Annotated in this window: 50 protein-coding genes (2 of these 50 only partly in view); 28 read left to right on the forward strand and 22 right to left on the reverse strand. The window is 61.4% G+C overall.

The annotated features are described in order from the left end of the window. Together pdxY and H0Z09_RS00800 are read left to right on the forward strand one after the other, a co-directional pair. Window positions 1-149 carry the final stretch of a pyridoxal kinase PdxY gene (gene pdxY / locus H0Z09_RS00795; protein ID WP_186686100.1) on the forward strand. The gene continues 724 nt to the left of window position 1, outside the view, so 149 of the gene's 873 nt are visible here — the last part of the coding sequence; its start codon lies off the left edge, out of view; it ends in the stop codon at window positions 147-149. An 82-nt stretch (window positions 150-231) separates the two neighbouring features. Continuing rightward, window positions 232-1263: a hypothetical protein gene (locus H0Z09_RS00800; RefSeq protein ID WP_186686102.1), complete on the forward strand. Its 1032-nt coding sequence runs from the start codon at window positions 232-234 to the stop codon at window positions 1261-1263. A 3-nt stretch (window positions 1264-1266) separates the two neighbouring features. On the opposite strand, the gene H0Z09_RS00805 is transcribed toward H0Z09_RS00800, so the two are convergent. After that, a complete protein-coding gene (locus H0Z09_RS00805) occupies window positions 1267-1752 on the reverse strand; it encodes an acyl-CoA thioesterase (RefSeq protein WP_076952116.1) in 486 nt (161 codons plus the stop codon). A 292-nt stretch (window positions 1753-2044) separates the two neighbouring features. On the opposite strand from H0Z09_RS00805, the gene H0Z09_RS00810 reads away from it, so the two are divergent. After that, window positions 2045-3808, forward strand: a complete 1764-nt coding sequence (locus tag H0Z09_RS00810; protein ID WP_186686104.1) for a cation:proton antiporter — start codon at window positions 2045-2047, stop codon at window positions 3806-3808. Window positions 3809-3870: 62 nt separating this feature from the next. Here the strand turns inward: H0Z09_RS00810 and H0Z09_RS00815 are convergent, their stop codons facing one another. The 3 genes from H0Z09_RS00815 to uvrD all read right to left on the reverse strand — a co-directional run bounded on the left by H0Z09_RS00815 (window position 3871) and on the right by uvrD (window position 7677). Beyond that, window positions 3871-4278, reverse strand: a complete 408-nt coding sequence (locus H0Z09_RS00815) for an SMI1/KNR4 family protein (RefSeq protein ID WP_017739032.1) — start codon at window positions 4276-4278, stop codon at window positions 3871-3873. A gap of 135 nt (window positions 4279-4413) precedes the next feature. Then, window positions 4414-5283 carry a Tim44 domain-containing protein gene (locus H0Z09_RS00820; protein WP_186686106.1) on the reverse strand — a complete coding sequence of 290 codons (870 nt, stop codon included), beginning with the start codon at window positions 5281-5283 and terminating at the stop codon, window positions 4414-4416. Window positions 5284-5493: 210 nt separating this feature from the next. Beyond that, on the reverse strand, window positions 5494-7677 hold the full coding sequence (gene uvrD / locus H0Z09_RS00825; RefSeq protein ID WP_186686117.1) for a DNA helicase II: 2184 nt from the start codon (window positions 7675-7677) through the stop codon (window positions 5494-5496). Window positions 7678-7924: 247 nt separating this feature from the next. Between uvrD and H0Z09_RS00830 the strand changes: the two genes are divergently transcribed. The 3 genes from H0Z09_RS00830 to H0Z09_RS27240 all read left to right on the forward strand — a co-directional run bounded on the left by H0Z09_RS00830 (window position 7925) and on the right by H0Z09_RS27240 (window position 12246). Beyond that, a complete protein-coding gene (locus tag H0Z09_RS00830) occupies window positions 7925-10798 on the forward strand; it encodes an EAL domain-containing protein (RefSeq protein ID WP_186686131.1) in 2874 nt (957 codons plus the stop codon). Between the two features lie 162 nt (window positions 10799-10960). Beyond that, window positions 10961-11827, forward strand: a complete 867-nt coding sequence (gene hexR, locus H0Z09_RS00835; RefSeq protein WP_003177007.1) for a transcriptional regulator HexR — start codon at window positions 10961-10963, stop codon at window positions 11825-11827. A gap of 221 nt (window positions 11828-12048) precedes the next feature. Continuing rightward, complete coding sequence (locus H0Z09_RS27240; RefSeq protein ID WP_076952108.1) at window positions 12049-12246, forward strand: hypothetical protein; 198 nt, start codon at window positions 12049-12051, stop codon at window positions 12244-12246. Here the strand turns inward: H0Z09_RS27240 and H0Z09_RS00840 are convergent. Next, window positions 12176-13150: a LysR family transcriptional regulator gene (locus H0Z09_RS00840; RefSeq protein WP_186686133.1), complete on the reverse strand. Its 975-nt coding sequence runs from the start codon at window positions 13148-13150 to the stop codon at window positions 12176-12178. The genes H0Z09_RS27240 and H0Z09_RS00840 overlap by 71 nt on opposite strands. Window positions 13151-13345: 195 nt before the next feature. Here H0Z09_RS00840 and H0Z09_RS00845 point away from each other — a divergent pair, with 195 nt between their 5' ends. Together H0Z09_RS00845 and oadA are read left to right on the forward strand one after the other, a co-directional pair. Next, on the forward strand, window positions 13346-14761 hold the full coding sequence (locus tag H0Z09_RS00845) for an acetyl-CoA carboxylase biotin carboxylase subunit (protein WP_003213442.1): 1416 nt from the start codon (window positions 13346-13348) through the stop codon (window positions 14759-14761). 11 nt (window positions 14762-14772) lie between these two features. Continuing rightward, window positions 14773-16581 (forward strand): sodium-extruding oxaloacetate decarboxylase subunit alpha, encoded by a 1809-nt coding sequence (oadA, locus tag H0Z09_RS00850; RefSeq protein WP_186686135.1) that lies wholly within the window; start codon window positions 14773-14775, stop codon window positions 16579-16581. A 71-nt stretch (window positions 16582-16652) separates the two neighbouring features. On the opposite strand, the gene H0Z09_RS00855 is transcribed toward oadA, so the two are convergent. Continuing rightward, window positions 16653-17936 (reverse strand): autotransporter outer membrane beta-barrel domain-containing protein, encoded by a 1284-nt coding sequence (locus H0Z09_RS00855; RefSeq protein ID WP_186686137.1) that lies wholly within the window; start codon window positions 17934-17936, stop codon window positions 16653-16655. 267 nt (window positions 17937-18203) lie between these two features. Between H0Z09_RS00855 and H0Z09_RS00860 the strand changes: the two genes are divergently transcribed. Both H0Z09_RS00860 and H0Z09_RS00865 read left to right on the forward strand, forming a co-directional pair. Then, complete coding sequence (locus H0Z09_RS00860; RefSeq protein WP_186686139.1) at window positions 18204-19529, forward strand: HipA domain-containing protein; 1326 nt, start codon at window positions 18204-18206, stop codon at window positions 19527-19529. Next, window positions 19526-19795 (forward strand): helix-turn-helix transcriptional regulator, encoded by a 270-nt coding sequence (locus tag H0Z09_RS00865; protein ID WP_076952102.1) that lies wholly within the window; start codon window positions 19526-19528, stop codon window positions 19793-19795. Before H0Z09_RS00860 ends, H0Z09_RS00865 begins: the two co-directional genes overlap by 4 nt. A 2-nt stretch (window positions 19796-19797) precedes the next feature. On the opposite strand, the gene H0Z09_RS00870 is transcribed toward H0Z09_RS00865, so the two are convergent. Then, window positions 19798-20628, reverse strand: coding sequence for an amino acid ABC transporter permease (locus H0Z09_RS00870; protein ID WP_186686141.1), 831 nt, complete (start codon window positions 20626-20628; stop codon window positions 19798-19800). Further along, window positions 20625-21446, reverse strand: a complete 822-nt coding sequence (locus tag H0Z09_RS00875) for a transporter substrate-binding domain-containing protein (RefSeq protein ID WP_186686144.1) — start codon at window positions 21444-21446, stop codon at window positions 20625-20627. The genes H0Z09_RS00870 and H0Z09_RS00875 overlap by 4 nt, the downstream gene beginning before the upstream one ends. A gap of 112 nt (window positions 21447-21558) precedes the next feature. Between H0Z09_RS00875 and H0Z09_RS00880 the strand changes: the two genes are divergently transcribed. Beyond that, on the forward strand, window positions 21559-22455 hold the full coding sequence (locus tag H0Z09_RS00880) for a homocysteine S-methyltransferase family protein (protein WP_186686147.1): 897 nt from the start codon (window positions 21559-21561) through the stop codon (window positions 22453-22455). Between the two features lie 133 nt (window positions 22456-22588). Here the strand turns inward: H0Z09_RS00880 and H0Z09_RS00885 are convergent, their stop codons facing one another. From H0Z09_RS00885 to H0Z09_RS00895, 3 genes are read right to left on the reverse strand one after another with little or no spacing between them, the layout of a single operon-like run. Then, a complete protein-coding gene (locus H0Z09_RS00885; protein ID WP_186686150.1) occupies window positions 22589-23260 on the reverse strand; it encodes a GNAT family protein in 672 nt (223 codons plus the stop codon). A 10-nt stretch (window positions 23261-23270) separates the two neighbouring features. Next, window positions 23271-23717 carry a GNAT family N-acetyltransferase gene (locus H0Z09_RS00890; protein ID WP_186686153.1) on the reverse strand — a complete coding sequence of 149 codons (447 nt, stop codon included), beginning with the start codon at window positions 23715-23717 and terminating at the stop codon, window positions 23271-23273. Next, window positions 23714-24352: an FMN-binding negative transcriptional regulator gene (locus H0Z09_RS00895; RefSeq protein ID WP_186686156.1), complete on the reverse strand. Its 639-nt coding sequence runs from the start codon at window positions 24350-24352 to the stop codon at window positions 23714-23716. The genes H0Z09_RS00890 and H0Z09_RS00895 overlap by 4 nt, the downstream gene beginning before the upstream one ends. 87 nt (window positions 24353-24439) lie before the next feature. On the opposite strand from H0Z09_RS00895, the gene H0Z09_RS00900 reads away from it, so the two are divergent. Continuing rightward, complete coding sequence (locus H0Z09_RS00900) at window positions 24440-25978, forward strand: PLP-dependent aminotransferase family protein (RefSeq protein ID WP_186686159.1); 1539 nt, start codon at window positions 24440-24442, stop codon at window positions 25976-25978. Here H0Z09_RS00900 and H0Z09_RS00905 read toward each other — a convergent pair whose 3' ends face one another. The 4 genes from H0Z09_RS00905 to aspA form a co-directional block, all read right to left on the reverse strand. Continuing rightward, window positions 25979-30571, reverse strand: a complete 4593-nt coding sequence (locus H0Z09_RS00905) for a hypothetical protein (RefSeq protein WP_186686162.1) — start codon at window positions 30569-30571, stop codon at window positions 25979-25981. Window positions 30572-30674: 103 nt separating this feature from the next. After that, a complete protein-coding gene (locus H0Z09_RS00910) occupies window positions 30675-31652 on the reverse strand; it encodes an asparaginase (protein ID WP_186686165.1) in 978 nt (325 codons plus the stop codon). A gap of 77 nt (window positions 31653-31729) precedes the next feature. Further along, window positions 31730-33175 (reverse strand): alanine/glycine:cation symporter family protein, encoded by a 1446-nt coding sequence (locus H0Z09_RS00915; RefSeq protein ID WP_186686168.1) that lies wholly within the window; start codon window positions 33173-33175, stop codon window positions 31730-31732. Between the two features lie 383 nt (window positions 33176-33558). After that, the gene (aspA, locus tag H0Z09_RS00920; protein ID WP_017739004.1) at window positions 33559-34983 is read right to left on the reverse strand and encodes an aspartate ammonia-lyase; all 1425 of its coding nucleotides are present in this window, start codon (window positions 34981-34983) and stop codon (window positions 33559-33561) included. Between the two features lie 182 nt (window positions 34984-35165). Between aspA and H0Z09_RS00925 the strand changes: the two genes are divergently transcribed. From H0Z09_RS00925 to H0Z09_RS00945, 5 genes are all read left to right on the forward strand, one after another. Then, window positions 35166-36074: a LysR substrate-binding domain-containing protein gene (locus H0Z09_RS00925; protein ID WP_076952091.1), complete on the forward strand. Its 909-nt coding sequence runs from the start codon at window positions 35166-35168 to the stop codon at window positions 36072-36074. 331 nt (window positions 36075-36405) lie between these two features. Beyond that, on the forward strand, window positions 36406-36897 hold the full coding sequence (purE, locus tag H0Z09_RS00930; RefSeq protein WP_003176980.1) for a 5-(carboxyamino)imidazole ribonucleotide mutase: 492 nt from the start codon (window positions 36406-36408) through the stop codon (window positions 36895-36897). Between the two features lie 12 nt (window positions 36898-36909). After that, window positions 36910-37995: a 5-(carboxyamino)imidazole ribonucleotide synthase gene (locus tag H0Z09_RS00935; RefSeq protein WP_186686171.1), complete on the forward strand. Its 1086-nt coding sequence runs from the start codon at window positions 36910-36912 to the stop codon at window positions 37993-37995. Window positions 37996-38100: 105 nt separating this feature from the next. Next, window positions 38101-38346 carry a GlsB/YeaQ/YmgE family stress response membrane protein gene (locus tag H0Z09_RS00940; RefSeq protein ID WP_003231726.1) on the forward strand — a complete coding sequence of 82 codons (246 nt, stop codon included), beginning with the start codon at window positions 38101-38103 and terminating at the stop codon, window positions 38344-38346. A gap of 77 nt (window positions 38347-38423) precedes the next feature. Next, window positions 38424-38960 (forward strand): DUF3299 domain-containing protein, encoded by a 537-nt coding sequence (locus H0Z09_RS00945; protein WP_076952089.1) that lies wholly within the window; start codon window positions 38424-38426, stop codon window positions 38958-38960. A gap of 116 nt (window positions 38961-39076) precedes the next feature. Here the strand turns inward: H0Z09_RS00945 and H0Z09_RS00950 are convergent, their stop codons facing one another. Together H0Z09_RS00950 and H0Z09_RS00955 are read right to left on the reverse strand one after the other, a co-directional pair. Then, window positions 39077-39976: a D-hexose-6-phosphate mutarotase gene (locus tag H0Z09_RS00950; RefSeq protein ID WP_186686174.1), complete on the reverse strand. Its 900-nt coding sequence runs from the start codon at window positions 39974-39976 to the stop codon at window positions 39077-39079. A gap of 57 nt (window positions 39977-40033) precedes the next feature. Further along, a complete protein-coding gene (locus H0Z09_RS00955) occupies window positions 40034-40438 on the reverse strand; it encodes an acyl-CoA thioesterase (RefSeq protein ID WP_003176975.1) in 405 nt (134 codons plus the stop codon). Window positions 40439-40841: 403 nt separating this feature from the next. Between H0Z09_RS00955 and H0Z09_RS00960 the strand changes: the two genes are divergently transcribed. The 8 genes from H0Z09_RS00960 to H0Z09_RS00995 all read left to right on the forward strand — a co-directional run bounded on the left by H0Z09_RS00960 (window position 40842) and on the right by H0Z09_RS00995 (window position 51345). Then, window positions 40842-42131, forward strand: coding sequence for an MFS transporter (locus H0Z09_RS00960; RefSeq protein ID WP_169376393.1), 1290 nt, complete (start codon window positions 40842-40844; stop codon window positions 42129-42131). Between the two features lie 168 nt (window positions 42132-42299). Further along, window positions 42300-43286 carry a phosphate ABC transporter substrate-binding protein PstS gene (locus H0Z09_RS00965; protein WP_169376392.1) on the forward strand — a complete coding sequence of 329 codons (987 nt, stop codon included), beginning with the start codon at window positions 42300-42302 and terminating at the stop codon, window positions 43284-43286. A gap of 399 nt (window positions 43287-43685) precedes the next feature. Next, a complete protein-coding gene (locus H0Z09_RS00970) occupies window positions 43686-45719 on the forward strand; it encodes an ABC transporter permease subunit (RefSeq protein ID WP_186686974.1) in 2034 nt (677 codons plus the stop codon). 15 nt (window positions 45720-45734) lie between these two features. Beyond that, window positions 45735-47405, forward strand: a complete 1671-nt coding sequence (gene pstA, locus H0Z09_RS00975) for a phosphate ABC transporter permease PstA (protein WP_076952083.1) — start codon at window positions 45735-45737, stop codon at window positions 47403-47405. Between the two features lie 140 nt (window positions 47406-47545). After that, window positions 47546-48379: a phosphate ABC transporter ATP-binding protein PstB gene (gene pstB, locus H0Z09_RS00980; RefSeq protein ID WP_076952082.1), complete on the forward strand. Its 834-nt coding sequence runs from the start codon at window positions 47546-47548 to the stop codon at window positions 48377-48379. Window positions 48380-48449: 70 nt separating this feature from the next. Beyond that, entirely contained in the window at window positions 48450-49211 is a 762-nt protein-coding gene (gene phoU, locus H0Z09_RS00985) for a phosphate signaling complex protein PhoU (protein WP_076952081.1), read from the forward strand. Window positions 49212-49378: 167 nt separating this feature from the next. Further along, on the forward strand, window positions 49379-50290 hold the full coding sequence (locus H0Z09_RS00990; protein WP_076952080.1) for a response regulator: 912 nt from the start codon (window positions 49379-49381) through the stop codon (window positions 50288-50290). Between the two features lie 383 nt (window positions 50291-50673). Then, the gene (locus H0Z09_RS00995; protein ID WP_186686176.1) at window positions 50674-51345 is read left to right on the forward strand and encodes a M23 family metallopeptidase; all 672 of its coding nucleotides are present in this window, start codon (window positions 50674-50676) and stop codon (window positions 51343-51345) included. A 3-nt stretch (window positions 51346-51348) separates the two neighbouring features. On the opposite strand, the gene H0Z09_RS01000 is transcribed toward H0Z09_RS00995, so the two are convergent. The 3 genes from H0Z09_RS01000 to phoB all read right to left on the reverse strand — a co-directional run bounded on the left by H0Z09_RS01000 (window position 51349) and on the right by phoB (window position 55019). After that, on the reverse strand, window positions 51349-52689 hold the full coding sequence (locus H0Z09_RS01000; protein ID WP_076952078.1) for a hemolysin family protein: 1341 nt from the start codon (window positions 52687-52689) through the stop codon (window positions 51349-51351). Window positions 52690-52947: 258 nt separating this feature from the next. Continuing rightward, complete coding sequence (phoR, locus tag H0Z09_RS01005) at window positions 52948-54234, reverse strand: phosphate regulon sensor histidine kinase PhoR (protein ID WP_189672031.1); 1287 nt, start codon at window positions 54232-54234, stop codon at window positions 52948-52950. Window positions 54235-54329: 95 nt separating this feature from the next. Then, window positions 54330-55019 (reverse strand): phosphate regulon transcriptional regulator PhoB, encoded by a 690-nt coding sequence (gene phoB / locus H0Z09_RS01010; RefSeq protein WP_010207570.1) that lies wholly within the window; start codon window positions 55017-55019, stop codon window positions 54330-54332. 154 nt (window positions 55020-55173) lie between these two features. Here phoB and H0Z09_RS01015 point away from each other — a divergent pair, with 154 nt between their 5' ends. Then, window positions 55174-55554 (forward strand): hypothetical protein, encoded by a 381-nt coding sequence (locus tag H0Z09_RS01015; protein WP_186686180.1) that lies wholly within the window; start codon window positions 55174-55176, stop codon window positions 55552-55554. Between the two features lie 131 nt (window positions 55555-55685). Here the strand turns inward: H0Z09_RS01015 and ubiA are convergent, their stop codons facing one another. Together ubiA and H0Z09_RS01025 are read right to left on the reverse strand one after the other, a co-directional pair. After that, a complete protein-coding gene (gene ubiA / locus H0Z09_RS01020) occupies window positions 55686-56576 on the reverse strand; it encodes a 4-hydroxybenzoate octaprenyltransferase (protein WP_186686182.1) in 891 nt (296 codons plus the stop codon). Further along, complete coding sequence (locus H0Z09_RS01025; RefSeq protein ID WP_186686184.1) at window positions 56576-57139, reverse strand: chorismate lyase; 564 nt, start codon at window positions 57137-57139, stop codon at window positions 56576-56578. The genes ubiA and H0Z09_RS01025 overlap by 1 nt, the downstream gene beginning before the upstream one ends. A gap of 195 nt (window positions 57140-57334) precedes the next feature. Here H0Z09_RS01025 and H0Z09_RS01030 point away from each other — a divergent pair, with 195 nt between their 5' ends. Next, window positions 57335-57502: a rubredoxin gene (locus H0Z09_RS01030; protein ID WP_003213373.1), complete on the forward strand. Its 168-nt coding sequence runs from the start codon at window positions 57335-57337 to the stop codon at window positions 57500-57502. A 37-nt stretch (window positions 57503-57539) separates the two neighbouring features. Continuing rightward, window positions 57540-57671, forward strand: partial view of an FAD-dependent oxidoreductase gene (locus tag H0Z09_RS01035; protein ID WP_186686186.1) — the 5' portion only. Its footprint extends 1017 nt past the window's final position; only the first 132 of its 1149 coding nucleotides appear in the window; it begins with the start codon at window positions 57540-57542; its stop codon lies off the right edge, out of view.

Here is a 57671-nt window from a genome sequence, read left to right on the forward strand (position 1 = left end):
TGGCAGCCTTTGAGTTCACCGCCGCAGCGGTGCATGAAGTACTGCTGGAAACCCAGGCCTGCGCCAGTTATGAGCTGGAACTGGTGCGCGCCCAAGACCGTATTGCCCACCCTCGTGTGCGGTTCGAAGCCACGGCCATTGGTTTGTAGAACATTTCCTGATTGAGCGAGGTAAAGGGCGTCCGGTAGTATCGGATGCCTGCTTATCCCCTGTGCTATTCAAGGAAGATCCATGTTGCATTTCTTACGGATTTTTTCCGCGCTGAGCCTGGTTTCGCTGCTTAGCGCTTGTAGCGTCAACGGTAGCTATCCGGACGCCACCGAACCCGATGCCGCCAAGCTGAGGTTTATCTCTAACACCCAGAACTCCACGCTCGACTTCTTCGACGCCCAGAACTGTGCCGGTCGCACCACCGGTATTCTCAACAATTTCCTCATGGCTGATACCAAGCGCCGGGTTGGCATGATCGTGCCGCCGCCGGAAAAAGCCCGCGGCCTGCTGGAGGTGAAGCTGGCGCCTGGAAAGCCGGTATTCATGCGGATCAATACCAATGGCGGCAACTACGTATGCGCCAAGGCGATCAGCTTCACACCGCAAGCGGGCAAGGAATATGAAGTGACGTTCGACATGGCCGAGGGCAGTTGCATCACGACGTTCCAGCGCTTGTTGCGCTTCAATGGCAAGGACCAGCGCATTCCGCAGCCTATGTTCGAAACCCCATTGCAAGCGTGCGCCGGCAGCACTCCGATGTTCCCCAAGCAAATTGCGCAAACACCCAAGCGCACCGCGCTGATCAACACCATCGTCGACACCAACGTGCAGGTGTTCAAGATGATGAACCCGGACACACCTGTGCAACCGCCATCGACACCTGAATCGCTCGAAGAGCAGATTGCCAAGCGTAAGGCGGCAATGGGCTCGTTCACGTTGCCAGAAGCTTATTGGACTGAGTATCGGCAGAATTTCGCCCTCTTGAATGAAGAGGCGGCGGCGCAAGAGACCCGCACAATGGAGTTCTACAAAGAGGTATATCGCTATCGACTGAGCGTCACCGAGGACGCTGTGTTGGAGCAATGGCTGAATCCAACCGACAACATCACGCGTGATCGTGTCGCGGCGAACGACAAGGTGATGACGGCCTATTACACAAACACTCGCAAATCAGTGATGGTTGAAGTGATCAACCATCACCTGGCGCGCATGAGCCAGCTGGACCAGCGCTTTGATGTGTGCGCGCGCTTTGACAAGTGCTGGCACTACTGATGCCTACAGCGCGTCTGCCTTGATCTCCTGATAGCGCTTTTCCAGCTCCTGGCGGATCTGCCGGCGCTGCTGGGCCTGCACGAAGCGCCGCTTGTCTTCGCTGTTGTGCGGTTGCAGCGGTGGAACGGGGGCCGGTTTGCGCTGGTCGTCCACGGCCACCATGGTGAAGAAGCAGCTGTTGGTATGGCGCACCGAGCGCTCGCGGATGTTCTCGGTCACCACCTTGATGCCCACCTCCATCGAGGTGTTGCCGGTGTAGTTGACCGACGCGAGGAACGTCACCAGTTCGCCGACATGGATCGGCTCGCGGAAAATCACCTGGTCCACTGACAGCGTGACGACATAGCGGCCGGCATAACGGCTCGCGCAGGCGTAGGCCACTTCGTCGAGGTACTTGAGCAGCGTGCCGCCATGCACATTGCCTGAGAAGTTGGCCATATCTGGGGTCATCAATACCGTCATCGACAGCTGGGCGTTTCCGGGTTCCATAGCACACTCACGGGTTGTAGGCATTGGTTGGGGAGGCACCTCTGTGGGTGCTGGAATCTTTGCAGCGTCATCCCTAACGGGACGCCGCCGGGCAGCTTGCCGTCACGCTTCTACCGATCTGTTTCCATATATTGCACCGGCTTTCTGTCGGAAGTCGCGGTGTTAACCTTCAAAAGCCCATCTCAGGGCATTTCTTACGATTTAGGCAGACTTTTCCTTCCGTACTTAGCGATATTTCAACGGCGCGGGCGGAAGTGGGAAAAGCGCCGGTACCCTCAAGGAGCCCCTCGCCATGCACGCCATCAGCTTTATCCAGGACTTGGCCGTGATCATGCTGGTGGCAGGGGTTGTCACTGTCCTGTTTCACCGGTTGAAGCAGCCGGTCGTGCTGGGCTATATCGTCGCCGGCTTTATCATCGGCCCCCACACCCCGCCGTTCGGCCTGATCCACGACGAAGACACCATCAAGACCCTCGCTGAGCTGGGGGTGATCTTCCTGATGTTCTGCCTGGGCCTGGAGTTCAGCCTGCGCAAGCTGTTCAAGGTGGGCGCCACGGCGTTTATCGCGGCCTTCCTGGAAATCATCCTGATGATCTGGATCGGTTACGAGATCGGCCAGTGGTTCGACTGGAACACCATGGACTCGCTGTTTCTCGGGGCGATCCTGGCGATTTCCTCCACCACCATCATCGTCAAGGCGCTCAATGACCTGAAGATGAAAAACCAGCGCTTCGCCCAGCTTATTTTTGGCGTACTGATCGTGGAAGACATCCTCGGTATCGGCATCATCGCCTTGCTGTCGAGCATTGCGGTGAGCGGCACGGTCAGTTCCGGCGAGGTGTTTTCCACGGTCGGCAAGCTTTCGCTGTTCATGATCGTTGCGTTGGTCATCGGCATTTTGCTGGTGCCCCGTCTACTGGCCTACGTGGCCAAGTTCGAAAGTAACGAAATGCTGCTGATCACCGTACTGGGCCTGTGTTTCGGCTTCTGCCTGCTGGTGGTCAAGCTGGAATACAGCATGGTGCTGGGCGCATTCCTGATCGGCGCGATCATGGCCGAATCCCGTCAGTTGATTAAGATCGAGCGCTTGATCGAGCCGGTACGCGACATGTTCAGCGCCATTTTCTTTGTGGCGATTGGCTTGATGATCGACCCGCAGATCCTGCTGCAATACGCCTGGCCGATTGCAGTGATCACCGTGGCCGTGGTGCTGGGCAAAATGCTGTCCTGCGGCCTGGGCGCTTTTATCGCCGGCAACGATGGCCGTACCTCACTGCGCGTGGGCATGGGGCTGTCACAGATTGGTGAGTTTTCCTTCATCATCGCGGCACTGGGGATGACGTTGCAGGTGACCAGCGATTTCCTCTATCCCGTAGCGGTGGCGGTCTCAGCGATCACCACTTTGCTCACGCCGTACCTGATTCGTGGCGCGGACCCGCTGTCATTGAAGATCGCCGCAGTAATGCCCAAGCGCATGAGCCGGGTGTTCGGCCTGTATGGCGAGTGGCTGCGCAGCATTCAGCCCCAGGGCGAAGGCGCGATGCTGGCGTCGATGATCCGCAAAATCATCCTGCAGGTGGGGGTGAACCTGGCGCTGGTGGTGGCGATCTTCTTTGCCGGTAGTTATTTTGCAGCACGCATAGGTGGATATCTTGAAAGCTGGATCAGCGACCCAAGCTGGCAGAAGGCATTGATCTGGGGCGGGGCGCTGTTGGTTTCTCTGCCGTTTTTGATCGCGGCGTACCGCAAGCTCAAGGCGCTGTCGATGCTGCTGGCGGAGATGAGCGTGAAACCGGAAATGGCCGGGCGGCATACCCAGCGTGTGCGTCGGGTGATTTCCGAACTGATCCCGATTCTCTCGCTGCTGTTGATCTTCGTGCTATTGGCTGCCTTGTCGGCCAGCATTCTGCCGACCAACAAGTTGCTGGTGCTGGTCGCGGTGGTCGCGGCGGCGGTGGCGGCCGTGCTCTGGCGGTGGTTCATCCGCGTGCATACGCGGATGCAGGTCGCCTTGCTGGAGACACTGGATAACCACAAGGATACGCCGGAGCACTGACGGGCAGTGGGGGCTGCGTTGCAGCCCAGCGCGAGCAAGCTCGCTCACTACAGCCTGCGCGATCAGCTTTCGAGCCAGACGTCCCGCGCCCAGTGCCACACCGATTCCCAGGTTTCTTCGGTAACGAGTTCTTCTTCGCCGGACCACAGCACCACGGTGCCGTCTTCTTCGACGCAGTAGTAGTCGTCGCCGTCCTGGCAGATCGGGATCATGCTGCGATCAACACCGGCATCCCAGGCGTTGGCGGCCACGTCGGGCAGGTAGGTGTGGGATTGCGGGTCGGTGACGGTCACCGGCTCCAGGCTGCCGTACACCACGTCGCTGACGGTCAGCAGGAATTCACGGAAGACAAACGGGATGTCGATGAACAGTTGTTCCTCGATTTCCACCAGTTGGTCTTCGTCAGGCAGTTCCAGCGGAACCGGGACCGGTTCGTTGGCTTCACGCAGTTGTTCGATGATTTCTTCCACGGCCGGGATCCTCTTGCTGATGGCGCGGTTTATAGGGGCGTTTTATACAGTAGCTCGCTATAAGTGCAACCGTGAAATAGAAAACCCCGGACAGGTCCGGGGTTTTTTGTAACTGCTTGCTCAGGCGCGCAGGAATCAGCCGTTCTGGCGGATACCAGCAACCAGCCAAGGCTGGTTCTCGCCTTGTGGACGTTCCATGTTCCAGCTTTCGCTGAACACTTCGCCCTGGTCGAAACGCGAGGTCTTCGACACACCGCTGAAGGTCAGGGTGGCGATGGTCTTGTCGGCGCGATCATCCACGCCATCAAGCTGTACGCGCAGGTCGTCGATGTAGGTCGACTGGAAAGCATCGCCCAGGTCGGCGCGTTCGCGCTTGAGGAACTCCAGCAGTTGCGGGGTCACGAACTCGGCGATCTTGTCCATTTCGTTGGCGTCCCAGTGCTGCTGCAGGGACTGGAAGTGGCTGCGGGCCGCTTCGATGAAACGTTCTTCGTTGAACCAGGCCGGCGCATTGATCACCGGACGGGCGGCAGCAGGTGCCGCCGAACCGCCGAAGATCGAACCCATGGCTGGTTTCTGCTCGAACACTTCACGCTGCATCGGCGCGCCGGCCGGAGCCAGGTGCTCCTGCTGCTTGCGGCGACGGGCGGCGATAAAGCGGAAGATCACGAAGGCGATGACGGCAAGGATCAGGATGTCAAAGATCTGCATGCCCTGGAAGCCGCCGCCCATGAACATGGAAGCGAGCAGGCCGCCGGCTGCGATACCGGCCAGAGGGCCCAGCCAGCGCGAAGCACCGCCGGCCTTGGCAGCGGCGCCGGCAGCACCGGCTGCGCCTGCGGTAGCCGCAGCGCCGCCGGCACCGGCGGATGGAGCCATTTGGCTGGTCTGGTGAGTCGGTGCCGCACCTGAACTTTTGCCGCCACCGAAGCGTTTGGCGTTGGCGTCGATGCTCATCGTCAGGCCGATGCACAACGCCATGGCGATGCTAAGAAAACGTTTCATAAAGGGAATTCCCATTTGTGGATTGCACGCGCGCCATGTTGCACAGGTGTAGAGACAGTGGCTAGCGACATAATGTTTCGGGCTTTTGCGTAGGACCGATTCGGAGTGGTCTGTAGGACTTATTACACATATTGGCCCGCACTCGTTAAAAACAAGGGCGGGCCAACAACCTTCATGTAACGCGAGGTTTCCTCGCCACAAGCAATCAGCTCAGATCGCTTCGAGCTTCGCGTAACCCATCATCAGCCACTTGCTGCCTTCTGAGAAATTCACCTGCACCCGCGCCTGGGCGCCGGCGCCTTCGAAGTTGAGGATCACGCCTTCGCCGAACACCGAATGCCTGACCTGCTGGCCAAGGCTGAATTGGGTTTCCGGAATTTCAGAGCCGGCGAACATATTGCTGGAGTTCTGCTGCTGACCACCGCCGAATGGGCGGCTGACGCTGTTGGACAGGCGCACTTCCTGGATCAGGCCCTTCGGCACCTCCCGTACGAAGCGCGACACCTTGTTGTAAGTCTCGCTGCCGTACAGGCGTCGGGTTTCAGCGTATGTCATCACCAGGTTTTGCATCGCCCGGGTGATGCCCACGTACGCCAGGCGGCGCTCCTCCTCAAGACGGCCGGGTTCTTCCAGGCTCATCTTGTGCGGGAACAAGCCTTCTTCCATGCCCACCAGGAACACGTAGGGGAACTCCAGGCCCTTGGCGCTGTGCAAGGTCATCAGTTGGACGCTGTCTTCATGTTCGTCAGCCTGGGCATCGCCGGCCTCCAGCGAAGCATGGCCAAGGAAGGCGGCGAGCGGTGTGAGGTCCTCTTCGTTCTCGGCGTTTTCGAACGCGCGGGCGGCGCTCACCAATTCCTCAAGGTTTTCTACCCGGGCCTGGCCTTTCTCGCCTTTTTCCGCTTCATGGTAGGCGATCAGCCCGGACTGTTCGATCACGGTCTGGGTCATCAGGTGCAGGGGCATTTCGGCGCACTTGGCCGACAGGTTCTCGATCAGCTCGACAAACACACCCAACGCACCTGCCGCGCGGCCGGTCAGGCCTTTGTTGGCGATCAGCAAGCGCATGGCTTCCCACATCGACACATGGGCGTGGCGCGCGTGGTCGCGAATAGCTTCGACGGTTTTCTCGCCGATGCCACGGGCCGGGATGTTGATCACCCGCTCCAGCGCCGCATCGTTGCCGCGGCCTTCCAGCAAGCGCAGGTAGGCCATGGCGTTCTTGATTTCCGCGCGCTCGAAGAAACGCTGGCCGCCGTAGATGCGGTAGGGGATGCGCTCGCGCAACAGGGCTTCTTCCAATACCCGCGACTGGGCGTTGGAGCGGTACAGAATTGCGATGTCGCTGCGCGCCAAACCGGTCTTCAGCGCGCTTTCGATGGTTTCCACCACGTAGCGCGCTTCATCGTGCTCGTTGAACGCCGCGTACAGGTTGATCGCTTCGCCTTCGCCGCCGTCGGTCCACAATTCTTTACCCAGGCGCCCGGTGTTGTTGGCGATCAGGGCGTTGGCGGCCTTGAGGATGCCGGCGGTGGAGCGGTAGTTCTGCTCGAGGCGGATGGTGACCGCGTCCGGGAAGTCTTCGGAATACTGGTAGATGTTCTCGATTTTCGCGCCACGCCAGCCGTAGATCGACTGGTCGTCGTCGCCCACGACCATCAGGCTGTCGCCGCCCTTGGCCAGCAGGCGCAACCAGGCGTACTGCACGGCGTTGGTGTCCTGGAACTCGTCTACCAAGATATGTCGAAAGCGCTTCTGGTAATGGGCCAGCAAGCCCGGGTTGTCGCGCCACAGGTCGAGCGCGCGCAGCAGCAGCTCGGAGAAGTCGATGACCCCGGCGCGTGCGCAGGCGGCCTCGTAGGCTTCATAAATGCTGCGCATGGTGGCCAGGAACAGGTCGCCGCTGGCCTGGATATGCTGAGGGCGCAGGCCTTCGTCTTTCTGACCGTTGATAAACCATTGCGCCTGGCGCGCCGGCCAGCGTTGCTCGTCCAGGCCCAGCTCGCGGATCACTCGCTTGACCAGGCGTTGCTGGTCATCACTGTCGAGGATCTGGAAGGTCTGGGCCAGGCCCGCTTCTTGCCAGTGCGCGCGCAACAGGCGGTGCGCCAGGCCGTGAAAGGTGCCGACCCACATGCCGGCCGGGCTGATGCCCATCAACTGCTCGATGCGGTGGCGCATCTCGGCGGCAGCCTTGTTGGTGAAGGTCACCGACAGGATGGAATGCGGGGACGCGTTTTCGACCTGGATCAACCAGGCGATACGGTGCACCAGCACTCGGGTTTTACCGGAGCCAGCACCGGCCAGGACCAACTGACGGCCAACGGGGGCCGCTACGGCCTGGCGTTGGGCATCGTTGAGGGAGTTCAGCAAAAGGGAGAGATCATCGCGCATTGACGCATTCTATGGCCCCCGGGGGAGTGGGGCAAATACCAATGCCGGGTGGTCGACGCAAAACATCCGGGGTGATGACTGGTCGGTCAATGGCCGCAGCCCCCGCCGTGTCTCGCTCAAGCCGTCTGGCCCCGGAGTTTGCGGGCCATGCCCGCGCAGTTTTTATGACGTGGAGCAGTTTGGCCCAAGCGTTTGCTTGTGTATGCTCCGTCGACGTTTCGGGCTCACCATTATAAGAACACTGCCTATGACCCTCAGCACCGATCTGCTCGGCCACTCAACGGCGCCCGCGCAGGTTCTTCGCAAACATTACGCCACCGAGATGGCGGTCGAGCGTACGCGCCTGTTGTATCAGGGCTCGCTGCTGCCGACCCTGTTGATGCTGGTCAATGGCCTGGTGTGCGCCTGGCTGCTCTGGAACCCCAAGCAGTACCTGCTGGACAGCATCTGGCTGGTCTGGCTGCTGGCCCTGGTGGCGATGCGCGTGATCCAGGTGGCGGCGTTTGATTCGGCCATGCCCAGCCGCCAGGCCCAGCCGGTGTGGCGACGCATGTTCATGCTCGGCTCGGCGGTCAGCGGCTTGACCCTGGCCACAGCCGCCATTGCCCTGGTGCCGGTGGACAGCTTCATGCAACAGGCCTGGGTGTTCGGCCTGATTGGCGCGGCGACGCTGTCGGCCAGCGTGGCCTATGCCGTGAGCCTGCCGGCGTTCCTGTCGTTCGCCGTGCCCTGTCTGGTGCCGGCCATCATTTACCTGTTCTGGAGCGGCGACCCGCAGCAGCGCGGCTGGGGCGTATTAGGCCTGATCCTGCTCGCGTCCTTGAGCCTGGTGGCGTGGCAGGTCAATCGCCTGATCCAGCGCGGCCTGCTGCGCCGCTTCCAGAACCAGGCATTGATCGAGCATCTCCAGCAGGCACAGCAGCGCAGCGAGCAGCTCAACCAGGAGTTGGTGCGCGAAGTCGAGCAGCGCCGCCAGGTCGAACAGGAACTGCGCGAAGCCCAGATCGGCCTGCAGGATCGCGTGGCGCAGCGCAGCCAGGAGCTGGACGCCGCCAGCCTGGCGTTGAATAAAAGCGAAGCGCGCCTGGCCATGGCGCTGCAGGCCAGTGAATTGGGGCTGTGGGACTGGAACCTGCAAACTGACGAAGTCCATCACACCCAGCTCAAGGAGCTGTTTGGCCTGGAACCGGAGTACGTCACGGCGATGCTCGGCCACCTCAAGCCGCGCCTGCACCCCGACGACCTGCCATTACTCAGGCGCGCCTTGGTGGAACACCTGAAGGGGCGTAGCGAGGACTATCAGGTCGAATACCGCGTGCGCCATGGCGATGGGCACTGGGTGTGGATCGAAGACCGAGGCCGCGCCGTGGAGCGCGCGCCCAGCGGCCGGGTCACGCGCATGCTCGGCACTCGCCGTGATATCAGCGCCGGCAAGGCCCTGGAGGAACAACAGCGTCTGGCGTCGACCGTATTTGAAGCGGCCAGCGAAGGCATTGTAATCCTGGATCCGAGCTACAAACTGATCGCGGTCAACCAGGCTTTCAGCCGTGTCACCGGCTTTGAAATCGACGACATGCTCGGTCGCAACGTGGTGGAGCTGCCCAGCAGCCGTGATGCCCGCCGCCACTTTCCGGTGATCCGCCAGGCATTGCTCAGCCACGGAACCTGGCAGGGCGAGCTGGTGGAGACGCGCAAGAACGGCGAGCTCTACCCGCAATGGCTGCAATTGAATGTGGTGCGCGATATCCGTGGAAAAGTCAGCCATATCGTGGGCTTCTTCGCCGATCTTTCGGCGCGGCGTGAGTCCGAAGAGCGCATGCGCTACCTCACCCATTATGACGAGCTGACCGGCCTGGCCAACCGCTCATTGTTCCGCGAACGGCTGGGCGAAGCCCACCAGCGTGTACGCCAGGGCGGGCGCAGCCTGGCGTTGCTGCATATCAACCTGGACCGCTTCAAGCTGCTCAATGACAGCCTGGGCCACGAGGTTGCCGACCAGTTGCTGCAGAAAATGGCGCGGCGCTTGATCAATGCCCTGCCCGAGGCCGACACCATTGCACGCCTGTCCGGGGACGAATTCGCCGTGCTGTTCGACGCCTACGGCAACCTGTCGAGCCTGGCGCGGGTGGCGACGCGGTTGCTGGCCAAACTGCGGGTGCCGGTGACGGTAGAAGGGCATGAACTGGTGGTCAGTGCATCGATGGGCGTCAGCCTGTTGCCGGACAATGCGCGGGAAATTTCCGCGCTGGTCAGCCAATCGAACATGGCCATGCAGCACGCCAAACACCTGGGCGGCAACAATTTCCAGTTCTACACCGACAGTCTGCAAGCCAGCACCCTGGAGCGCTTGCAACTGGAGAACCACCTGCGCAAGGCCATTGAAGAGCGCCAGCTCACGGTGTTCTATCAACCCAAACTGTGCCTGGCCACCGGCCGGCTGAACGCTGCTGAAGCCTTGATCCGCTGGGAGCATCCACAGTGGGGCATGGTGCCGCCGGGGGACTTTATCGGCCTGGCCGAAGAGACTGGCCTGATCGTGCCGCTGGGCGAGTTCGTGCTGCGCGAGGCCTGCCGGCAAGCCTGTGACTGGCAACGCCAGGGGTTGGCGCCGATCCGGGTGTCGGTGAACCTGTCGGTGCACCAGTTGCGCCAGGGCAAGTTGGTCAGCCTGGTGCGTCAGGTGCTCGAAGAAACCGGACTGGACCCGCAATACCTGGAGCTGGAGCTGACCGAAAGCCAATTGCTCGATAGCGTCGAGCACATCATTGCCACCTTCCAGCAACTGCGCGACCTGGGCGTGAAGCTGGCCATCGACGATTTTGGTACCGGTTATTCATCCCTCAGCTACCTCAAGCGCATTCCCGTGGATTACGTGAAGATCGACCAAACCTTCATTCGCGGGCTTGGCCAGGGTCGTGAAGATGCCGCCATCACCCGAGCCATCATCGCCATGGCTCACGGTTTGGCGCTCAAGGTGGTGGCTGAAGGGGTGGAGGACCAGCAGCAATTGGACTTCCTGCGCGCAGAGCGCTGCGACGAAGTGCAGGGCTATTTGATCAGCCGGCCGATAGAGGCCCAAGCGCTGGCAGATTTGTTACGGGAAAATGCAGATTTTCCTTAGTGATGGCGACGCCGCCCCTGTGGCTACATGTGCGTCGCCCGCAGAGATAAAGGGGAACAGGACGATTTAGTGATGCGCCGGACGGGCAAAACGGCAATTCTTGTAGTATAACTACAAGCTTGCTACATCCTCGGCCCTGCCCATAACAAAGAGTCCAGCCCTTTGAACCTGTTGCAACATATCGCCCAGTCGCGCCACCTGTTACGCAAATCGGAACTCAAGGTTGCCGACCATGTGCTGCTTGACCCTGCGGCTGTGATGCACAGTTCCATGGCCGACCTGGCTCATAGCGTGGGCATCAGCGAGCCGACCATCGTGCGCTTTTGCCGCGCCATCGGTTGCTCCGGGTTCCAGGACTTGAAGCTCAAGCTGGCCCAAAGCCTGGCCGCCGGTGCCAGCTTCGGGCAATTCGCGATTCACGAAGACGACTCCGTCGCCGACTACAGCCTGAAAATCTTCGACACCACCCTGCACACCCTGATGGAAGTGCGCGAGAAGCTCGACCCGGTGGAGTTGCAAAAGGCCGTGACGGCCATGTCCCAGGCCCAGCGTGTCGAGTTCTACGGCTTTGGTGCCTCCGGTGCCGTTGCCGCCGACGCCCAGCACAAATTTTTCCGCTTGCTGCTCACCGCGGCGGCCTACAGCGACCCGCACATGCAGGCCATGTCGGCGGTGACCTTGAAGCCCACCGACGTCGCCATTTGCATTTCGCAGTCGGGACGCTCCAAAGACCTGCTGATCACCGCCAACCTGGTGCGTGAGAGCGGCGCTTCGTTGATCACTCTGTGCCCGAGCCAGACGCCGTTGGCGGAACTGTCCACCGTCAACCTGGCGATCGACGTGCACGAAGACACCGAGATCTACACGCCGCTGACCTCGCGTATTGCCCATTTGGTGGTCATCGACGTGCTGGCGATGGGCGTGGCCATGGCGCGCGGGCCGAGCCTGGTCAACCACCTCAAGAGCGTCAAACGCAGCTTGCGCAGCCTGCGGTTGTCGCCCAAGTCCGTCAAAGCCCTCGACGATTAACAGGTTGTACGCTGGCCAATGTGGGAGCGGGCTTGCTCGCGAATGCGCCGGGTCAGTCAATATCAATGGCGACTGACACTCCGCCTTCGCGAGCAAGCCCGCTCCCACATTTGGGTCTCTGGCATATCTGCAAGATTCATCATCCTGTAACCCCCACGCCGCCAAACCGTCATGCCCCAGGACCATCCTGAACTCCCCGCACTCGCATTGGGAGACTCCAAATGGCCCGGCCCTACGAAGACAGCAACAGCACCGTAAAGACCCGTCGTCAGCAGGAAGACCAACGCCGCATGGCGTTCCGTCGCGCAATCGAAGACCGTTGCGAGGAGCGCCAACTGCTCCAGAGCATCAGTGACTACCCGGAACTGCATTGGCAGGCACCCGCGGCTGCCCAGCGAAGCGCTCAGCCAGGGCGCTGATCTGCACCCGTTCGCTGCGAATAAAGCCCAGGAACGCATGGGCCACCGGTGACAGGCGCTTGGCCTTGGCCTGCACCAGGCACCAACTGCGGTACAGCGGCAGCTCTTCCACCGGCAGCTCCTTGAGCCCGCCGGTGGCCAACTCCATGTTCACCGCATGCCGCGTCAACAGGGCCACACCCAGCCCTGCGCAGACGCATTCACGTTGCGCCTCGGCCGAGGCCACTTCCACCGTCTGGGTGAAGTGCACGCGTTTCTCCTTGAAATACTCCTCGCACGCCAGCCGCGTACCGGAACCCGGTTCGCGGATCAGCAGTGTGTAAGGCTCCAGGTCCTGCAGGCGCAGTGGGCCTTGCAGGCTCAAGGGGTGGTCGGGTGGCGCGACAGCGACAATCGGGTTGTTGAGGAACGGCAGGAATTCCAGCCCCATGTCCTGAGGCACCATGGACATGATCACCAGGTCGTCCCGGTTGTCCGAAAGCCGACGGATCACCTGGGCGCGGTTCACCACCGTGAGGTGCAACTGCACGTCCGGATGCTGGCGCTTGAACGCGGCGAACAGGTGCGGCACGAAGTATTTGGCGCTGGATTCAATTGCCAGTTTCAACTGGCCCTGCAGCGAGCCCTGCATGTCCGACAGCTGCATGTCGAGGTTTTCCAGGCGCCCGAAAATATCCCGACTGGCCCGCTGCAGGGCCTCGGCGGCCTCGGTCATGTAGAGTTTTTTGCCGACATAATCGAACAGCGGCTGGCCGATCAGCTCTTCGAGCTGACGGATTTGCAGGCTGACGGCCGGTTGGGTGAGAGACATTTCCTCGGCGGCGCGGCTGTAAGAGCGTAAGTCGCACACCTCATGGAAAATCTGTAACTGACGCAATGTCAGCCGCATCAATGACTTACGCATAATCTTATCCTTTCGCTGCGGGCCGCTCGGCCAACTATAAGTCTTTACTTATGCACAACCCAATAATTATTGATTTTTGTTAATCCCCCCCTGGGCTTAGTGTGTGTCTCGCGACTGTCATGAAACATTTGGTCACGCGCCGACCCGGCTCCAGCGGGTCGAAGAACGCAGCAATCGGCTCAAGGGAATTTCCAAGTGATAAAAAAGATCCTGATCGCCAACCGTGGTGAAATTGCCGTACGAATCGTGCGTGCCTGCGCCGAGATGGGCATTCGCTCGGTCGCGGTCTATTCCGACGCCGACCGCCACGCGTTGCACGTCAAGCGTGCCGACGAAGCCCACAGCATTGGTGCCGAGCCGCTGGCCGGCTACCTGAACCCGCGCAAGCTGGTGAACCTGGCCGTGGAAACCGGTTGTGATGCGCTGCATCCCGGCTACGGCTTTCTGTCGGAAAACGCGGAACTGGCGGATATCTGCGCCGAACGCGGGATCAAGTTCATCGGCCCGTCCGCTGAAGTGATCCGCCGCATGGGCGACAAGACCGAAGCGCGCCGCAGCATGATCAAGGCCGGTGTGCCGGTTACGCCGGGCACCGAAGGCAACGTCGCCGACATCGCCGAAGCCCTGACCGAAGGCGACCGCATAGGTTATCCGGTGATGCTCAAGGCCACTTCCGGCGGTGGCGGTCGCGGTATCCGCCGTTGCAACAGCCGCGAAGAACTTGAACAAGCCTTCCCCCGCGTGATTTCCGAAGCCACCAAGGCCTTCGGTTCGGCGGAAGTGTTCCTGGAAAAATGCATCGTCAACCCCAAGCACATCGAGGCGCAGATCCTTGGTGACAGCTTTGGCAATGTGGTGCACCTGTTCGAGCGCGATTGTTCGATCCAGCGCCGTAACCAGAAACTCATCGAAATCGCCCCCAGCCCGCAGCTGACTCCTGAGCAACGCGCCTACATCGGCGACCTGTCGGTACGCGCCGCCAAGGCCGTGGGCTACGAGAACGCCGGTACCGTGGAGTTCCTGCTCGCCGAGGGCGAGGTGTACTTCATGGAGATGAACACCCGCGTGCAGGTGGAACACACCATCACTGAAGAAATCACCGGGATCGATATTGTCCGCGAGCAGATCCGCATCGCCTCGGGCTTGCCGCTGTCGGTGAAACAGGAAGACATCCAGCACCGTGGTTTCGCGTTGCAGTTCCGTATCAACGCCGAAGACCCGAAGAACAACTTCCTGCCCAGCTTCGGCAAGATCACCCGTTACTACGCGCCCGGCGGCCCCGGCGTGCGTACCGACACGGCGATCTATACCGGCTACACCATCCCGCCGTTCTACGACTCCATGTGCCTGAAACTGGTGGTGTGGGCGTTGACCTGGGAAGAAGCCATGGACCGCGGCCTGCGCGCCCTGGACGACATGCGCCTGCAAGGCGTGAAGACCACTGCCGCCTATTACCAGGAAATCCTGCGCAACCCGGAATTCCGCAGCGGCCAGTTCAATACCAGCTTTGTGGAAAGCCATCCTGAGCTGACCAACTACTCGATCAAGCGCAAACCCGAAGAGCTGGCCCTGGCCATCGCCGCCGCCATCGCCGCCCACGCAGGCCTGTGAGGAATATTCCAATGACTAAAAAGATCTTCGTAACCGACACCATCCTGCGCGACGCTCACCAGTCGTTGCTCGCGACCCGCATGCGTACCGACGACATGCTGCCGATCTGCGACAAGCTCGACAAAGTCGGCTACTGGTCCCTTGAAGTCTGGGGCGGCGCGACCTTCGACGCCTGCGTGCGCTTTCTCAAAGAAGATCCGTGGGAGCGCCTGCGCCAACTGCGCGCCGCGTTGCCCAACACGCGCCTGCAAATGTTGCTGCGCGGCCAGAACCTGCTGGGCTACCGCCATTACAGCGATGACGTCGTAAAAGCTTTCGTCGCCAAGGCCGCTGTGAATGGCATCGACGTGTTCCGCATCTTCGACGCCATGAACGATGTGCGTAACTTGCGTGTGGCCATCGAAGCGGTGAAAGCTGCGGGCAAACATGCCCAGGGTACCATTGCCTACACCACCAGCCCGGTGCACACCGTCGAAGCGTTTGTGGCCCAGGCCAAGCAGCTGGAGTCCATGGGCTGCGACTCGATCGCAATCAAGGACATGGCCGGCCTGTTGACCCCCTACGCCACCGGCGAACTGGTCAAGGCGCTGAAAGCCGAGCAGAACCTGCCGATCTTTATCCACTCCCACGACACCGCTGGCCTGGCCGCGATGTGCCAACTCAAGGCCATCGAAAACGGTGCTGATCACATCGACACCGCCATCTCCAGCTTCGCCTGGGGCACCAGCCACCCCGGCACCGAGTCGATGGTCGCCGCCCTTAAAGGCAGCGAATTCGACACCGGTCTCAGCCTTGAACTGCTGCAGGAGATCGGCCTGTATTTCTATGCGGTGCGTAAGAAGTATCACCAGTTCGAGAGCGAATTCACCGCCGTCGACACCCGCGTGCAAGTCAACCAGGTGCCGGGCGGGATGATTTCCAACCTGGCTAACCAGCTCAAAGAGCAGGGCGCGCTCAATCGCATGAGCGAAGTGCTGGCCGAGATCCCGCGCGTGCGGGAAGACCTTGGCTTCCCGCCGCTGGTGACGCCGACGTCGCAGATCGTCGGTACCCAGGCGTTCTTCAACGTGCTGGCCGGTGAGCGCTACAAGACCATCACCAACGAAGTGAAACTCTATCTGCAAGGCGGCTACGGCAAGGCGCCGGGCACCGTGAACGAGAAGTTGCGTCGCCAGGCCATCGGCAGCGAAGAGGTTATCGACGTGCGCCCGGCCGACCTGCTCAAGCCGGAAATGACCAAGCTGCGCGGTGAAATCGGCGCGTTGGCCAAGTCCGAAGAAGACGTGTTGACCTACGCTATGTTCCCGGACATCGGCCGCAAGTTCCTCGAGGAACGCGACGCTGGCACCCTCGCGCCGGAAGTGCTGCTGCCGATTCCAGAAGCCGGCGGCGTTGCGCGCGCCGGTGGCGAAGGCGTGCCGACCGAGTTCGTCATCGATGTACACGGCGAAAGCTACCGCGTGGACATCACCGGCGTCGGCGTGAAGGCCGAAGGCAAGCGCCACTTCTATCTGTCCATCGACGGCATGCCGGAAGAAGTGGTGTTCGAGCCGCTCAACGAGTTCGTCAGCGGCGGCAGCAGCAAGCGCAAGCAGGCCACCGAGCCGGGTCACGTCAGCACGGCAATGCCGGGCAATATCGTCGACGTGCTGGTCAAGGAAGGTGACGTGGTCAAGGCCGGCCAGGCGGTGCTGATTACCGAAGCCATGAAGATGGAAACCGAAGTGCAGGCCGCCATTGCCGGCAAGGTGACCGCTGTTCATGTGGCCAAGGGCGACCGGGTGAACCCTGGCGAAATCCTGATTGAGATCGAAGGCTGATACAGCCTTCGACACTACCGTTTAATCCTCGGGGGGGCAGGTGCTCCCCTTTTTTTTCGCCTGCAATTGGGTCAGAAACCCATCCGCCACTGGGCTATCAGGCCTTGGTTGCTGCTGTGGGTGCCTTTTTCAGCGCTGTAGGCCAGGCCGAGGGTGTGGTTTGCCGAGAGCGCCAGATCCAGCCCGGCCTGCAGGTTGAGGCTGTTGCGATCGAGGGACGCGCCCTGGATGGTGAACCCCTCAATGCCGCCCTGGCGAAAGGACTGGCGCACCTGGCTGTCGACGTTGCCGTACAGGTGTTTCCAGCTTGTGCTCAGGTGCGGCGTGAGGGTCATCTGGTTGTCGAACCGAAACGGTTTGGCCAGGCGCAGGCCAAGGGTGCTGCTCAGGTTTTGCTGAGTTTGCGCGTCGACGTTCAGCGCGGCCGGCCCGCCTTGTTCCCGGAAGCTGTCACGGCTGTAGCGTTGGTAGCCAAGCCCGGCAAAGGGTTCGATGCTGATGTCGGCATCGCCCAGTTGGTAACCCGCCTCGCCGAAGACAGTCTGGCTGTTGGCGTCGTAGCGGCCCTTGAGCGCATCCTTGTAACCCAGGATGTCGACCTTGCGTTGATTCTGGCCGGCATGGCTGCTATAGATCGCCCCCAGGCGCAAGGCCAGCGGGCCGTCCTGACGCACGGCGTAACCGCCCAGGTGCCAACTGTCCAGGTCGGCGCTGAAGCGTTGCGCATCCAGGCGGCTGCTGGATTTTGCACCCAACACACCGACTCGCCAGGCATGATCAACTGCCCAGTCGGCGCCCAACAGCACGCCCTGGTTGGCCGTATCCACGCCGGCAGTACCGCGCTGACTGTCGAGGCCGCCTTCGCTGCCGAGGTTTTTTACCCAGAAGTGGCCGTCGGTGTCAGTGGGCAATTCACGCAGGGTCGAGAGCACTCGGCTGCTCAACTGCTGGGTGGTGCTCTGGGTAGCCGCCGCCAGGCTCGCGTTCTGGCTGCCGGCCAGTTGCTCAAGGGCCGCACCGAACGCGCCCGGTTTTTGCGCGAGTTCAGCGTTGAATTTTTCCAGGGCCTTGACCTGTTCCGAACTCAACTCGCCCGACTGCAGCAGGCGAGTCAGCGCGGGATCCAGCACTTTCGCCACCTGCCGGCCATTGTGGGTGGTGGCTTGCCCGAGCAAATAGCCGTCGAGGGCTGGGTTTTTTACTTCGGGAATAGCGTAGTACTCAAAAGGCAGCGCGTCGTAGGGCTGATACCAGTACGGCGTGTACTCGATATCCCCACGCGCGTGTGCATGTTGAAGGCTGGCGGCGGCTAAAAGGCCGATGGCAAATACGATTCTACGGGGGGTAATGGGCATGAATTCCCGACCTCTTGTGGATGAGGGCGGGAATTTAGCGAGGCGGGGCGGGGATAACTGTCAGGCCGTAGACTTCCGATTTGCAGGAGTTGTCTCTATCGGGGCGTGATTAACGTTTATGCATTTTATTGCGTAAGAAAACGACCATACGGCGCTTATGTGCATTTTAATGCAGTTATTGGGGGTGATTAACGGCTTTATCTGCACTATATTGCGTTAACTCATCTCCTGTATGTCGCGTAAACGCATTAAATTGCAGGTGCACTCATGCTCAAGCTGACCCTACAACTCTTCACCGAAGGAAAATGGCAGGACGCCATGCTGCTGACCTTTGATACCCCGCAAGAGGGCTTCGAAAGTCGCTGCAGCTTTGGTTATGACCAGTGCTATCTGGTGGACCACCTCGATGACCTCGCCACGCCTTTTGTAAAGTCCGTGAGTGTTAGGTTTCCTTTGCTGTGGGAGGCGTGCCGAACGCAGGGTGCCCCGGCTTTTCTTCATGACATCGCACCGGCAGGGGCCGCCAAGCGTTTTCTGCTGGCACATCTTGGTCAGGACAAACCGGATGACATCAGCGCAGACCTTTTCTTACTCATGCGCAGCACACCTGCGCCTATCGGTCATATGCGCATCAAAGAGTCGGTTGCCGCGATGGACAGTCGCCCACCCATGGGCTTTACGCGCCAGGAAGTCATCCAGCGCGATAATGGTTTTCTCGAATACGCCTATGAGCAGGGGGCGGCCATCGGTGGCGCCACGGGTGCCGGAGGCGAAGCACCGAAGCTGTTGCTGACCGAAAACCAGCAAGGCCTGCTGTTCCCGGATGCCGTGCTCGATGACGAACACGTCCGGCAGCACTGGTTCGTGAAGTTCGCCCGCAACAAAGGCACGCAGCTTGACCAGGACATTCTGCGCAGCGAATACCACTACTACCAGGCCCTTCAGACACTGGGCATCGACACGGTCGCGGCGCAAGGACTGGCTTTGGAAGAGGCCAGCAAGCCGAGCCTGTGGATGCAGCGTTTTGACAGGCACGTTGGCCGCGAAGGCGTCGAGCGTTATGCCGTGGAATCCATCTACTCAATGGCTGGCGTGACTGTCCCTGGAAGTGCCATGGGGCATCGTGCGGTTATCGAGCAGTTGGTGAGGTTATGGCAGGGGGCAGGACAAGCACCTGACGTGCCGGCGCTGGTCGCGGAGTACCTCAAGCGTGACCTGTTGAACAAGATCCTGGGCAACTCGGACAACCACGGGCGCAATACCTCGATTATTCGTCAAACCAACGCCTTGCGCCTGGCCCCGATCTACGACCTGGCACCCATGGTGATGGATGACGAAGGCATCACCCGCACCACGAAATGGCCCAGGGAACTTGAACGTGCGGGCGAAGTGGACTGGCGTGGCGTATGTGATTTGCTGAGCGATCTCGTCGACAGTCAGGCCCTCTACGAAGGGCTCAGGGACGCCGCGCAGCAGCTTTCAGCGTTACCCGACATCCTCAGCACCAGCGGCTTGCCTGCCGTGACGATGAACCACCCCGGCATAGCGTTGAAAAACCTGCCGCAACGCCTGAAAGACTGGGGATTGAAATGAGCCTGACCCTTGAAGAGCGCACCCAACTGATCGACAGCATCCAGGCGGCATTGGCCGACGGCACGCTGGATATCGCGGCCGCGGTGCGGCGTCTGCGCACCGAAGTCACCGGCCTCCAACAAACCCAGTTCGCCAGGATGTGCAAAATTTCCGTGCGCACCCTGGTGCATATCGAACATGGCGAGGGCAATCAGACCTTGAAGTCGCTCAATGCCGTGTTCAAACCGTTCGGCATGCAAATGGGCGTCGTCAAGCTGCGCCGCTGAACTCAACTGCGACGCACGTACCCCTTGCCATAATGGCGCTCCATCCGAGCCTGGATCAGCTCCAGGCCCAGCGACAACACCCAGTAGATAATCGCCGCCGTGGTCAGCATTTCGATATAGCGGTAGCTGGAGCGGCCATAGGACTGGGCCAGGAACATCACTTCCCAGACACCCATCACCGAGATCAGCGACGAATCCTTGAGCATCGAGATGAACTGGTTGGTGGCGGGCGGGATGATGGTGCGCATCGCCTGGGGCAGGGTGACGTGCCAGAAGATCGCGCTGTCGCGCATGCCCAAGGCCAGTGCGGCTTCGCGCTGGCCGTGGGCGACGCCGAGGATGCCGGCGCGGAAGATTTCGCTCAAGTAGGCGCCGTAGTTCAGCGAGAGCGCGATGATCCCGGCGACGATGGCGCCCGGCACCAGGCCCAGTTGGGGCAGGCCAAGGTAGATCAGCAGGATCTGGATCAGCAGCGGCGTGCCGCGAAAGAATGACGCGTAAAAACTCGCGATCCCGAACGCCACGGCGCTTTTCGACAGGCGTCCCAGCGCCGTGACAAACCCCAGCACCGAAGAAATCCCGATCGAACATAGGCACAAAAACAGCGTCAGCGCCGCACCTTGCAGGAAACCGTTGGGTGCCAGGTGCAGGCCCATCAGGTTGGGCAGCTTGTCCAGAATGATCGAGAACTTCAGGTCAAAGCTCAGGAAGAAGCTGGCGAACAGGCAGAACAGTGCGGCCCAGGTCAGGTACAGCCGGGTCCGGAAACCGAGGAGCCGCTGCCATCGCGACTCACTGACCGGCGGTTTGGGCGGTGCGGGGAATGCAGTCATTGGCTGATGTCGGCGCCGATCCATTTTTGCGACAGCTTGCTCAGGGTGCCGTCCTGTTTCAACTCGGCGAAGACTTCACGCACCTTGCTGTCCCACTGCGGGTCGCCTTTTTCGATGGCCACTGAGTTGGGTTCCGAATACAGCGGCTCGCCGGCCAGCTTGAAGCGCTTGTCCTGTGTCAGGCGCGGTTGGGCGGTGACCAGGTTGGTGAGGATGGCATCCAGGCGCACGCCGACGCCCAGGCCGAGATCCTGGAAGGCCACGTTGTCGGTGTCGTAGGGGGCGATCTGCACTTCTTCGAAGGGGTACTGCAACTGCGTGTCTTCGGCGCCTTCGATCACCAGGTTCTTGTTCAGGTAGCTCTCATAGCTGGAGGCGCTGGTGAGGCCGACTTTCTTGCCGCTCAGGTCCTTGGCGCCGTGGATGCGGTCATCCTTGGCGTTGACCACGATCACCGCCGGCGAGGCGTAGTACTCCACCGGGAAATCGAACACTTCGGCGCGGGCCTTGCTCGGGGTCATGGAGCAGATGCAGATGTCATAGCGGCCGCTCCAGCGGCCAGCCGCGATCACGTCCCAGGAAGGGGTTTCCAGGCGCAGCTTCACACCCAGTTTCTGAGCCACGGCCTTGGCCACATCCACGTCGAAACCGTCGAGCTGGTTCTGGTCGTTGAGAAACGAGAACGGCGGGTAGCTTTCCATCAGCACGCCGACCAGTTCTTTGTTTTTCTCGACCCGGTCCAGCGTGGCACCGCCGAAGGCTTGTGTGGAAGCGGCCAGGATCGTCAGGCCCAGGGCCAGCAGCGGTTTAAGTTTCACGAGGAGACACCTTTGAAAAAAGAGTTGTTATAAACAGAATTCAACGTATTAAATAGTTATAAGAACGACTCTCATAGTGAGTTATTTTCATAAGCTTATGAGTAAAAAGCATATGGCCACAGCAACAGTGATTCTCGATGGCGGCATGGGCCGTGAACTGCAACGCCGTGGTGCGCCGTTCCGGCAGCCGGAATGGTCGGCGTTGGCCTTGAGCGAAGCGCCGCAAGCGGTGGAAGCGGTGCATGCGGCGTACATCGACAGCGGCGCCAATGTCATCACCAGCAACAGCTACGCGGTGGTGCCTTTCCATATCGGCGAAGAACGCTTTGCTGCAGAGGGCCAGGCATTGGCGGCGCTGGCCGGCGAGCTGGCGCGACGGGCGGTGGACGCATCCGGCAAGGCGGTGCGTGTGGCAGGCTCACTGCCGCCGCTGTTCGGTTCGTATCGCCCCGATCTGTTCGAGCCACAGCGCGTCAACGAACTGTTGACCCCTCTGGTGCAAGGCCTCGCACCGTTTGTCGACCTGTGGCTGGCCGAAACTCAGAGTTCGATTGCCGAAGCGCGCGCGATTCACGCCGGTTTACCACAGGACGGCAAGCCGTTCTGGCTGTCGTTTACCCTCAAGGACGAAGACACCGACGAGGTGCCTCGCCTGCGCTCCGGTGAGCCGGTGGCGGACGCGGCCGAAGCGGCGGCCCGGTTGGGTGTGCAAGTGCTGCTGTTCAACTGCAGCCAGCCGGAAGTGATCGGTGATGCCATTGATGCCGCGCGCCAGACGTTCGAACGCCTGGGCGTACAGATTGACGTGGGCGCCTACGCCAACGCCTTTCCGCCGCAGCCTGAGGAAGCCACGGCTAACGATGGTCTGGACCCGTTGCGTGAAGATTTGGACCCGCCGGGTTACTTGCATTGGGCAGCGGACTGGCAGGCTCGCGGCGCCAGCCACCTGGGCGGATGCTGTGGGATCGGGCCGGAGCATATTGCGGTGTTGGCCCAGAAACTGAAGTAGTTGACCCACACCGATCTAAATGTGGGAGCTGGCTTGCCTGTGATAGCGGTGGGCCTGCAGCACAGAGGCTGGCTGACCTGACGCTATCGCAGGCAAGCCAGCTCCCACAGGGGATTTGTGGTGTCTGGGAGGATCAAGCCCGGCACTCGGCCAGAGTTTTCAACTGTCCCGCCGCCGTCTGGTTCGCCTCCGACAGCCACTGTTCGAACCCCGCTTCAATCGCTGGCCATTCGCCGTCGATGATCGAATACCACGCCGTATCCCGGTTCTGCCCCTTCACCACCATGTGCTGGCGGAAAACCCCCTCAAAACTGAAACCCAACCGCTCGGCCGCATACCGGGAACGGGCGTTGCCGTTGTTGCACTTCCACTCCAGCCGGCGATAGCCTTGCTCGAACGCATACCTGGCCAGCAGGTAAACCGCCTCGGTGCTTTTCGGCGAGCGCTGCATCGGCGCGCCAAAGGTGACGTGGCCGATCTCGATACGGCCCTGGGCCGGGACGATGGACATCAGGCTGAGGATGCCTTGCACGTCGCCGCTGGCGCGGTCGATCACGCTGAAGAAGTACGGGTCGCTATGGGTGGCGTGGTTGTTCAGCCACGCATCGAACGCGGCGCGCTCGGCAAATGGCCCGTAAGGCAAGTAGTCCCACAGCTTGGGATCGGCGCCGGGGCCTTCGAGGGCTTGCCACAGGCCATCGGCGTGGCGCGCGGGGTCGAGTTTTTCCAGGCGGATAAAACGCCCTTCAAGCAGTTCAACGGTCGGCGCCGGGGCGCCTTTCCAGTCGGCGGGGGAAGTGGGCATGCTGCGCTCCTTAAAGACCTTTGCGAAATTGGATTAAACCTGGGCGTTCGGCGATGCGCTCGTAGAGTTGAATCGCGGTGGCGTTGGTTTCGTGGGTCAGCCAGTGGACTTTGCAGCACCCATCGGCTTTGGCGGTGGTGTAGACGAATTCGATCAATTTTCGCCCAACGCCCGTGCCGCGCTGGGCCGCATCCACCAACAGATCCTGCAGGTAACAGGAGTTCTCGATGCTCCAATTGGAGCGGTGGTAGATGAAATTGACCATGCCCACCGCCTTGCCGTCCTGCCAGGCCAGCGCCGAATGGGTTGGCTCACTGGCATTGATCAGGCGCTGCCAAGTGCTTTGGCTCACGGCGTCCGGCAACTCGGTGTTGTAGAACTTCAGGTACGCCTGCCACAGCGGCAACCAGGCGGCATGGTCGTTGGCGGTGACGGGGCGGATCTCGATCTGGCTCATGCTGACGCTCCTGGAGGAATAAGGCGCGCGACGGCCTGGTCGCGCGCATCGCTGCTCGCGGCCAGGCCTTCGCGCACGCCGGCGATATCGGCCGGGCTGCGGTTCTGGCTGAGTTTGCGTTTGCCGAGCAGGCGCTCGATCGGCAGGGCGAAGCCGACGATGGCCTTGAGCATGCCTTCAATGTAGTCCGCCGGGGCGTCGCTGACTTTCCAGGGCTGCGCGCGGTTGCCTTCATGGCGGTCGGTGAGCGCGGTGACCACGCCGAGCAACCGCTGCGCGTCGCTGAATACCTCGGCCTTGCCGTAGGCGTGCACGGCGATGTAATTCCAGGTCGGCACCACTTTGCCGTGCTCGGCCTTGGCCGGGTAGAACGCCGGGCTGATGTAAGCGTCGGCACCGGCAAAGATCACCAAGGCCTCGTTGCCGTCTTGAAGGTCCTTCCATTGAGGATTGGCCTTGGCCAAATGCCCATAAAGCGTGCCGTTAGGGCCTTCATCGGGGTTGAGCAGCAACGGTAAATGGCTCGCTTGCAAGCCTTGCTCGCCCAGGGTGACCAATTGCGCCAGACGAGTGTGCTGGATCAGTTGCTGCAATTGGGGCAAATCATCGAGGGCGAAAGCGCGGGGTGTGTACATGGAAATAGTCCTTGGCGAATGCCTGCATCCTAGGCAGGCTAATGGTCCGTTGTAAGAGCCACCTGGCTCTAATTCGATAGGTCCAATATGCCGCCTGTGTCGCCGCCACTTTCATTCAACCCCGCCGGTATTGAGCTGGATCGCCGTCAGGGCCTGACGCGCCAGCTGTATGACGCCCTACGCCAGCGCGTGCTGGATGGGCGGCTGGTGAGCGGCACGCGCTTGCCCGCCAGCCGCGATTTGGCCGCAACCCTGTCGATCTCGCGCAACAGCGTCGTGCGCGCCTACGATCAGCTGTACGCGGAAGGGTTTATCGAAAGCCGGGTGGGCGATGGCACTTACGTAGCCAAGTTACCCCACGCAAAAAAACTATCCACAAAAGTATCCACAGGCTTGTCAACAGGCTTATCCCCAGCCTTATCCACAAATTGGTTGGATTTACCGGTCAAATCGCCAGGCGAAGTTATCCACAGCCCGGCCTTGGGCCGCCTGGAAACTAACCATCTACCTGCGCCGCCGCACGGGCCGCCACGGGCGTTTCGCGTCGGTGTACCGGCGTTCGATCTCTTTCCGTTTGAGGTATGGGCCAAGCTGAATGGGGCTTTTTGGCGTAAACCTGACTTGGCGAAACTTTGTTACGGCGACCCGGCGGGAGATGATCGATTGCGCGGCCTGATCGCCGCCTACCTGCGCAGCTCGCGCGGCATGCAGTGTTCGGCTGAGCAAATTGTGATCACCAGCGGCGCGCAGCAGGCAATCAGCCTTTGTGCACAGCTGCTGGTGGAGCCCGGCGCGGGCGTGGCGGTGGAAAATCCCGGCTACCGCGCCGCAGGCCATGCGTTCGCGCTGGCGGGAGGGCGATTGCACGGTGTGCCGGTGGACGCCGAGGGCCTTGATTGCCACGTGCTCAATAGCCTGCGGGATTGCCGTGTGGCCTACGTTACGCCTTCGCATCAATACCCGTTGGGCGTAGTGATGAGCCTGGCGCGGCGCCTGGAATTGCTGGCCTGGGCCGAGCGCACGCAGGGCTGGATCATCGAGGACGATTACGACGGAGAGTACCGCTACAGTGGCGCGCCTCTGTCGCCGCTGGCCGCGCTGGATCGCAACGGGCGCGTGCTCTACGTCGGCACCTTCGGCAAAGTGGCCTTTCCGGCATTGCGCCTGGGCTACCTGGTGCTGCCGCCCGGGCTGGTGGGCGCCTTCGCCCGGCGCCGCGCGGTCGACATGCGCCACTCCGAGGTGAGTACCCAGGCGGTGATGGCCGAGTTCATGGCCACCGGGCATTTCCAGCGGCACATCCGCCGCATGCGCCGTGCCGCCTTGAGTCGGCGCAACGCGTTGCTGGCCGGTTGGCCACGCGGGCTGGCAGAGGTGGGCGAATTGCCCAATGTCGCGGCCGGGCTGCATTTGACCGTACGTGTGAACAGCCTGGCCCGCGAGCGGCAGTTGCTTGCACAGGCCCACGCGGCGGATGTAGAGATCAACGGCTTGAGTAGTTACTGGCTGACGCATTCAACCACACCGATGGATCAGCGCGCCGGGCTGGTGCTGGGTTTCGCCGCCGTGCCTGAAGCTGATATTGGCGCAGCGCTGGCGCGGTTGCGCCAGGCTTGGCAATGCTGATCAGTTCCCCGATCGAGTCTTGGATTTTTCGAAAAACAACGCCTGGGCTTGCCTGAGGCTGATTTCACTGCGGTAAAACGCGATTCTCTGCTCATTAGTCAAACCTTTGGGCGTATCGGCCGCTGCACCCAAGCTGCGTTCTGCCGGGGTTTTCAAGCGTGCCGAAAGGTACGCCTTGGGCGGCGTCCAATCCGTGCTGTAGTGGAAGTGCGCGTACCAGAGTACTTCCTGGGTCTGGCCGTCGCTGAGGGCGTACTCGTCCAGATAATCGGGAGTTGGGCTTTTCAGGCGGCGCCGGTTGATCGTTTTCTTGATCGTGATTGCGTCGTGGTTTTTCAGCCATTCCACGCCGGCTACGGTCGGCGGATGCTGTTTAAGCGCGGTCAATACGTGCTGGTTGGCGCGCACGTAAAGGTCGCTGACGGCCTGGCTCAACGCTGTACGGACCTCACTTGCCGCGGGCGTGTCGGAGACGTTGCTCTGGGTCAGGGCGTTCTCGATGGCGGCGACGGCCCGTTCCAACCGGCTGGCGTGCTGATGATAGAGCAGCTCTATGCCGAAGGGCGTGCGTTCAGGTAGCTCGGCTCGGTTCGAGGCGCGCTCCAGAAAGGCCGGAAGCTGGTCGAGCAGGGCTTGGCCGTCGGCGATGCGTGCTTGCAGATCGACCGGTGTAGTGCTCGGCGTAGGGGTTCTGACGCGCTCCACCCAAATCCCATTGGGTTTTTCGTGAAAGGTGGCGACCACTTGATGGGTGAGTGGCGAACGAATCTCTACCAGCCAGGTTTGTGTCGCCAGGTCCGCCAGGCGCGGTTCGCCGATCAATTGCCCGTGATAGCGGGTCTTGATGAATTTGCGTGCCGGACTCGGCGGTGTTGGCGGCGGCGTGGGACGTTTTCTGAAGATGTCGCGCTCGGCGCTGAGCAAGCCCAATTCGGCAGTAGCGCGATGGCGGAACGCCTTGAGGTGGTCGCGCAGTTCCTGAAGCTGCGTGTCGATGGCCTGTTCGGAAAACTCCGCGGGAAAATCCTGCAAGCGTTCATCCAAGAGTTGAAATTGCTCCACCAAACTACTCAAGGTATCGATGCGTTCGTCCAGGTGCGACTCTCGCTGATCACGCAAGGTGTCACGCAGGCACTGGATGGCGATTTCTCCTGTGGTCACGATCTGGTCCATAGCCGTCCACGCCTCAGGCTGCGTCGCGAGGGTGCTTTCCGGCAAGCATAGATTGCGTGCCACGACGACCTGCAGGGCTTTGAGGTCCTCACTGCTGTAGCCCGGCAACGCGCCTTGGAGGGTTCTGATCAGGCGTGCGCCGTCATTGCCCAGTTTGCGCAGCTCGTCGAAGCGCGTCTGCATGTAGGACAGATGCTTGATCATCTCCTTGTTCAGGGTGTTCAGTTGCCGCGCATTTTCGATGTCGCGCTGGCGTGGCGCCTGGGCCTGAAGCTCAATCTGCTCCAGGCCCGCGCGCAGCAGCGGAGTGAATTCGATAAGGGTTTGCTTGATAGCGGCCTGGGTCAGTTCGGTCTGGGCCTTGAGGTAGGCGAGGGACTTTTTCGGGTAGTCCGGCGTGGGTGCATGCACGCTCAATGACTTGAGCTTTTGCAGGGCTTGTTCATAGTCCGCGCACTGCTCGCGCAGGGCTTGCGAGTAAGCGGCTTGCGCCGACGTGGACGGACCAGCGGCGATGGCTTGTTGCGCCTGCTGCAATTGCTGTTGGGCGGTTTTCTTCCCACTTTCGAACTCGCTGAGTTCCTTGCGTAATTCCTGCGCGCGCTTTTGTGCCAGTTCGCGGGCCTTTTTAGCGAGGAACTTGGGGCCGCCGCCGCGCAGGCGCAGACGCGTGTCGATGAACCACTGGCCTTCGCGGTTGTGAATCAGCAATGGGCCAGTGCGTTCCGGTCTGGTGGCGTCCACGATCATCACCGCCTCATTTTCATCCACCTGGACCTGAAACCAGCGCTCACCCACCGGGGCGTAATAATGTTCGCCACTGCGGTAGAGGTGCTGATGGGCGCCTTCGGTGGCAATGGCCTCGCCGAGCTCCGCGGGTTTGTCGATTTTGAAGCGGTCCAGCACCATCGACAGGCGCACGGGCGTGCTGCTGGTTGCGCCGAGGGAGTGCAGCGGCTGGGCGTGGTCTGACGGTAGCGTCGCGCTGGTGATGTCCGCGACTTTGCGCAGCACCGGTTTGACGGCGGCCGGTGGGCGCGGCGCGGGTTTTCGCGCCGGCTCGGCGCCTACCTGACGGCGCGGTGCGCTACGGGCTGCGCTATGCAGGGCGATGGCCATTCCCAGGTTCAAGAGCAAGTCGGCGAGGGCCGCCTGGGGCGACGGTCGGTCGGGGTGTTGCTCGGCCTCGGCCAGTTGCTGCAGGTCGTCCATGATTTGCCAGATCCAGGCCGCAACTCCCGCCATGCGCCCGAGAAACGGCAGCGCGGCATTGAAAATCAGCCAACCGGCGCGCTTGAACGTGGCCCAACGTGCCTCGGCGTTCGACACCGATTGGCGGTCGGCCAGTTTGACCAGTGCGTCGGCGTTGGCTTTGTACAGGCTGGCCAGTCCGCCGTCTTCCAGGGTGGCGGTGCCCAGTGCCAGGGGCCCGCTCCAGGTGAGCAACTTGAGCGGGTCCACCAGAAAGTCCACCGCGACCCAGGGCGACGGCAGCGTGCCGGGGAACACGTAGCGTTCATAGTCATCGCGGGTGCTGTCGGGCAACCAGGCCAGTACGGAGTCGCGCAGGCTGCTCGATTGCTGGATGGCATACAGCAGGTTGGCGGGCGAGGGGTATTGGGTCAGCGGTTGGTCGAGCAAGGGGCGATACAGCAGGCAGGGCCCGGCGTTCATGGCCTGCGGGCCGATCACAAACATGTTGTCGACCACGTCCGGCGTCGAATCGAGTCGCCGCGTGGGCACAAAGGCCAGGCGGCGGATGACAATGGCGTGGCCGTCCACTTGGCGGTCGGCCGGCTCGACTTCGAGCGCGGCCTTCACAAAACGGTAGCCGCGTTCGTCGATCCCGGCTTCATGACGGATTTTGTGTTGCAGTGCCAGCAGGGGCAATTGGATACGCAAGTGCTGGGTGTACAGCTGCTGGCGCCGCGCCGATTCCTGCGGGTCGTCGAGCAGTGTCTGTTTGATCAGGGCGGGGTAGGTTGTACCGATGTCGACACGTGTAATCAGGGATTTCAGGTAGCCGACGGTGAGCCAGTCCGGCAACGCCTGGGTGGTTTTCTTGCGCAGTGACTCAATGCCCAAGGGCAGCGCGATCAGGTTTTGCAGGGCCAGCTCCGTGAGGCTGAACACCGTGGTTTCGATTTGCCCGGGCACAGCGAAGGCGCCCCATACCACCGGGCTTTGAATCTCAATCTCAAGCCCCTCGAGCGTGCCCGGCTCAGCCTCGGGATGGTCCTTGAGCATTTCGGCGCGCAGGCACTCCAGGGCGAACTGTTTGATGGGCTCGATTCCATCCTGGTAGCCGTTGTGGTGGTTCTGGCCGTGCAGCGCGGCCAGGTCCTTCAAATGCCGGGCGTAGGCGTCAAGGTCCGCGGGCGCGGCGTCACTCAGCCAGTCGGGCAGGGCGTCTTGATACCACTGCAAATCGTGGCCATTGTCCTGAGCCTTCGGGGTCGGTGGCATGGCCAGGGCGATGGGGTTACCGCTCTCGCGCAGGTCGGAAAAGTCCATGCTGCCGATGGCCACGATCTGGATGCTGATCATGGTGCAGGCCAGTTGGTCGAAGAAATCGCCTTCGGGCTCCAGCAGGCGCCATTGAATCGTTTCGTGCGGCGTCGCGGTGTAGACCAGCAGCGACACATCGTTGCCCAACTGCTCCAGGCTGGCGTACTTCCTGTGACCCAGCAGCAACGAGTACACAAGGATGACTTCACGCCCGTCCTGCTTGCCGATCAGGACGCTGACCAGACGGTCGTTGAGGTGCTCCGCACGGCCGTCGGCGTCGACCTGGTCGATATCGACCAGATAAGCGCGTGTGTCATATGGATCGTTGGCGCGTCGGTCGAGAGGGTCAGGCGCCTGATACAACTGGCGCGCCATGCGGCAGTCCTCCTGCGTCCAACCTTCGACATCCTGCACGTTCCAGTAGTCGCGCAATACGCTGGAAAGCGCCTGCCAGCGGGGGCCGCTGTCGCCGTCGAGCTGGTTCCAGAAGTCGAGCTGGCTTTGCTGATAGCCGCGCAGCATCACCGGTGCCAGCGTGTTGAGCATGCCGGCGATGTCGAGAATGCTTACCGGCAAGTGCAGGGGCGGGTCGGTAATCGGCAGTTGCGTGAGGAAATGTTCGCCCTCGATGTACAGGGCCGGCACCGCCAGCACCGCCTGTACCGCCAGGATATCGGTGAGTGCCTGGAAATTCGCAGGCCGGCTCACCACCTGATCCTCGACAATCTCCCAGACAGGCGTCCCGACCATGGCGATATTGGGGTCGATATCCAGGTGTGGATAACGCTCCAACAGCTCTTCGCGCAGCAGTCGGGCGGCGACTTCACGAAAAGCGGGCCCGCTGGCCATTTGAGTGATCAGCGCTGAGGTAAGGCTGACCTGAGGGGAGTGTTGTGACGTCGATGAGGGCATAAGCAATCCTGACGGGCATAAAAAATGGCAACGACCCAGGTAATGTCCCGAGTGTTGCCATCCTAGAAAGCGCGTCGCCGCCGGTGCGGTGCTTATATAGCCTTCAGCGCAACTCGCCGCACAGGTCCAGTTCGACCAGGCGACGGACTTCATCGGCGTCGAGCCCGGCGCCAAGCAGCGCGTGAAGCTTGCCGAACGCCGCTTCACGGGTCATGCCGCCGCCGGACAACACGCCGACACCACGCAAGCGGCTGCCGGCTTCGTAGATGTCCAGCTCAACGCCGCCTTCATGGCATTGGGTAATGGCAACCACCACCACACCCAGCGCCTGTGCCCTTTGCAGGCTGGCGAGGAACGCGGGGTTGTCGCTCGGCCCGGTGCCGCTGCCAAAACATTCGAGGATCAGCGCCTGGAGGCCATTGTCGAGCAATGCGTCCAGCAGCCTGGCATCGAAGCCGGGTACCAGGGGCAGCACGCCGACATTCGCCAGGCCTTTGGGTTGACGGTAATGCAGGGCCGCCGGGATCAGGTCGGCCTGATTTACGCCGCCATTGCGCTGCAACGCCGCAAACGGGTGGCGACCGAAACTGCGGATCTTCGCGCAGCGGGTCGGTGCCATCAGCGCGCCGTGGAAATACAGCTGCACGCCCGATACCAGGCCTTCACCCAGCGCGGTCAGCGCACCATTGACGTTTTCCCAGGCATCGCTGTCGGGTACGCCGGCCGGCAACATGGAACCTGTGAACACCACCGGCGCCGGCAGGCCCAGCAGTTGGAAACTCATGGCCGCCGCGCTGTAGGCCAGGGTGTCGGTGCCGTGCAGGATCAGCACGCCGTCGCAGCCTTGGTCCACCGCATCGATCACCGCCGCGTGCAGGCGCTGCCAATAGGCCGGAGTCATGTTGGCGCTGTCGATCAGCGGGGCCATCTCCTGGAAGCGCCACGCCGGCACTGGCTGGTCGGCCAGCTGTTCGCGCATGCGCGCCTCGAAGCCGGACGCGGGGGCCAGGCCGTTGGCGCTGGCCTGCATGCCGATGGTGCCGCCGGTGTAGAGCACCATGACGTTGTTGACTGATTGCATCGAAGAATCTCCTGAACGAAAAACGCCGCACGGCCCCGAGCATGCCCAAGGTCGTGCGGCGTGTCATCTAACTGCGCTTAGCGTTGCACTTGAGGGCTCAGCTCAGCGGTTGCAACGGTATCCGGTTTCACCGGATTGGCCGGCCAGGCCTTGCGGTCCAGGTCCAGGTCAGGGAATTGGCTGGAGTCGAACACCGGGGTCTTGATGCCCGCCGCGCGCTGGTTGTCATAGTCGTTCAGGATGCGCATGGCGATCTTGAACAGGAATGCCAGGGCGAACAGGTTGACGAACGCCAGCAGGGTCATGGTGATGTCGGCGAAGGCGAACACAGTGCCGAGGTTCTCGATCGAACCCCAAAAGATCAGCACCAGCACCAGTGCGCGGTAGCCCATCAGCACCTTGCGGTTGTTGCCGACCAAAAAGCGCAGGTTGCTCTCGCCCAAGTAGTAGTTGTACATGATCGAGGTGAATACGAACAACGCCAGGGCCACCGAAATGAACATGCGGCCCCAGTCACCGACCACCGCGGCCAGGGAGTTCTGGGTCAGGGCAATGCCGTCGCCTTCAAAACCCGGTGTGTAGAAACCGGAGAGCAGGATCAGCAACGCGGTGCAGGTGCAGATCACGAAGGTGTCGAGGAACACGCTGAACGCTTGCACCACGCCTTGGGCGATCGGGTGTTCCACCGACGCCACGGCCGCCACGTTGGGCGCGCTGCCCAGGCCGGCTTCGTTGGCGAACACGCCGCGCTTCACACCCATGATGATCGCGCTGCCCACCAGGCCGCCGAAGGCCTGGTCGAGGCCGAACGCGCTCTTGACGATGGTCGCGAGCATGGCCGGCACGTGGTCGAATTGCAGCACGATTACGTACAGGGTCACGGCGATATAGACCAGGGTCTTGACCGGCACCAGCAGGTCGGCGATCGAGGCGATGCGCTTGATCCCGCCGATGAACACCAGGCCCAGCAGCACCGCCAGCGCAAGGCCGGTGTAAGTGGTGTCCAGGCCAAAGGCGTTGTTCAACGAGTGGGTGACGGCGTGGGCTTGCAGGCCGTTGAAGGCAAAGCCGAAGGTCACCAGCAGCAGGAATGCCATCACCATGCCCAGCCAGCGCTTGTGCAGGCCGTGCTGGATGTAATAGGCCGGACCGCCGCGGTAGGTGCCCTCGGCGTCAGTGCGCTTGTACAGCTGGCCAAGGGAACATTCGATAAAGCTCGACGACATGCCCACCAATGCGGTGACCCACATCCAGAACACGGCGCCTGGGCCACCCAGGGTCACGGCGATGCCGACACCGGCAATGTTGCCGGCACCGACGCGGCCGGCCAGGCTGAGCATCAACGCCTGGAACGAACTGAGCTGGCCGGCGCTGCTTTTGAGGCTGTCTTTAAACACCGAGAACATGTGGAAAAAGTGACGCAATTGAACGAAACGCGAGCGAATCGTGAAATAACCGCCGAGCCCGACAATGAGCACGATCAGTACTTTCCCTGAGAGGAAGTCGTTGATGACTTCGAGCATGGAGTGTTCCTCGCTGATTTTTCTAATGGCAAACGCAGGCGGGTTCGGCTCCGTCGCATCGCACCAGGCAGTGCGCGACAGTTCGACCCCAATCCTTTTGCGGGTTGTTATTCATGCGGTTTCGCGTTGTATCCGGGCCTCGTTACCGACGGCCGCGCACGCGAAGAGGGGCGGCACTATACCTAGGCGAACGTCATCCGTCTGCCCGGGCTGATTAAAGGTTTCACCAAGTCCTATGGCTACACCCGTTGACTGCAAGTTTTGCAGTGTTCGGTCGAGCGTGTTTCCAAGTTAAAAAAAAGGGCCTGAAGAACGAGCCTTCAGGCCCTCAAAAGGTTGAGAGGTGTCTAGTCCCTCAGCCTGGTGAGCGGTGCAACAAACGCTTAGGCCTTCAACGGGACCAAACGTGGGGCAATCATGTTTTCGGGGCGCAGGATGTCGTCGAGCATGGCGTCGTCGAGCAAACCTTCTTCGCGCACCAGTTCCAGCACGCCGCGGCCGCTTTCAAGGGCGATTCGCGCGATGCGGGTGGCGTTTTCATAACCGATGTAGGGGTTCAGGGCGGTGACCAGACCGATGGAGTGCTCCACCAGCTCACGGCAGCGCGCTTCGTTGGCGGTGATGCCGACGATGCAGTGTTCGCGCAGCATGTCCATGGCGCGTTGCAGCAGGCGGATCGAGTCGAAGATCTTGAAGGCGATCAGCGGCTCCATCACGTTCAGTTGCAGTTGGCCGCCTTCGGCTGCCATGGTCAGGGCCAGGTCGTTGCCGATGACTTGGAACGCTACCTGGTTGACGGCTTCCGGAATCACCGGGTTGACCTTGCCGGGCATGATCGAGCTGCCTGGCTGACGCGCCGGCAGGTTGATCTCGTTGATCCCGGTGCGTGGGCCGCTGGACAGCAGGCGCAGGTCGTTGCAGATCTTCGACAGTTTCACCGCGGTACGCTTGAGCATGCCGGAGAACAGCACGAACGCACCCATGTCGGAGGTGGCTTCGATCAGGTCGGCCGCCGGTACCAGCGGCTGGCCGCTGATTGTGGCCAGGCGTTGTACGGCCAGGGCCTGGTAACGCGGGTCGGCGTTGATGCCGGTGCCGATGGCGGTGCCGCCCAGGTTTACTTCGGTGAGCAGCTCCGGCGCCAGGGTTTTGAGGCGTGCCAGGTCTTCGCCCAGGGTGGTGGCGAAGGCGCGGAATTCCTGGCCGAGGGTCATCGGCACGGCGTCTTGCAGTTGGGTGCGGCCCATTTTCAGCACATGACCGAACTCGACGCCCTTGGCGGCGAAGGCCTGGATCAGGCTGTCGAGGCTGGCCAGCAGCGCGTCATGGCCCAGCAGCAGACCCAGGCGGATCGCGGTCGGGTAGGCATCGTTGGTCGACTGCGCCATGTTCACGTCGTTGTTGGGGTGCAGGTACTGGTATTCGCCCTTCTGGTGGCCCATGGCTTCCAGCGCGATGTTGGCGATGACTTCGTTGGCATTCATGTTGGTTGAAGTGCCGGCGCCGCCTTGAATCATGTCCACCACGAACTCTTCGTGGAAATCGCCGCGGATCAGGCGGGCACAGGCTTCGCTGATGGCAGCGTGCTTGGCTTCGCTGAGCTGGCCCAGCTCGCGGTTGGCGTCAGCCGCCGCTTGCTTGACCATTGCCAGGCCGACCACCAATTTCGGGTAATGCGAAATCGGAACGCCCGAGAGGCGAAAGTTATTCACCGCTCGCAGGGTCTGGATGCCGTAATACGCTTGGGCAGGTACTTCGAGTACGCCAAGCAGGTCTTTTTCTGTGCGGAAAGATGCAGCGGAGGACATGACGGAAATCATCTCGATAAGGACCCGGAACTGGCCGGAACGCTGCGAATGCTAGGCGTGTGGAAGTTTTTGGGCCAATGCTGTTAAACACTGGCCTATGCACAAACGGCATAATGCAGGTGTGACCCAGCTATGATGGCGGGCGTGTGTGCCAAAATGGTGCGTACCCGTGGGAGGATGTGATGAACCTTGAGAGCAAATGGCTGGAAGACTTCAGCGCCCTGGCGGCCACGCGCAGCTTTTCCCAGGCGGCGGAGCGACGCTTTGTCACCCAGCCGGCCTTCAGCCGACGCATCCGCAGCCTCGAAGCCGCGTTGGGCCTGACCCTGGTCAACCGCTCGCGTACTCCGGTGGAATTGACCGCAGCGGGGCAATTGTTCCTGGTCACTGCACGCACCGTGGTCGAACAGCTCGGCGAAGTGCTGCGCCATTTGCATCATCTGGAAGGCGGGCAGGGCGAGGTCATGCAAGTCGCGGCCGCCCACTCCCTGGCGCTGGGCTTCTTCCCCCGTTGGATCGCGCAACTGCGCAACGAAGGTTTGAACATCGCCACGCGGCTGGTCGCAACTAACGTGGGCGACGCCGTGCACGCCTTGCGCGAAGGCGGCTGCGACCTGATGTTGGCGTTCTACGACCCGGATGCGGCCATGCAGATGGACGCCGAAATCTTCCCGTCGCTGCACCTGGGTAATACCGAAATGCTCCCGGTGTGTGCGGCCGACGCCGATGGCAAGCCGCTGTTCGACCTGGAAGGCGAGGGCAGTGTGCCGCTGCTGGCCTACAGCGCGGGTGCGTTCCTGGGCCGCTCGGTGAACCTGTTGCTGCGCCAACGTGCACTGCGCTTTACCACCGTGTATGAAACCGCCATGGCCGACAGCCTCAAGAGCATGGCGTTGGAAGGGCTGGGCATCGCCTGGGTGCCGCAGTTGAGCGTGCGGGCCGAATTGGCCCGTGGCGAGCTTGTTGTGTGCGGTGGGCCGCAATGGCATGTGCCGCTGGAGATCCGGTTGTATCGCTGTGCGTTGGTGCGCAAGGCGAATGTGCGGTTGTTGTGGCGCAAGCTGGAAGGTGGCGCGGCACAAGGTACTTGACGGTGATGAAGATCAAATGTGGGAGCTGGCTTGCCTGCGATTGCGGTGTATCAGACGACATTTCAGTCACTGGTCCACTGCTATCGCAGGCAAGCCAGCTCCCACAGGGTTTGGGGTGTTTTCGCTGACCTCTGAGTCAATAAAACCGCCGCTTTGGCCGGCAAGACAGATGGTCATCCCAGGGGCTGTTTATCTGGATTATTACGGTATACTGCGCGGCCTTCGGCCGGTCCAATCGGCCAAAATTCGTACAACAAGCCACGCTGGATTTCCCGCGTGGCTTGTTGTTTTTTGACGCGCCTGCGGGCGCCCAGAGAGAAGAGGCACGACGATGAGTGCATTGGTTGGCGTGATCATGGGCTCCAAGTCCGATTGGTCCACCCTTAGCCACACCGCCGATATGCTGGAAAAACTCGGCATTCCGTATGAAGTGAAGGTGGTTTCCGCCCACCGCACCCCGGATTTGCTCTTCCAGTATGCCGATGAAGCAGAATCCCGTGGCATCGAGGTGATCATCGCCGGTGCCGGCGGTGCAGCGCACCTGCCGGGCATGTGTGCGGCCAAGACTCACCTGCCGGTGCTCGGCGTGCCGGTGCAGTCGGCCATGCTCTCGGGCGTGGACTCGCTGTTGTCCATCGTGCAGATGCCGGCCGGTATTCCGGTGGCGACGCTCGCGATCGGCAAGGCCGGCGCGATCAACGCAGCCCTGCTGTCCGCCAGCATCCTGGGCGCCAAGCACCCGCAGTTCCACGCGGTGCTGAAGAAATTCCGTGCCGAGCAGACAGACAGCGTGCTGGACAATCCAGACCCACGTATCGCCTGAGGTTATTGATTGATGAAAATCGGTGTAATCGGTGGCGGCCAATTGGGACGCATGCTGGCTCTGGCGGGTACCCCGCTGGGGATGAATTTCGCTTTCCTCGACCCGGCGCCGGACGCCTGTGCGGCAGCCCTGGGTGAACACTTGCGTGCCGACTACAGCGACCTGGACCACCTGCGCCAGCTGGCCGACGAAGTCGACCTGGTGACCTTCGAATTCGAAAGCGTCCCGGCCGAAACCGTGGCTTTCCTGTCGCAGTTCGTTCCGGTGTACCCGAGCGCCGAAGCCCTGCGCATCGCCCGCGACCGCTGGTTCGAGAAAAGCATGTTCAAGGACCTGGGCATTCCCACCCCGGCCTTCGCCGACATCCAGTCCCAGGCGGACCTGGACGCCGCCGTCGCCAGCATCGGCCTGCCGGCCGTGCTCAAGACCCGCACCCTGGGTTATGACGGCAAGGGCCAGAAAGTCCTGCGCAGCGAAGCCGATGTGGCCGGCACCTTTGCCGAGCTGGGCAGCGTGCCCTGCCTGCTGGAAGGCTTTGTGACATTCACCGGTGAAGTCTCATTGATCGCCGTGCGCGCCCGTGATGGCGAGATCCGTTTCTACCCATTGGTGCATAACACCCACGTCAACGGCATCCTCAAGCTCTCCGTGGCCAGCAGCGATCACCCGCTGCAGGCACTGGCCGAAGACTATTCCAGCCGCGTGCTCAAGCAGCTGGATTATGTCGGCGTGATGGCGTTCGAGTTCTTTGAAGTCGACGGCGGCCTCAAGGCCAATGAAATCGCCCCGCGCGTGCACAACTCCGGGCACTGGACCACCGAAGGCGCCGAATGCAGCCAGTTCGAGAACCACCTGCGCGCCGTCGCCGGCCTGCCGCTGGGTTCCACGGCCAAGATCGGCGAGAGCGCCATGCTCAACTTCATCGGCTCGGTGCCGCCGGTTGAGCGGGTAGTCGCGATCGAGGATTGCCATCTGCATCACTACGGCAAGGCCTTCAAGGCCGGGCGCAAGGTCGGCCACGCCAACCTGCGCTGCAAGGACCGTGCGACCCTGCAGGCACAGATCCTCAAGGTCGAGGCTTTGCTCGCCGAGCAATAAGCCTGGAAACGGCGGGAACCATTCGGCGCCTGTTATCCTCTGATTGCAGGATGCCAAAGCCTGTCTAGGCTTTGGCATAGTTCACTTCAATCAGAGGGAAATGCCATGGGTATCATCGGAACCATCTTCATCGGCTTGATCGTCGGTCTGCTCGCGCGGTTCCTCAAGCCAGGCGACGACAGCATGGGCTGGATCATGACCATCCTGCTGGGTATCGCCGGCTCCCTGGCCGCGACCTACGGTGGTCAGGCGCTGGGTATCTACCAGGCGGGCCAAGGCGCAGGCTTCCTCGGTGCCTTGGTGGGCGCGATCGTGCTGCTGGTGATCTACGGCCTGATCAAAAGAAAGTAATCAGCCGACAAAGTCCTCTGCGCTGCGCAGGCGCAGAGGGCTAGAATGTTCGGCACCCGTACTTGCCGAGCTTCTTCATGCGCCGTCTTCTGTTGACTCTCCTCTTGCTGGGCCCTGGCCTGGCGCACGCCGGCGAATTGCCGGAAACCGACTGGCTCGACCTGATGCCGCTGTCGGATCAAAAAGCCCTCGAAGCCATGCCCGAGATCGACCACAACTCCCCCGAGGCCCAGGGCACCTTTACCGATAAAGGTGGTTTGAAGCAGAGCAAGGGGTTGCCGGCGGTGATGTATTCCACCAAGACCGTGGCGGCCATGAACGGCAAGGACATCCGCATTGGCGGCTATCCGGTGCCGTTGGAAACCGACGCCAAGGGGCGCAGCACGCTGTTCTTCCTCGTGCCGTATCCGGGCGCATGTATCCACGTGCCGCCGCCGCCGCCGAACCAGTTGGTGTTGGTGCGTTATCCCAAGGGGCTGAAGCTCGATGATATCTACACGCCGCTGTGGGTTACGGGGACGTTGAAGGTGGAGAAGGTCAACAATGACCTGGCCGATGCGGCCTATGCGCTGGATGCGGGGAAGGTGCGGGTCGTAAAGGAATCCGATTTATAAGACACATATAACCCATGTGGGAGCGGGCTTGCTCGCGAATGCGGAGTATCAGCCGATACAGCTTTGACTGAGCCACCGCTTTCGCGAGCAAGCCCGCTCCCACATTTTGATTGGGTTTACAAGGGGATAGCGCCGATGCTCACGCCCAAGGTATGGCTTTCGCCGGGCGCCAGGCTTACCGCATCATCCAGCACATTCGCCGTTTCGATGCACAGCATCCCCGGCCAACCATCATCGGCCATGTCATCAAACGCCTTGGCGCGCTCGGTCCAGGGATTCCAGATCACGGTCGACTTCGAACCCTCGGCCGTGAGCTGAATGCGGCGTTGCCAGTCTTTGTCGACAATAGCCAGTTGGGCTGGGGTGTCGAGATAAATGCGGTCAGTCTCGGCGGTGAAATGCAGCAGGCCGGACTGCTGCTTCTGCGTCCAGCCATCGGCCGTATCGATATACGTCGACCCGTCCAGGGCTTCGACCTGCACGTTGCGCACATCGCTCACGGCGAAGTAGGTGTGCAGCGCCTGACTGAAGGTGACAGTGTCAGTGTCATGGTTATGGCTGGTCAGCCGGATATGCAGCTGGTCGTCCAGCAACAGGCTGAGCTTCAGGCCTACCTTGTGGGGCCAGCCGGGAAACCCGCCTGCGGGCACCGGCAACACCAGATCGATGTGCAATGCTTCGCCTTCAAATTCGGTTGCTGCCAACTCCCACAGTGCCGTGCGCGCAAAGCCATGAGCGCCGGCCGGCTGATCGCTCTGGCGCATCGACTTGACGCTTAGCGGGTTGCGGTCAAAAACGCCAAACCACGGCCAGCACACTGGCACGCCGGTACGAATGCCTTTGCCTGCCTTGAACACCGCTTCGCGGTTCGGCCAGATCAGCGGCTGCTCGCCGACGCGCCCGTAACTGAAAATGTGCGCGCCCTGCTGGGCCATCATCAGTTCGGCGCCGTTGTGGCGGATGCGCCAGCAGTCCAGCTCGTCGATTTTCAGGCTTTCAACGTGGGGCGTAGGCATAGCAACACTCTTCAATGGCAGGCAATAGGGCAATTGACCGTCAAAACCCGGCGATGTTTAACGCGCGCGGGACGGTACCGAACGGGTGCGCCCGCTGCCGTCGATGGCGACGAACACGAACACCGCCTCCGTGACCTTGCGCCATTCGCTGGACAGCGGGTCGTCGCTCCACACTTCGACCATCATCTGGATCGAGCTGCGGCCGATTTCCAAGGCCTGGGTGTAGAAGGAAAGCTGCGCGCCCACGGCGACCGGCACCAGGAATGCCATGCGATCAATGGCCACGGTGGCCACGCGCCCACCTGCAACCTTGCTGGCCATGGCGGTACCGGCCAAGTCCATCTGCGCGACCAGCCAGCCGCCGAAAATATCGCCAAAACCGTTGGTTTCACGCGGTAGCGCGGTGATTTGCAGGGCGAGATCGCCTTGCGGGATAGGATCTTCTTGTTCGAGTTCGATCATGCCGAGGGCCTCTGACCCGTAACGCTTCATGGGTATTTCAAGTGGATAGCCGTCTTCGAAAAAAACGTTTCAGCACCAACATACACCGCGTGATGCGTTTCTCGTAAGGCGTACTAAAGGGAAACTCTGCCAAATCGGCTGGACGGCACCCAACGACGTTTTGGCACAGCAGCCCCTCAAGACTGCGGGTCTTGCGCTTGCAAGGGCCGAGTATATCGAGACCCTGGCGCCACGACGACCTCTGGACGCTCATTTGGTCGGCAAATGGCGGCTGTACGGGGGCTTTTTGCCGCAACTGTGCTTCTGATGTGCTTTTCCGGGCGATTTGCTATCTTGCCGAACCCGTTCCGGCCCGGCCAACACCCCCGGGCTTGCCGTTCTGACTAATAAGAGATGCCTTGCCATGTCCTCCGTGCCCGCAAGCAGCGCGCAACCTTCGCGCCCGCTGACCCGCAACGACTATAAAACCCTGTCGCTGTCTGCCTTGGGCGGGGCGCTGGAGTTTTATGATTTCATCATTTTCGTGTTTTTCGCCACCGTGGTCGGGAAACTCTTTTTCCCGGTCGACATGCCCGAGTGGCTGCGCATGATGCAGACCTTCGGCATCTTTGCCGCAGGCTACCTGGCGCGCCCCTTGGGCGGCATCATCATGGCGCACTTCGGTGACCTGCTGGGTCGCAAGAAAATGTTCACCCTGAGCATCTTCATGATGGCGGTGCCTACCCTGATCATGGGCCTGCTGCCAACCTACGCACAAATCGGCCTGTGGGCGCCGGTCCTGCTGCTGTTGATGCGCATCATCCAGGGCGCGGCGATTGGCGGTGAGGTGCCAGGTGCCTGGGTGTTTGTCTCCGAACACGTGCCGCCGCGCCATATCGGCTACGCCTGCGGCACACTGACCAGCGGTCTCACCGCCGGCATCCTGCTGGGTTCGCTGGTGGCCACCGCGATCAACACGCTGTATAGCCCGGAGCAGGTGTCGGATTACGCCTGGCGCATCCCGTTCCTGCTCGGCGGCGTGTTCGGCCTGCTGTCGGTGTACCTGCGCCGCTGGTTGCACGAAACGCCGATCTTCGCCGAGATGCAGCAGCGCAAGGCCCTGGCCGCCGAGTTGCCCTTGCGCGCCGTGCTGCGCGACCACCGTGGCGCCATCGTCTTGTCGATGCTGCTGACCTGGCTGCTGTCGGCCGGTGTCGTGGTGGTCATCCTGATGACCCCGACCGTGCTGCAGACCATTTATCACTTCAGCCCGACCGTTGCGCTGCAGGCCAACAGCCTGGCCATCGTCACCTTGAGCCTGGGCTGCATCGCCTCCGGCGCTTTGGCTGACCGCTTCGGCGCCGGCCGTGTGCTCATCTGCGGTTGTGCGCTGTTGCTGGCAACTTCCTGGACGCTGTATCACAGCCTGATGGCCCACCCGGACTGGCTGTTCCCGCTATACGCCCTGACCGGCTTGTTTGTAGGCGTCATCGGGGTGGTTCCTTACGTGATGGTCAAGGCGTTCCCGCCCGTGGTGCGTTTCAGTGGCTTGTCGTTCTCCTACAACGTGGCCTACGCCGTGTTCGGCGGGCTGACGCCGCTGGCGGTATCGCTGCTGATGAAGGAAAGCCCGATGGGCCCGTCCTACTACGTAGCCGCCCTGTGTGTAATGGGGATGGTGGTGGGTGGGTATCTGTGGAAGCGTTCCCGTTAGGTCTTGACGACATGATCGCTCCCACGCGCAAGCGCGGGAGCGATCCGGTTTCCTTCTCCCGCCGATAGTGGCCTTTCATCCAACTGTCACATTCCAGACATAGAGTAGTCACACGGCCTGCCGATACTTGGCCCCGATCCGATTATCTCTATCTGCTAGGAGCAAGGCATGAAACTGAAACGTTTGATGGCGGCAATGACGTTTGTCGCTGCTGGCGTCGCGACCGCCAACGCGGTGGCTGCTGGCGTTGACCCGGCGATCCCGGCTTACGTCAAGACCACGGGTGTGTCGGGCAACTTGTCCAGCGTCGGTTCCGATACCCTGGCTAACCTGATGACCCTGTGGGCCGAGGGTTACAAGAAGGAATACCCGAACGTCAACATCCAGATCCAAGCGGCTGGCTCGGCTACCGCGCCTCCTGCGCTGACCGAAGGCACCTCCAACCTGGGCCCGATGAGCCGCAAGATGAAGGACACCGAACTGGCGGCCTTCGAGCAGAAATACGGCTACAAGCCAACCGCCATCCCGGTTGCCGTGGATGCCCTGGCTGTATTTGTACACAAGGACAACCCCATCCAGCACCTGACCATGGAACAGGTCGACGCAATCTTCTCGTCGACGCGTCTGTGCGGTGCCAAAGCCGACGTCAAAACCTGGGGCGACCTGGGTGTGACCGGCGACCTGGCCAACAAGCCGGTGCAGTTGTTTGGTCGTAACTCGGTGTCCGGCACCTACGGCTACTTCAAGGAAGAGGCCCTGTGCAAAGGTGACTACAAGCCAAACGTGAACGAACAACCCGGCTCGGCTTCGGTCGTGCAGTCGATCAGCTCGTCGCTGAACGGCATCGGTTACTCGGGCATCGGCTACAAGACCGCCAGCGTGAAAACCGTGGCCCTGGCCAAGAAAGGCAGCACTGACTACATTGAAGACAGTGAAGAAAACGCCCTGAACGGCAAATACCCGCTGTCGCGCTTCCTCTACGTTTACGTCAACAAAGCGCCGAACAAGCCTCTGGCACCGCTGGAAGCCGAGTTCGTGAAGCTGGTGCTGTCCAAACAGGGCCAGGAAGTTGTAGTCAAAGACGGCTACATCCCGCTGCCCGCCAAAGTCGCCGCCAAGGCGCTGGCTGAGCTGGGTCTGAAAGAAGGCAACTAAGCCTGTAATACCCGATGTAAGACCGGGCCCCACAAAGGCCCGGCTTCATCCCATCTTTTTTGTCCGCTGCCAGCCTTGCCTCGCGGCGGATTTGGTGCGTCACCGCATTGTCATCTTTCTGTCATACAGGACCGCTAGGGTGTGCGCATGAATGATCTGGCCAACTCCACCATGACGACGACTTCTCCCCCCAAGCGCATTGATTTCAATACGCCTGAGCTGCAACGCAAGCGCCGCATTCGCGCGCTCAAGGATCGCCTGACCCGCTGGTACGTGTTGGTCGGCGGTCTCGCCGTTCTCGGCGCCATTACCCTGATCTTCTTTTTTCTGGCCTATGTCGTCGCGCCCTTGTTCCAGGGTGCTTCATTGACCAAGGAAGACGCACTGACCCCCGCCTGGATCCAGGACGCCGGCAAGCCGCTGATGATTTCCCTCGAAGAACAGAACCAGGTCGCCATGCGGGTTTCCGACAAGGGCCAGGCGCTGTTCTTTAATCTGGAGACCGGCGCCGAGCTCAAACGCGTCGACCTGCCGCTTCCGGCCGGGACCAGCGTCGCGTCCATCGGTGAAGACCAGCCCGGCAGCCCGCTGGTGATCCTCGGGTTGTCCAATGGCCAGTCCATGGTGTTCCGCCACACCTATAAGGTGTCCTACCCCGACGGCAAGAAGACCATCAGCCCGGCGATCGAATACCCTTACGGCGAAACCCCAATCGTATTGGACGACGCGGGTCGCCCGCTGGAACATGTAGCGCTCAACGCCACGGATACCACGCTGGTGATCGCAGGTTCGGCGGGTTCGTATTTGAACGTGCTGTCCCTGAGCCGCGAAGAAAACATGATGACCGGCGAAGTCACCAGCGAGCAGAAGCGTATCGAGCTGCCGCAAATGACCGAACCGGTGAAGGCGATCTTCATCGACCCACGCCAGCAATGGCTGTACGTGATCAACGGCCGCGCCGTTGCCGACGTCTTCAGCCTGCGCGACAAAAGCCTCAACGGTCGCTACAAACTGCTGGACGATGCCAACGCTGAAATCACTGCCAGCACCCAGCTGGTGGGTGGTATTTCGCTGATCGTCGGCAACTCCAAGGGCGGCCTGGCCCAATGGTTCATGGCCCGCGACCCGGATGGGGAGCAGCGTTTCAAGCAGATCCGCACGTTCCAGATGGGCACCACGCCGATCATCGAAATTTCCGCCGAAGAGCGCCGCAAGGGCTTCACCGCCCTCGACGCTGCCGGCCAGTTCGGTGTGTTCCACAGCACCGCGCATCGCACCCTGCTGGTCGACCCGGTCGTCGACGGCCAAGGCGTGTTCGGCCTGTCGCCGCGTGCGAACCGCGTCATCGTGGAGGCCGGCGGCAAACTGCAACCGCTGCTGCTGGACAACCCGCACCCGGAAGTATCCTGGAGCGCGTTATGGAGCAAGGTCTGGTACGAAAACTACGACGAGCCTAAATACGTCTGGCAGTCGACCGCCGCCAACACCGATTTCGAACCCAAGATGAGCCTGGCCCCGCTGACCTTCGGTACCTTGAAGGCCGCGTTCTACGCCATGCTGCTGGCCGCGCCATTGGCGGTTGCCGCCGCGATCTATACCGCTTACTTCATGGCGCCGAGCCTGCGCCGCAAGGTCAAGCCGGTGATCGAGCTGATGGAAGCCATGCCGACGGTGATCCTCGGCTTTTTCGCCGGCCTGTTCCTAGCGCCGTATGTGGAAGGGCACCTACCGGGGATTTTCAGCCTGTTGATGTTGTTGCCGATTGGCATTCTGGTGGCCGGGTTTGTCTTCAGCCGCCTGCCTGAGTCAATCCGCCTGCGGGTTCCCGATGGCTGGGAAAGCGCGATCCTGATCCCGGTGATCCTGTTTGTCGGTTGGCTCTCGCTGTACATGAGCCCCTACCTGGAAACCTGGTTCTTCGGCGGCGACATGCGCATGTGGATTTCCCACGACCTTGGCATTACCTACGACCAGCGCAACGCCCTGGTGGTTGGTCTGGCCATGGGTTTTGCGGTGATCCCGAACATTTACTCCATTGCCGAAGACGCCGTGTTCAGCGTGCCGCGCGGCCTGACCCTGGGCTCCCTGGCCCTGGGTGCCACGCCCTGGCAGACCATGACTCGCGTGGTGATCCTGACCGCCAGCCCAGGCATCTTCTCGGCGCTGATGATCGGCATGGGCCGCGCTGTCGGCGAGACCATGATCGTGCTGATGGCCACCGGTAACACCCCGGTGATGGAGATGAACCTGTTCGAAGGCCTGCGCACACTCGCGGCCAACGTTGCGGTGGAAATGCCCGAGTCGGAAGTCGGCGGCAGTCACTACCGCGTGCTGTTCCTCTCGGCGCTGGTGCTGCTGTTGTTCACCTTCATCATGAACACCCTCGCCGAGCTGATCCGTCAGCGTCTGCGCAAGAAATACTCGTCGCTTTAAGAAAGGTAGAAGTCTGTGAAACAGAACTCCCTGAATGGATGGTTCAAGAGCGGCGCCCCCGGCGTCTGGATCAGCGGTGGCGCGGTGTCCATCGCGGTCATCATGACCATTGGTTTGCTGGCGGTGATTGCGGTGCGCGGTCTGGGCCACTTCTGGCCGGCCGACCTGATCCAGGCCAACTACAACGTACCGGGCCAGGCCAACCATATCGTCATCGGCGAAGTGGTGCAGAAGGAAGAAGTGCCGCGCGAGCGCCTGAAAAGCGCCGGCCTGCCGGTGCCCGACGCGGGCCCGGAATTCATGACCCGTGAGCTGATCAAGGTCGGCAACCGTGACCTGAACGGCAACGACTTCACCTGGATCGTCGGCGAGTGGTTGAAGGACCAGGCCACGCCGAAAAACCTGATGACCATCGAGCGGCGTGAGTGGGGCAACTTCTACGGCACGCTGGTCAACGTCAAGCAGGATGGCAAGGTCATCGCCGAAGGCGAAGCCGCATGGCCCGAGCTGCAAGCCCGTGTCGAGCGTGTGAACGCGCTGGCCGCCCAGCTCAAGACTCTTGAAAAGTCCGACATCGGCGCGATCAATGCCGGTCTCGAACGCATCCGCCTGCACGGTCGCAAACTGGAGCTGGAGGGCAAGCTCGACGCCACCGCCCAGGCCGACATGGACGCTGACCGCGCCGAATTGAACGCCCGCTACCAGGACATCGAAGCGCGCCTGGCCGACCTTCATGCCCAGTTCAACCGCGACGCGCTGACCGCCCGCGACGGCAACGGCAAGGAAGTGGAAATCGGCATCGGCAAAGTGGTGCACGCCTACCAGCCGAACGCCATGGGCACGATGACCAAGATCGGCTTCTACTTCAGCAAAGTCTGGGAATTCCTCAGCGATGACCCACGGGAAGCCAACACCGAAGGCGGGATTTTCCCGGCCATCTTCGGCACCGTGATGATGACCCTGATCATGGCGATGATCGTGACCCCGTTCGGCGTGCTGGCGGCCGTGTACCTGCGTGAGTACGCCAAGCAGAACACCCTGACCCGCATCATCCGCATCGCCGTGAACAACCTGGCCGGCGTACCGGCCATCGTCTACGGCGTGTTCGGCCTGGGTTTCTTCGTGTATGTATTGGGGGGCTCGGTCGACCGGCTGTTCTTCGCCGAAGCCCTGCCGGCCCCGACCTTTGGTACGCCGGGCCTGCTGTGGGCCTCGTTGACCCTGGCGCTGCTGGCGGTGCCGGTGGTGATCGTGGCCACCGAAGAAGGCCTGGCGCGGATTCCGCGTACCGTGCGTGAAGGCTCCCTTGCCCTGGGCGCGACCAAGGCGGAAACGCTGTGGAAGATCGTGTTGCCGATGGCCAGCCCGGCGATGATGACCGGCATGATCCTCGCCGTGGCCCGCGCCGCCGGCGAAGTGGCGCCGCTGATGCTGGTAGGCGTGGTGAAGTTGGCGCCGTCGCTGCCGCTGGACGGCAACTACCCGTACCTGCACCTGGACCAGAAGATCATGCACTTGGGCTTCCATATTTATGACGTGGGTTTCCAGAGCCCCAACGTCGAAGCCGCACGGCCACTGGTGTACGCCACTGCGCTGCTGCTGGTGATGGTGATTGCCACGCTCAACCTGTCGGCGGTGTGGATACGTAACCACCTGCGCGAGAAGTACAAGGCGCTGGACAGTTAATTGAAGTGAGCGCGGACTCAATGTGGGAGCGGGCTTGCTCGCGAATGCGGTGTGTCATTCAACACACCTGGCGACTGAAACGACGCCTTCGCGAGCAAGCCCGCTCCCACACAACGAATTGGTAGCACAGGGAGCATCCCATGCAACACGAAAACCAACCCCACGGCATCAACATGTCTGCCCTGGGTCGCGACAAGCAGAGCCTGAGCCTGGCCCAGGAAACCGTGGCCATCGAAGTGCCGGGCCTGAGCCTCTATTACGGCGACAAGCAGGCGCTGTTCGACGTCAGCATGAACATCCCCAAGCAGCGCGTGACGGCCTTCATCGGCCCGTCCGGCTGCGGCAAGTCCACGCTGCTGCGTACTTTCAACCGCATGAACGACCTGGTTGACGGTTGCCGCGTGGACGGTGCCATCAACCTCTACGGCACCAACATCTACCGCAAGGGCGAGGACGTGGCCGAGCTGCGTCGCCGCGTGGGCATGGTGTTCCAGAAACCCAACCCGTTTCCCAAGACCATCTACGAAAACGTGGTCTACGGCCTGCGCATCCAGGGCATCAACAAAAAGCGCATCCTGGATGAAGCCGTCGAGTGGGCCTTGAAAGGCGCGGCGCTGTGGGACGAGGTCAAGGACCGCCTGCACGAATCGGCGCTCGGCCTGTCCGGCGGCCAGCAGCAGCGCCTGGTCATCGCGCGCACCATCGCCGTAGAACCGGAAGTGTTGCTGCTCGACGAACCCTGCTCGGCACTCGACCCGATTTCGACGCTGAAAGTCGAAGAGCTGATCTACGAGCTCAAGTCCAAGTTCACCATCGTCATCGTGACCCACAACATGCAACAGGCGGCGCGGGTTTCCGACTACACCGCGTTCATGTACATGGGCAAGCTGGTGGAATTCGGCGACACCGATACCCTGTTCACCAATCCGGCGAAGAAGCAGACCGAAGACTACATCACCGGTCGCTACGGCTAGGAAGCCGTAGTTCTGATTGCATTGACGCTGCGGTTCTCCGCACCCTACCGGACGCTCCAAGGACGCCAACATGATTAGCAAAGAAGGCCTTACCCACCACATCTCCGCGCAGTTCAACGCCGAGCTAGAGGAAGTGCGCAGCCACCTCCTGGCGATGGGCGGTCTGGTGGAAAAGCAAGTCAATGACGCGGTGACCGCGCTGATCGAGGCCGACTCGGGGCTGGCCCAGCAGGTGCGCGAGATCGATGACCAGATCAACCAGATGGAGCGCAACATCGACGAAGAATGCCTGCGCATTCTTGCCCGTCGCCAACCGGCGGCGTCCGACCTGCGTTTGATCATCAGCATCTCCAAGTCGGTGATCGACCTGGAGCGCATCGGCGACGAAGCCACCAAGATCGCCCGCCGCGCCATCCAGCTGTGCGAAGAGGGCGAAGCACCGCGCGGCTACGTGGAAGTGCGGCATATCGGCGACCAGGTGCGCAACATGGTGCGCGACGCCCTCGACGCATTTGCGCGCTTCGACGCCGAACTCGCGCTGTCGGTGGCCCAGTACGATAAAGTCATCGACCGCGAATACAAGACCGCCCTGCGTGAGCTGGCTACCTACATGATGGAAGACCCGCGCTCTATCTCGCGGGTCTTGAGCATTATTTGGGTGCTGCGCTCGTTGGAGCGTATCGGCGACCATGCGCGCAACATCTCGGAGCTGGTGATCTACCTGGTGCGCGGAACCGACGTACGGCACATGGGCCTCAAGCGCATGAAGGCCGAAGTTGAAGGTTCAGTCGATCAAATACCTAATGTTCCGGGCGAAACTGACGATAAGTAAGGTTGCCCGAGAAATTAACGCCCGGCCTTTGGCCGGGCGTTTTCGTTTGCGGCGGATGAATTTTTTGCACAGCAGGCACAATAAGTTCTGCTGTGACTACCGAGTTTTGGCAAAATGCCATCAGTCAGGCGTGTTGCGTGCCGAAGTGTTAATAGGATGAAGGGTCGATGAGTAAAGTCAGTGTATTGGTGGTGGATGACGCCTCGTTTATCCGCGATCTGGTGAAGAAGTGCCTGCGCAACTACTTCCCGGGGATCAAGCTTGAAGATGCGGTAAACGGCAAAAAGGCCCAGGCCATCCTGATGCGCGAGACCTTCGACCTCGTGTTGTGCGACTGGGAAATGCCGGAGATGTCGGGCCTTGAACTGCTGACCTGGTGCCGCGAGCAGCCGCACCTCAAAGCCATGCCTTTCGTGATGGTGACCAGCCGTGGCGACAAGGAAAACGTGGTCCAGGCCATCCAGGCCGGCGTTTCCGGCTACGTCAGCAAGCCGTTCACCAACGAACAGTTGCTGAGCAAGGTCAAGCAGGCCCTGCACAAGATCGGCCGCCTCGACGCGCTGGTTGCCAGCGCACCGACCAAAATGAACTCGGCTTTCGGCAACGATTCCCTGAGCGCTCTGACCGGCGGCAAGCCCGAAGCGGTCAAGTCGGCGCCTGTGGCGGCGGCTGCACCCGCGCCGAGTCGAGGCCTGCTCAATAGCCCGTCGCTTCAGGCGCCTGCCGCTGCGTCTCCGGCCGGCGGTCGGGGCCAAGGCCAACTGCGCCTGTCCAGCGGCACCCAGCAATGCGTGATCAAAGCGCTGAGCATCAAGGAAGCGCTGCTGGTGGTGCGTCGTGGCGAGATCCTGCCCCAGGTGCTGGAAAGCGCCGTACTCGACCTGGAGCAAGGCGACAACGCCGAAGTGGCCCGTCTCAACGGCTACCTGCACGCCATCGTCGCCTTCGAACCCAAGCCCGACAGCGACTGGCTGCAACTGACCTTCCGGTTTATCGACCAGGACGCACAGAAGCTCGACTACATCTCCCGCCTGATCGCACGCGGCACCGCGCAGAAGCACTTTGTGCCGGGTGCGTGATCCTGGAGCAACCACTGACCCCTGCGGGCTTGCCCGCCATAGCCATAGGTATCTACACATCTTTTTTGAGGGCATGCGAGCATCTGTAGTGAGCGGGCTTGTCCCGCGCTGGGCTGCGGCCCCAGACCAGGCGACTTGGATTTATCTGGGACTCGGCGGCGTCTTTATTTGGGCGGCTTCGCCACCCAACGCGGGACAAGCCCGCTCACTACAAAGTTGTGTAGATACCTATGCCGCGATAGCGGTGTATCAGATACATGATCTGTGCGTGACACCCTGTCATCGCAGGCAAGCCAGCTCCCACAGTTGATATCAGCGCTCTATACAAAGTTGTCATGATCCCTTGCTAACCTGCCGCTCAGTCGTCCCGGCAGGATCACGCCATGCTCATGCGCTTTTTGCTGTGCTGCGGGCTGGCCACGGTCGCCACGTCGACCCAGGCCATGACCCTCTACAAATCCACCGATGCCAATGGCGTGGTGTTTTTCAGCGACCGGCAAACCCCCGGTGCGCAGGCGTTTGTGATCCCGGAACGCCGTGCCGAGCGGGTCAAGCCTGCAGTGCGCCTGGTGCCTGAACGCCGTTATCCGCAGCAAGCCTACCGTTATCCCTTGCCCTGGCGTGGCGGGCCGTTCCGCCTGAGCCAAGGCCCCAACGGCAGTTTCAGCCATACCGACGCCAAGAGCCGCTACGCCATGGACATAGCCATGCCCGAAGGCACGCCGATCATTGCGGCACGCAGCGGTGTGGTGGTCAGGACCGAAAACGCACAGGTCGGGCGGGGCAGTGATGCGTCGGGGAATTTCGTCAGGGTGCGTCACGATGACGGCACCGAGGGTGTGTACCTGCACCTCAAGCAAGGTTCGGTGAGTGTCCGGGCAGGGCAGCGCGTGGCGATGGGAAGCCCGCTGGCGTTGTCGGGCAATACCGGCAACAGCAGCGGGCCGCACCTGCACTTTGTGGTGCAGCAGAGCACCGAGGCCGGGCTGGTGTCGATCCCTTACGAGTTCAACCAGCCGGTCGGCACATTGCCCAATTTTGCATTGGGCAATTGACGGTCAGTCCAGCAGCAGGACCTTGGCCAGCACGATCTTCGGCCCTTTCATCTTCTTGATGATGATGCGCAAGCCTTCCACTTCCAGCACTTCTTCCTCTTCCGGCACCCGCTTGAGAGTGTCGTAGATCAGCCCGGCCAGGGTTTCGGCCTCGATGTGGTCCAGGTCGACGCCCAGCAGGCGCTCGACCTTGAACAGCGGCGTATCGCCACGCACCAGCAGCTTGCCCGGCTGATAGGCCAGGATGCCGCGCTCGGCCTTGCGGTGTTCGTCCTGGATATCACCCACCAGCACTTCCAGCACGTCTTCCATGGTGAGGTAGCCGATGATCTTGCCGTCGGCTTCTTCCACCAGGGCGAAGTGCGCGCCGCCTTTGCGGAACTGTTCCAGCAACTGCGACAACGGCATATGCCGCGACACGCGTTCCAGCGGGCGGGTCAATTCGGCCAGGTTGAACGACTCGGGAATGTGGTCCAGGGCCGCCAGCTCCAGCAACAGGTCCTTGATGTGCAACAGGCCCACGAATTCATTGCGCACCGCGTCGTACACGGGGTAACGGCTGAATTTGTGGCGGCGGAACAGCGCGAGGATTTCCTTGAGCGGGGCGTTGAAATCCAGGGTGACCAGGTCTTCCCGGGAATTGGCCCAGTCCACTACCTCCAGCTCGCCCATTTCCACGGCAGAGGCCAGTACGCGCATGCCCTGGTCGCTGGGGTCCTGGCCACGGCTGGAGTGCAGGATCAGCTTGAGCTCTTCGCGGCTGTAATGGTGCTCGTGATGCGGGCCAGGCTCGCCTTGGCCGGCGATGCGCAGGATAGCGTTGGCGCTGGCATTGAGCAGGTAGATCGCCGGGTACATGGCCCAGTAGAACAGGTACAGCGGTACCGCCGTCCACAGCGACAGCAGCTCGGGTTTGCGAATGGCCCAGGACTTGGGCGCCAGCTCGCCGACCACGATGTGCAGGTAGGAAATTACGAAGAAGGCGGCAAAGAACGACACACCCTTGATCACTTCCGGCGATTCGACGCCCATCGCGCCCAGCAGCGGCTCAAGGATATGCGCAAACGCCGGTTCACCGACCCAGCCCAGGCCCAGGGAAGCCAGGGTAATACCCAACTGGCAGGCCGACAGGTAGGCGTCGAGCTGGCTGTGTACGGTCCGCAGGATCTGCCCGCGCCAGCCATTGGTGTGGGCGATGGCCTCGACCCGAGTCGAGCGCAGTTTGACCATGGCAAATTCCGCTGCAACGAAGAAACCGTTGAGCAGTACCAGGACCAGTGCAAAAAGGATCATGCCGAAGTCGGCGAAGAGCGTAGCGAGGGTGATACCAGGGGAAGGGTCCATGATGGGGTTTTGCAGGTTCCGTGTGTTCAATAAAGGGGACGGGTGGGCCTGGAAGGCAGGCGCAAGTCGGCCAATGTAGCGGCTGACGGGGCGCTTGCCTAGTGCCTGCTGCCGGGCGGGGAGCTGATTGTGGTGTCACAGAACCGGTGTGGGAGCTGGCTTGCCTGCGATGGCGTCGTGTCAGGCGACATCTGTAGTGGCTGTGCTGGCGCTATCGCAGGCAAACCAGCTCCCACATCAAAGCGTCGTCTCTGCGATTTATTCGTCCTTCTCGACGAGTCGCGAACGGCTCACCTGCGTCGCGGGAAAATGACAGGTAAACGTACTGCCATGCCCCAGCACGCTGCTGATTTCCAACCGTGCACGGTGGCGCAACAGCACATGCTTGACGATCGCAAGGCCCAGCCCGGTGCCGCCGGTGTTGGAGTTGCGGCTGGAATCTACGCGGTAGAACCGTTCGGTCAGGCGTGGCAGGTGCTTGGCATCGATGCCGATGCCGGAATCCTGCACGCTCAAGTGTGCGCCCTGTTCATCAGCCCACCAGCGGATGCGGATATTGCCTTTGTCCTGGGTATATTTCACGGCGTTGAACACCAGGTTGGAAAACGCACTGCGCAACTCACCTTCGCTGCCTTTGAGCAGTACGGTCGGGTCGGCTTCCAGGCTGATCTGTTGCTCGCGCTGGCCGGACAAGGCCTGGGCATCGTTCTTGATGGTCTTCAGCAGGCTCTGTACGGCAACGGGATGGTTGTCCGACGGGTAATCGGTCGCTTCCAGCTTGGCCAGCAGCAGCAGGTCGTTGAGCAGCGTTTGCATGCGTGAACCTTGTTGCTGCATCTGCTGCAGGGCGCGGCTCCAGCGCGGGTTGATCTCGTCGACGTTATCCAGCAGCGTTTCCAGGTAACCGCAGATCACCGTCAGTGGTGTGCGCAGTTCATGGGAGACGTTGGCGACGAAATCTTTACGCATCTGTTCCAGCTGGTGGATGCGGGTGACGTCGCGCACCAGCATCAAGTGTTCATTGTTGCCGTAGCGCGTCAGGTACAGCTGGATGCGCACGCGGTCATTGGTGGGCGAGGGGATTTCCAAGGCTTCTTCGTAGTTATCCTGCTCGAAGTACTCTTTGAAGCGCGGGTGGCGCACCAGGTTGGTCACCGGCTGGCCGCTGTCCTGGGGCGTCTTGAGGCCCAGCAGGGTCTCGGCGGCGCGGTTCCACCATTCGAGGTTGCCGTCGCTGTCGAGCATGATCACCGCGTCCTTGAGCGCGGCGGTGGACTCCTGCACCCGGTCGATCACCGCTTGCAGGCGTCCGCGCACCCGTTGGTCGCGGCGTTGCAGATGGTAGATGCTGTCGAACACTTCGCCCCACAGGCCGTAGCCGTCGGGCGGCGCTTCGTCGGGTTTGTGTTGGCGCAGCCATTCATGCAGGCGCAGCAATTGCTTGAGGGTCCAGCCCAGGTACAAGCCAATGCCGACCGCCAGGCTCCAGCCGTAATAACCGCTGACCAGGCCCACCAACAGGCAGCCGGTGATCAGCAAAAGCATGTGGCGGATCAGGGTGCCGTGCCAGTTTTGATTCACTTGAACATGCGTCCTTGTCAGCTGTTAAGTCAGGCGCTTACGTGCACAAATCGGCTGGCTCAGCCTTTGGTGGAAAACCGATAACCGGTGCCGCGCACGGTTTGTACCAGATTCTCATAGGCCTCGCCCAAGGCTTTGCGCAGTCGGCGGATATGCACGTCCACGGTACGCTCTTCGACGTACACGTTGCCGCCCCACACCTGGTCGAGCAGTTGGCCACGGGTGTAGGCGCGTTCCTGGTGGGTCATGAAAAATTGCAGCAAGCGATATTCGGTAGGGCCCATCTCGGCGGGTGTGCCGTCGATGGTCACGCGGTGGCTGATCGGGTCCAGCAGCAGGCCGCCGACTTCGATGGGTGCTTCGCCATCGGTCGGACCGGCGCGGCGCAGTACAGCCTTCAGACGAGCGACCAGTTCCCGTGGGGAAAAAGGTTTGGTGATGTAGTCGTCGGCACCGACTTCCAGGCCCTGGATCTTGTTGTCCTCTTCGCCCTTGGCGGTGAGCATGATGATCGGGATATCTCCGGTCAGCTCGTCACGCTTGAGGCGGCGGGCCAGCTCGATGCCGGAGGTGCCGGGCAGCATCCAGTCCAGCAGGATCAGGTCCGGCTTGCGGTCGACAATGATGGCATGGGCCTGCTGGGAGTTCTCCGCCTCCAGGCAGTCATAGCCGGCCATTTCCAACGCAACGGCGATCATCTCGCGGATGGGCGCTTCGTCGTCAACAATCAGAATGCTCCTGCCAACCATTGCCTGAATCCTCTTGTCATTTAACTGTCTTGCGCCGCATTAGATAACGGAATTATTGCAGTCGTGTGACAGTAATTTAGTCGCTAGAGCATTCTGCGCCTCTCTGGACTACGCTAGGGGTCCGAATCCTGACAACCACAAAAGGAAGGCTCCGATGACTTACAGCACGATTTCCTGGAAAGCCCTGCTGGTAATGGCGGCGTTGACGCTGCCAGGCCTGGCGTTCGCGGCGGAGCCGGCGATGACTAAAGACGGAATGCTGGTGGACCACAAGGGCATGACCCTCTACACCTTCGACAAGGATGCCGATGGCAAGTCAGTGTGCAAGGACCAGTGCGCGACCAACTGGCCGCCGCTGAAGGCTGAGTCCACCGACACGTCGACGGGCAAGTGGACGGTCATCACCCGCGATGACCAGACCAGCCAATGGGCCTATGACGGTAAGCCGGTCTATACCTACAAGGATGACAAAAAGGCCGGTGACAAGACCGGTGATGGCAAGGGTGGCGCGTGGCATGTGATCAAGCCTGACTAAGCGACGGCTTTGAGACCTTCGCGAGCAAGCCCGCTCCCACATTCGACCAGGTTCCAGCCTTGGAATGCGTTCGAATGTGGGAGCGGGCTTGCTCGCGAAGGCGTCGGCCCAATCACCACAAAAAACGGTGCCTAGCGCAACGCGTAATCCACCACAATCCCCACAAATATCGCCAACCCGGCCCAGTGGTTGTGCAAAAACGCCTTGAAGCACTTCATGCGGTCCCTGTGGCGGGTGTACCAGAACTCCCAGGCAAAGCAGCCAGCCGCCGCCAGCAGCCCCAGGTGGAACCAACCCCCCAGCTCGAACCGAGCACCTGCCAGCAGCAGGCACACCAGCGCCAGGCCTTGCAGGGTGAGAATGATCACCCGGTCGGCATCGCCAAACAGAATGGCGGTGGATTTCACCCCAATCTTCAAATCATCGTCACGGTCAGTCATCGCGTAATAGGTGTCGTAGCCCACCGTCCACAGCAGGTTGGCGATATACAACAGCCATGCGGCTGCGGGCAGGCTGCCGGTCTCGGCGGTGAATGCCATCGGCATGCCCCAGGAAAACGCCGCCCCCAGCACCACCTGCGGGTAATAGGTGTAGCGCTTCATGAACGGATAGCTTGCCGCCAGGGCCAAACCGCCGAGGGACAGGAGGATAGTGGTGGCATTGGTCAGCAGCACCAGCAGAAAACTGATCCCCATCAGCACCGCAAAAAACACCAGCGCCTCTTTCGAACTGATCTTGCCGCTCACCAACGGACGCTGTTCGGTACGCTTCACATGGCCGTCGACCTTGCGATCGGCCCAGTCATTGATCACGCACCCACCGGCGCGGGTCAGCACCACGCCCAGCACGAACACCGCGATATTGATCAAGGATGGCGAACCTTTGCCCGCGATCCACAGCGCCCACAACGTCGGCCACAGCAGCAGGTAGATGCCGATGGGCTTGTCCATGCGGGTCAATTGGATGAAATCCCAGGCCCTGGGGTGCAGGCGGTTCAGGGATTTAAGCAAACGCTGGTACATCAGCAGTTCTCCGGGTGGGCGTGCAGCGCATGCCAAAAGCTTGGCAAAAAGATCTCCGCGACCAGCACGCTCAGGGGGCCGCGATCGAAACGTGAGCGGCGGGCCCACAGGTCGTCGACCTGATCGGCCGGGGGCAACCATTGCCGCGGGTAATGGCACACCTCGATGGCCTGGCGGGTGAACGCCTGGTCGCAGAACAGCAACTCGCCCAGCGAGCGGCTGCCCAATTCATCCATGTGCAAGCCGTCGCCCTGCAAGGCACTGCGCGCCGCCACACTGCGGGCGAACACCCAGGGCTGGCCGTGCCCACGCAAATACACCTCGCGCACCCAACCGATACTGGCCGGCGCCAAGGCCAGGGCGGCGCATTCATCATCGCGCAACGGCTGCCAGCCCTCGAACAACGGCGTTACGCTGAAGCCGTCGTTGGAGAGCCACGTCAGCCGTCGCGTCAGCGAGTCTTCGTTGAACAGCCAGTTGAGGGTCAAGGGCGCAGGCGCAGGGGTCAGAAGGCTCTGGGGCAGCCATTGGCAAGCATCGGGAAGGACGATTGAGTGCGGCACGGCGGGTCAGTATTGGCAGCAAAAGAGGCGGCGAGCTTACCATGGCGTTCCGGGTTTTTGCCGGGCCGAACCGGCTGTTTGCGTCGATCGTGCTTGCATCTGCCGGCCCTGATCAGTACAAAACGCCCTGAGCCGTACGGCAACGTGGGTCTATCGACCGTCGGCCAAGATGCCTGGAACCTGAGGAAGCAAGTAATGAAGAAGTGGCAATGTGTAGTCTGCGGCCTGATCTATGACGAGAAAGACGGCTGGCCGGATGACGGAATCGCACCGGGCACCCTGTGGCAGGATGTTCCGGAAGACTGGCTGTGCCCTGACTGCGGCGTGGGCAAAATGGATTTCGAAATGATCGAAATCGGCTGATTTTCGGTTTTCAGACACGTACTACAAGGAGAAAGGAATGAACGCACCTGTCGTGATCATCGGCACAGGACTGGCCGGCTACAACGTGGCCCGCGAGTTTCGCAAGCTCGACAGCGAGACCCCGTTGCTGCTGATCACCGCGGATGACGGGCGCTCCTACTCCAAGCCC

It is taken from the genome of Pseudomonas sp. SWRI18, from assembly GCF_014268345.1.
GTDB lineage: Bacteria > Pseudomonadota > Gammaproteobacteria > Pseudomonadales > Pseudomonadaceae > Aquipseudomonas > Aquipseudomonas cedrina.

Bases quoted from the DNA above. Each gene is read 5' to 3' on its own strand.
- H0Z09_RS00800 (WP_186686102.1), top strand. From the start codon at position 232: ATGTTGCATTTCTTACGGATTTTTTCCGCGCTGAGCCTGGTTTCGCTG.
- H0Z09_RS00805 (WP_076952116.1), bottom strand. From the start codon at position 1,752: ATGGAACCCGGAAACGCCCAGCTGTCGATGACGGTATTGATGACCCCA.
- H0Z09_RS00810 (WP_186686104.1), top strand. From the start codon at position 2,045: ATGCACGCCATCAGCTTTATCCAGGACTTGGCCGTGATCATGCTGGTG.
- H0Z09_RS00820 (WP_186686106.1), bottom strand. From the start codon at position 5,283: ATGAAACGTTTTCTTAGCATCGCCATGGCGTTGTGCATCGGCCTGACG.
- uvrD (WP_186686117.1), bottom strand. From the start codon at position 7,677: ATGCGCGATGATCTCTCCCTTTTGCTGAACTCCCTCAACGATGCCCAA.
- H0Z09_RS00830 (WP_186686131.1), top strand. From the start codon at position 7,925: ATGACCCTCAGCACCGATCTGCTCGGCCACTCAACGGCGCCCGCGCAG.
- H0Z09_RS27240 (WP_076952108.1), top strand. From the start codon at position 12,049: ATGGCCCGGCCCTACGAAGACAGCAACAGCACCGTAAAGACCCGTCGT.
- H0Z09_RS00840 (WP_186686133.1), bottom strand. From the start codon at position 13,150: ATGCGTAAGTCATTGATGCGGCTGACATTGCGTCAGTTACAGATTTTC.
- oadA (WP_186686135.1), top strand. From the start codon at position 14,773: ATGACTAAAAAGATCTTCGTAACCGACACCATCCTGCGCGACGCTCAC.
- H0Z09_RS00855 (WP_186686137.1), bottom strand. From the start codon at position 17,936: ATGCCCATTACCCCCCGTAGAATCGTATTTGCCATCGGCCTTTTAGCC.
- H0Z09_RS00860 (WP_186686139.1), top strand. From the start codon at position 18,204: ATGCTCAAGCTGACCCTACAACTCTTCACCGAAGGAAAATGGCAGGAC.
- H0Z09_RS00865 (WP_076952102.1), top strand. From the start codon at position 19,526: ATGAGCCTGACCCTTGAAGAGCGCACCCAACTGATCGACAGCATCCAG.
- H0Z09_RS00870 (WP_186686141.1), bottom strand. From the start codon at position 20,628: ATGACTGCATTCCCCGCACCGCCCAAACCGCCGGTCAGTGAGTCGCGA.
- H0Z09_RS00880 (WP_186686147.1), top strand. From the start codon at position 21,559: ATGGCCACAGCAACAGTGATTCTCGATGGCGGCATGGGCCGTGAACTG.
- H0Z09_RS00885 (WP_186686150.1), bottom strand. From the start codon at position 23,260: ATGCCCACTTCCCCCGCCGACTGGAAAGGCGCCCCGGCGCCGACCGTT.
- H0Z09_RS00890 (WP_186686153.1), bottom strand. From the start codon at position 23,717: ATGAGCCAGATCGAGATCCGCCCCGTCACCGCCAACGACCATGCCGCC.
- H0Z09_RS00895 (WP_186686156.1), bottom strand. From the start codon at position 24,352: ATGTACACACCCCGCGCTTTCGCCCTCGATGATTTGCCCCAATTGCAG.
- H0Z09_RS00900 (WP_186686159.1), top strand. From the start codon at position 24,440: ATGCCGCCTGTGTCGCCGCCACTTTCATTCAACCCCGCCGGTATTGAG.
- H0Z09_RS00905 (WP_186686162.1), bottom strand. From the start codon at position 30,571: ATGCCCTCATCGACGTCACAACACTCCCCTCAGGTCAGCCTTACCTCA.
- H0Z09_RS00910 (WP_186686165.1), bottom strand. From the start codon at position 31,652: ATGCAATCAGTCAACAACGTCATGGTGCTCTACACCGGCGGCACCATC.
- H0Z09_RS00915 (WP_186686168.1), bottom strand. From the start codon at position 33,175: ATGCTCGAAGTCATCAACGACTTCCTCTCAGGGAAAGTACTGATCGTG.
- aspA (WP_017739004.1), bottom strand. From the start codon at position 34,983: ATGTCCTCCGCTGCATCTTTCCGCACAGAAAAAGACCTGCTTGGCGTA.
- H0Z09_RS00925 (WP_076952091.1), top strand. From the start codon at position 35,166: ATGAACCTTGAGAGCAAATGGCTGGAAGACTTCAGCGCCCTGGCGGCC.
- purE (WP_003176980.1), top strand. From the start codon at position 36,406: ATGAGTGCATTGGTTGGCGTGATCATGGGCTCCAAGTCCGATTGGTCC.
- H0Z09_RS00935 (WP_186686171.1), top strand. From the start codon at position 36,910: ATGAAAATCGGTGTAATCGGTGGCGGCCAATTGGGACGCATGCTGGCT.
- H0Z09_RS00940 (WP_003231726.1), top strand. From the start codon at position 38,101: ATGGGTATCATCGGAACCATCTTCATCGGCTTGATCGTCGGTCTGCTC.
- H0Z09_RS00945 (WP_076952089.1), top strand. From the start codon at position 38,424: ATGCGCCGTCTTCTGTTGACTCTCCTCTTGCTGGGCCCTGGCCTGGCG.
- H0Z09_RS00950 (WP_186686174.1), bottom strand. From the start codon at position 39,976: ATGCCTACGCCCCACGTTGAAAGCCTGAAAATCGACGAGCTGGACTGC.
- H0Z09_RS00955 (WP_003176975.1), bottom strand. From the start codon at position 40,438: ATGATCGAACTCGAACAAGAAGATCCTATCCCGCAAGGCGATCTCGCC.
- H0Z09_RS00960 (WP_169376393.1), top strand. From the start codon at position 40,842: ATGTCCTCCGTGCCCGCAAGCAGCGCGCAACCTTCGCGCCCGCTGACC.
- H0Z09_RS00965 (WP_169376392.1), top strand. From the start codon at position 42,300: ATGAAACTGAAACGTTTGATGGCGGCAATGACGTTTGTCGCTGCTGGC.
- pstB (WP_076952082.1), top strand. From the start codon at position 47,546: ATGCAACACGAAAACCAACCCCACGGCATCAACATGTCTGCCCTGGGT.
- phoU (WP_076952081.1), top strand. From the start codon at position 48,450: ATGATTAGCAAAGAAGGCCTTACCCACCACATCTCCGCGCAGTTCAAC.
- H0Z09_RS00990 (WP_076952080.1), top strand. From the start codon at position 49,379: ATGAGTAAAGTCAGTGTATTGGTGGTGGATGACGCCTCGTTTATCCGC.
- H0Z09_RS00995 (WP_186686176.1), top strand. From the start codon at position 50,674: ATGCTCATGCGCTTTTTGCTGTGCTGCGGGCTGGCCACGGTCGCCACG.
- H0Z09_RS01000 (WP_076952078.1), bottom strand. From the start codon at position 52,689: ATGGACCCTTCCCCTGGTATCACCCTCGCTACGCTCTTCGCCGACTTC.
- phoR (WP_189672031.1), bottom strand. From the start codon at position 54,234: ATGCTTTTGCTGATCACCGGCTGCCTGTTGGTGGGCCTGGTCAGCGGT.
- phoB (WP_010207570.1), bottom strand. From the start codon at position 55,019: ATGGTTGGCAGGAGCATTCTGATTGTTGACGACGAAGCGCCCATCCGC.
- H0Z09_RS01015 (WP_186686180.1), top strand. From the start codon at position 55,174: ATGACTTACAGCACGATTTCCTGGAAAGCCCTGCTGGTAATGGCGGCG.
- ubiA (WP_186686182.1), bottom strand. From the start codon at position 56,576: ATGTACCAGCGTTTGCTTAAATCCCTGAACCGCCTGCACCCCAGGGCC.
- H0Z09_RS01030 (WP_003213373.1), top strand. From the start codon at position 57,335: ATGAAGAAGTGGCAATGTGTAGTCTGCGGCCTGATCTATGACGAGAAA.